Annotated in this window: 51 protein-coding genes, 1 tRNA gene and 2 pseudogenes (2 of these 54 only partly in view); 17 read left to right on the forward strand and 37 right to left on the reverse strand. The window is 63.6% G+C overall.

Annotated features, from left to right (window positions below; translation table 11 throughout):
- The 4 genes from CGLY_RS00295 to CGLY_RS00310 form a co-directional block, all read right to left on the reverse strand.
- On the reverse strand, positions 1–848 hold the beginning of the coding sequence (locus CGLY_RS00295; RefSeq protein WP_038544971.1) for an AMP-binding protein. Its footprint begins 871 nt before the window's first position; only the first 848 of its 1719 coding nucleotides appear in the window; the start codon lies at positions 846–848; the stop codon falls past the left edge of the window.
- On the reverse strand, positions 845–1492 hold the full coding sequence (locus CGLY_RS00300) for a TetR/AcrR family transcriptional regulator (RefSeq protein ID WP_038544974.1): 648 nt from the start codon (positions 1490–1492) through the stop codon (positions 845–847). Before CGLY_RS00300 ends, CGLY_RS00295 begins: the two co-directional genes overlap by 4 nt.
- A gap of 373 nt (positions 1493–1865) precedes the next feature.
- Positions 1866–2735 (reverse strand): HAD family hydrolase, encoded by an 870-nt coding sequence (locus CGLY_RS00305; protein ID WP_052539355.1) that lies wholly within the window; start codon positions 2733–2735, stop codon positions 1866–1868.
- 48 nt (positions 2736–2783) lie between these two features.
- Positions 2784–3713: a LysR family transcriptional regulator gene (locus CGLY_RS00310; protein ID WP_038544977.1), complete on the reverse strand. Its 930-nt coding sequence runs from the start codon at positions 3711–3713 to the stop codon at positions 2784–2786.
- A 67-nt stretch (positions 3714–3780) separates the two neighbouring features.
- Between CGLY_RS00310 and CGLY_RS00315 the strand changes: the two genes are divergently transcribed.
- Entirely contained in the window at positions 3781–4692 is a 912-nt protein-coding gene (locus tag CGLY_RS00315) for an EamA family transporter (protein WP_038544980.1), read from the forward strand.
- Here the strand turns inward: CGLY_RS00315 and CGLY_RS00320 are convergent.
- Positions 4598–6202 carry a flavin-containing monooxygenase gene (locus CGLY_RS00320; protein WP_052539357.1) on the reverse strand — a complete coding sequence of 535 codons (1605 nt, stop codon included), beginning with the start codon at positions 6200–6202 and terminating at the stop codon, positions 4598–4600. The two genes, CGLY_RS00315 and CGLY_RS00320, sit on opposite strands and share 95 nt — an antisense overlap.
- 224 nt (positions 6203–6426) lie before the next feature.
- Positions 6427–8064, reverse strand: coding sequence for a hypothetical protein (locus CGLY_RS00325; RefSeq protein ID WP_038544983.1), 1638 nt, complete (start codon positions 8062–8064; stop codon positions 6427–6429).
- A 214-nt stretch (positions 8065–8278) separates the two neighbouring features.
- On the opposite strand from CGLY_RS00325, the gene CGLY_RS00330 reads away from it, so the two are divergent.
- The gene (locus CGLY_RS00330; RefSeq protein WP_038544986.1) at positions 8279–8812 is read left to right on the forward strand and encodes a peptidylprolyl isomerase; all 534 of its coding nucleotides are present in this window, start codon (positions 8279–8281) and stop codon (positions 8810–8812) included.
- Positions 8813–8949: 137 nt separating this feature from the next.
- Positions 8950–9429 (forward strand): rhomboid family intramembrane serine protease, encoded by a 480-nt coding sequence (locus CGLY_RS00335; RefSeq protein ID WP_227590316.1) that lies wholly within the window; start codon positions 8950–8952, stop codon positions 9427–9429.
- On the opposite strand, the gene crgA is transcribed toward CGLY_RS00335, so the two are convergent.
- The gene (gene crgA, locus CGLY_RS00340; RefSeq protein ID WP_038544992.1) at positions 9392–9676 is read right to left on the reverse strand and encodes a cell division protein CrgA; all 285 of its coding nucleotides are present in this window, start codon (positions 9674–9676) and stop codon (positions 9392–9394) included. The genes CGLY_RS00335 and crgA overlap by 38 nt on opposite strands.
- 91 nt (positions 9677–9767) lie before the next feature.
- On the opposite strand from crgA, the gene CGLY_RS00345 reads away from it, so the two are divergent.
- The 3 genes from CGLY_RS00345 to CGLY_RS00355 all read left to right on the forward strand — a co-directional run bounded on the left by CGLY_RS00345 (position 9768) and on the right by CGLY_RS00355 (position 11984).
- Positions 9768–10442 carry an anthranilate synthase component II gene (locus CGLY_RS00345; protein WP_038544995.1) on the forward strand — a complete coding sequence of 225 codons (675 nt, stop codon included), beginning with the start codon at positions 9768–9770 and terminating at the stop codon, positions 10440–10442.
- A gap of 148 nt (positions 10443–10590) precedes the next feature.
- The gene (locus tag CGLY_RS00350; RefSeq protein ID WP_038544998.1) at positions 10591–11328 is read left to right on the forward strand and encodes a CoA transferase subunit A; all 738 of its coding nucleotides are present in this window, start codon (positions 10591–10593) and stop codon (positions 11326–11328) included.
- 17 nt (positions 11329–11345) lie between these two features.
- Entirely contained in the window at positions 11346–11984 is a 639-nt protein-coding gene (locus CGLY_RS00355) for a 3-oxoacid CoA-transferase subunit B (RefSeq protein ID WP_038545003.1), read from the forward strand.
- Positions 11985–11998: 14 nt separating this feature from the next.
- Here the strand turns inward: CGLY_RS00355 and CGLY_RS00360 are convergent, their stop codons facing one another.
- Complete coding sequence (locus tag CGLY_RS00360) at positions 11999–13738, reverse strand: helix-turn-helix domain-containing protein (RefSeq protein WP_038545009.1); 1740 nt, start codon at positions 13736–13738, stop codon at positions 11999–12001.
- 154 nt (positions 13739–13892) lie between these two features.
- Between CGLY_RS00360 and CGLY_RS00365 the strand changes: the two genes are divergently transcribed.
- The 3 genes from CGLY_RS00365 to CGLY_RS00375 are packed head-to-tail and all read left to right on the forward strand — an operon-like array spanning position 13893 to position 16821.
- The gene (locus CGLY_RS00365; protein WP_052539359.1) at positions 13893–15218 is read left to right on the forward strand and encodes an MFS transporter; all 1326 of its coding nucleotides are present in this window, start codon (positions 13893–13895) and stop codon (positions 15216–15218) included.
- Between the two features lie 53 nt (positions 15219–15271).
- Positions 15272–15754: a PhzA/PhzB family protein gene (locus CGLY_RS16550; protein WP_052539360.1), complete on the forward strand. Its 483-nt coding sequence runs from the start codon at positions 15272–15274 to the stop codon at positions 15752–15754.
- A gap of 41 nt (positions 15755–15795) precedes the next feature.
- Complete coding sequence (locus tag CGLY_RS00375; protein ID WP_038545014.1) at positions 15796–16821, forward strand: PhzA/PhzB family protein; 1026 nt, start codon at positions 15796–15798, stop codon at positions 16819–16821.
- A gap of 38 nt (positions 16822–16859) precedes the next feature.
- Here CGLY_RS00375 and CGLY_RS00380 read toward each other — a convergent pair whose 3' ends face one another.
- The 6 genes from CGLY_RS00380 to CGLY_RS00405 all read right to left on the reverse strand — a co-directional run bounded on the left by CGLY_RS00380 (position 16860) and on the right by CGLY_RS00405 (position 24492).
- Complete coding sequence (locus CGLY_RS00380) at positions 16860–17708, reverse strand: PRD domain-containing protein (protein WP_038550720.1); 849 nt, start codon at positions 17706–17708, stop codon at positions 16860–16862.
- Positions 17709–17741: 33 nt separating this feature from the next.
- A complete protein-coding gene (locus CGLY_RS00385; RefSeq protein ID WP_038545021.1) occupies positions 17742–19181 on the reverse strand; it encodes a glycoside hydrolase family 1 protein in 1440 nt (479 codons plus the stop codon).
- 19 nt (positions 19182–19200) lie between these two features.
- Positions 19201–21123 (reverse strand): beta-glucoside-specific PTS transporter subunit IIABC, encoded by a 1923-nt coding sequence (locus CGLY_RS00390; RefSeq protein WP_038545027.1) that lies wholly within the window; start codon positions 21121–21123, stop codon positions 19201–19203.
- A gap of 347 nt (positions 21124–21470) precedes the next feature.
- The gene (locus CGLY_RS00395) at positions 21471–22412 is read right to left on the reverse strand and encodes a fumarylacetoacetate hydrolase family protein (RefSeq protein ID WP_038545034.1); all 942 of its coding nucleotides are present in this window, start codon (positions 22410–22412) and stop codon (positions 21471–21473) included.
- A 3-nt stretch (positions 22413–22415) separates the two neighbouring features.
- A complete protein-coding gene (locus tag CGLY_RS00400) occupies positions 22416–23201 on the reverse strand; it encodes a cyclase family protein (protein WP_038545039.1) in 786 nt (261 codons plus the stop codon).
- A 25-nt stretch (positions 23202–23226) separates the two neighbouring features.
- Positions 23227–24492, reverse strand: a complete 1266-nt coding sequence (locus CGLY_RS00405) for an MFS transporter (protein WP_052539362.1) — start codon at positions 24490–24492, stop codon at positions 23227–23229.
- A gap of 173 nt (positions 24493–24665) precedes the next feature.
- Here CGLY_RS00405 and CGLY_RS00410 point away from each other — a divergent pair, with 173 nt between their 5' ends.
- On the forward strand, positions 24666–25370 hold the full coding sequence (locus CGLY_RS00410; protein WP_052539364.1) for a GntR family transcriptional regulator: 705 nt from the start codon (positions 24666–24668) through the stop codon (positions 25368–25370).
- A 24-nt stretch (positions 25371–25394) separates the two neighbouring features.
- Here CGLY_RS00410 and CGLY_RS00415 read toward each other — a convergent pair whose 3' ends face one another.
- The 8 genes from CGLY_RS00415 to CGLY_RS00450 form a co-directional block, all read right to left on the reverse strand.
- Positions 25395–26468 carry a YdcF family protein gene (locus CGLY_RS00415; protein ID WP_038545042.1) on the reverse strand — a complete coding sequence of 358 codons (1074 nt, stop codon included), beginning with the start codon at positions 26466–26468 and terminating at the stop codon, positions 25395–25397.
- Between the two features lie 29 nt (positions 26469–26497).
- On the reverse strand, positions 26498–28438 hold the full coding sequence (pknB, locus tag CGLY_RS00420) for a Stk1 family PASTA domain-containing Ser/Thr kinase (RefSeq protein ID WP_038545045.1): 1941 nt from the start codon (positions 28436–28438) through the stop codon (positions 26498–26500).
- Positions 28439–28535: 97 nt separating this feature from the next.
- Entirely contained in the window at positions 28536–30011 is a 1476-nt protein-coding gene (locus CGLY_RS17910; protein ID WP_081803993.1) for a serine/threonine-protein kinase, read from the reverse strand.
- A 113-nt stretch (positions 30012–30124) separates the two neighbouring features.
- Positions 30125–31579, reverse strand: coding sequence for a penicillin-binding transpeptidase domain-containing protein (locus CGLY_RS00430; RefSeq protein WP_038545048.1), 1455 nt, complete (start codon positions 31577–31579; stop codon positions 30125–30127).
- Positions 31576–32982, reverse strand: coding sequence for an FtsW/RodA/SpoVE family cell cycle protein (locus tag CGLY_RS00435; protein ID WP_052539368.1), 1407 nt, complete (start codon positions 32980–32982; stop codon positions 31576–31578). The genes CGLY_RS00430 and CGLY_RS00435 overlap by 4 nt, the downstream gene beginning before the upstream one ends.
- Position 32983: 1 nt before the next feature.
- On the reverse strand, positions 32984–34582 hold the full coding sequence (locus CGLY_RS00440; protein WP_038545051.1) for a PP2C family protein-serine/threonine phosphatase: 1599 nt from the start codon (positions 34580–34582) through the stop codon (positions 32984–32986).
- On the reverse strand, positions 34579–35073 hold the full coding sequence (locus CGLY_RS00445) for an FHA domain-containing protein FhaB/FipA (protein WP_038545066.1): 495 nt from the start codon (positions 35071–35073) through the stop codon (positions 34579–34581). Before CGLY_RS00445 ends, CGLY_RS00440 begins: the two co-directional genes overlap by 4 nt.
- Positions 35074–35158: 85 nt before the next feature.
- Positions 35159–36151 carry a DUF3662 and FHA domain-containing protein gene (locus tag CGLY_RS00450; protein WP_038545078.1) on the reverse strand — a complete coding sequence of 331 codons (993 nt, stop codon included), beginning with the start codon at positions 36149–36151 and terminating at the stop codon, positions 35159–35161.
- A gap of 270 nt (positions 36152–36421) precedes the next feature.
- Between CGLY_RS00450 and CGLY_RS00455 the strand changes: the two genes are divergently transcribed.
- Positions 36422–36504: transfer RNA gene (locus CGLY_RS00455), tRNA-Leu, on the forward strand.
- 447 nt (positions 36505–36951) lie between these two features.
- On the opposite strand, the gene CGLY_RS17335 is transcribed toward CGLY_RS00455, so the two are convergent.
- The 6 genes from CGLY_RS17335 to CGLY_RS00480 all read right to left on the reverse strand — a co-directional run bounded on the left by CGLY_RS17335 (position 36952) and on the right by CGLY_RS00480 (position 42319).
- On the reverse strand, positions 36952–37620 hold the full coding sequence (locus tag CGLY_RS17335) for a hypothetical protein (RefSeq protein WP_144313606.1): 669 nt from the start codon (positions 37618–37620) through the stop codon (positions 36952–36954).
- Positions 37621–37637: 17 nt separating this feature from the next.
- Positions 37638–38135 (reverse strand): hypothetical protein, encoded by a 498-nt coding sequence (locus tag CGLY_RS00460; RefSeq protein ID WP_038545091.1) that lies wholly within the window; start codon positions 38133–38135, stop codon positions 37638–37640.
- A gap of 6 nt (positions 38136–38141) precedes the next feature.
- Positions 38142–40544, reverse strand: a complete 2403-nt coding sequence (locus tag CGLY_RS00465) for a hypothetical protein (RefSeq protein WP_144313607.1) — start codon at positions 40542–40544, stop codon at positions 38142–38144.
- A gap of 17 nt (positions 40545–40561) precedes the next feature.
- Positions 40562–40912 (reverse strand): hypothetical protein, encoded by a 351-nt coding sequence (locus CGLY_RS00470; protein ID WP_038545110.1) that lies wholly within the window; start codon positions 40910–40912, stop codon positions 40562–40564.
- A gap of 145 nt (positions 40913–41057) precedes the next feature.
- Entirely contained in the window at positions 41058–41423 is a 366-nt protein-coding gene (locus CGLY_RS16555; protein ID WP_052539370.1) for a hypothetical protein, read from the reverse strand.
- A 113-nt stretch (positions 41424–41536) separates the two neighbouring features.
- Positions 41537–42319 (reverse strand): MspA family porin, encoded by a 783-nt coding sequence (locus CGLY_RS00480; protein ID WP_052540506.1) that lies wholly within the window; start codon positions 42317–42319, stop codon positions 41537–41539.
- A gap of 837 nt (positions 42320–43156) precedes the next feature.
- On the opposite strand from CGLY_RS00480, the gene CGLY_RS00485 reads away from it, so the two are divergent.
- Positions 43157–43339 carry a hypothetical protein gene (locus CGLY_RS00485; protein WP_038545114.1) on the forward strand — a complete coding sequence of 61 codons (183 nt, stop codon included), beginning with the start codon at positions 43157–43159 and terminating at the stop codon, positions 43337–43339.
- Between the two features lie 139 nt (positions 43340–43478).
- Here CGLY_RS00485 and CGLY_RS00490 read toward each other — a convergent pair whose 3' ends face one another.
- Positions 43479–44204 (reverse strand): helix-turn-helix domain-containing protein, encoded by a 726-nt coding sequence (locus tag CGLY_RS00490; RefSeq protein WP_038545117.1) that lies wholly within the window; start codon positions 44202–44204, stop codon positions 43479–43481.
- Positions 44205–44551: 347 nt separating this feature from the next.
- On the opposite strand from CGLY_RS00490, the gene CGLY_RS00495 reads away from it, so the two are divergent.
- Positions 44552–44863, forward strand: coding sequence for a hypothetical protein (locus tag CGLY_RS00495; RefSeq protein ID WP_038545119.1), 312 nt, complete (start codon positions 44552–44554; stop codon positions 44861–44863).
- Between the two features lie 277 nt (positions 44864–45140).
- Here the strand turns inward: CGLY_RS00495 and CGLY_RS00500 are convergent, their stop codons facing one another.
- Entirely contained in the window at positions 45141–45686 is a 546-nt protein-coding gene (locus CGLY_RS00500; RefSeq protein WP_227590317.1) for a helix-turn-helix domain-containing protein, read from the reverse strand.
- Positions 45687–45937: 251 nt separating this feature from the next.
- Between CGLY_RS00500 and CGLY_RS00505 the strand changes: the two genes are divergently transcribed.
- Positions 45938–46129 (forward strand): hypothetical protein, encoded by a 192-nt coding sequence (locus CGLY_RS00505; RefSeq protein WP_038545122.1) that lies wholly within the window; start codon positions 45938–45940, stop codon positions 46127–46129.
- 83 nt (positions 46130–46212) lie between these two features.
- On the opposite strand, the gene CGLY_RS00510 is transcribed toward CGLY_RS00505, so the two are convergent.
- The gene (locus CGLY_RS00510; RefSeq protein ID WP_038545125.1) at positions 46213–47532 is read right to left on the reverse strand and encodes a metallophosphoesterase family protein; all 1320 of its coding nucleotides are present in this window, start codon (positions 47530–47532) and stop codon (positions 46213–46215) included.
- Positions 47533–47608: 76 nt separating this feature from the next.
- On the reverse strand, positions 47609–48442 hold the full coding sequence (locus CGLY_RS16560) for a metallophosphoesterase family protein (protein ID WP_052539372.1): 834 nt from the start codon (positions 48440–48442) through the stop codon (positions 47609–47611).
- 738 nt (positions 48443–49180) lie between these two features.
- Here CGLY_RS16560 and CGLY_RS00520 point away from each other — a divergent pair.
- Positions 49181–49588, forward strand: a complete 408-nt coding sequence (locus CGLY_RS00520; RefSeq protein WP_227590460.1) for an ABC transporter substrate-binding protein — start codon at positions 49181–49183, stop codon at positions 49586–49588.
- Here the strand turns inward: CGLY_RS00520 and CGLY_RS18055 are convergent.
- Positions 49567–50528, reverse strand: a pseudogene (locus tag CGLY_RS18055) (transposase). The gene CGLY_RS00520 and the pseudogene CGLY_RS18055 overlap by 22 nt on opposite strands.
- Before the next feature lie 253 nt (positions 50529–50781).
- On the opposite strand from CGLY_RS18055, the gene CGLY_RS00530 reads away from it, so the two are divergent.
- Complete coding sequence (locus tag CGLY_RS00530; RefSeq protein ID WP_052539379.1) at positions 50782–52416, forward strand: AMP-binding protein; 1635 nt, start codon at positions 50782–50784, stop codon at positions 52414–52416.
- A 276-nt stretch (positions 52417–52692) separates the two neighbouring features.
- Here the strand turns inward: CGLY_RS00530 and CGLY_RS00535 are convergent, their stop codons facing one another.
- Positions 52693–53382 (reverse strand): TauD/TfdA family dioxygenase, encoded by a 690-nt coding sequence (locus CGLY_RS00535; RefSeq protein ID WP_052539380.1) that lies wholly within the window; start codon positions 53380–53382, stop codon positions 52693–52695.
- A gap of 333 nt (positions 53383–53715) precedes the next feature.
- Positions 53716–54495 (reverse strand): TSUP family transporter, encoded by a 780-nt coding sequence (locus CGLY_RS00540; RefSeq protein ID WP_038545134.1) that lies wholly within the window; start codon positions 54493–54495, stop codon positions 53716–53718.
- A 287-nt stretch (positions 54496–54782) separates the two neighbouring features.
- Here CGLY_RS00540 and CGLY_RS17025 point away from each other — a divergent pair.
- Positions 54783–55469, forward strand: a pseudogene (locus CGLY_RS17025) (IS6 family transposase).
- A 121-nt stretch (positions 55470–55590) separates the two neighbouring features.
- On the opposite strand, the gene CGLY_RS16575 reads toward CGLY_RS17025, so the two are convergent.
- Both CGLY_RS16575 and CGLY_RS00550 read right to left on the reverse strand, forming a co-directional pair.
- Positions 55591–56346, reverse strand: a complete 756-nt coding sequence (locus CGLY_RS16575; RefSeq protein WP_052539381.1) for an anti-sigma factor — start codon at positions 56344–56346, stop codon at positions 55591–55593.
- Positions 56347–56436: 90 nt separating this feature from the next.
- On the reverse strand, positions 56437–57493 hold the 3' portion of the coding sequence (locus CGLY_RS00550; protein WP_038545137.1) for a redoxin family protein. 656 nt of this gene lie beyond the right edge of the window; 1057 of the gene's 1713 nt are visible here — the last part of the coding sequence; its start codon lies off the right edge, out of view — the gene reads right to left on this strand; its stop codon occupies positions 56437–56439.

Here is a 57493-nt window from a genome sequence, read left to right on the forward strand (position 1 = left end):
AGGATCGACGTACCACCGTTGACCAGGGGGAGCAGGATGCCGAGATCTTCGCCGGCGATCCAGAAAATCGGGAGGAAGGCGATGGCGCGCATCGGGTGCTCGCCGACCTGGCGTCCCGTGCCGACGGTTCCCGATGCCGCGGTGTAGAGCATGTGACCCTGGGTGTGTTCGCACCCCTTGGGCAGGCCGGTGGTGCCGCCGGTGTAGTTGAGTGCGGCGAGTGCGTCCGGGTCGCTCGGACGGCGCGGGGCGGGCTCGGCAGACTGGATCTCGGCCCAGTCCGTGTTGGCTCCGGGGGTGAGCGGGAAGGGCGGGGCGACAGGAGGCGTGTCGGTCAGCATGTCGCTGAGTCCGGTGGTTGCCACACACCGGAGACTGGTGTCTGGCCGGATGCTTTCGACGAGATCCGCCGCCTTGACGTCCGTGAGCAGGACGGTCACTCCGGCGTCGTTGAGTTCGTGGCGGAGTTCGTGCTCGCGGAACAGTGGGTTGATCGGCACGTGCACGGCACCGACCTTGAAGATGCCGAGCATCGCGATATTGAACTGGGGGCAGTTCGGCAGGTGCACACCGACCCGGTCACCGGGTTGGACGCCCTGGTTCAGCAGCCAGCCGGCGACACGGTCGCTGAGCTGGTCGTACTCCGCGTAGCTGACCGTCCTGCCGTAGAAGATGATCGCGGGTTCGTCGGGGCGGGTGGCGGCCCAGTGCCACAGGTACTCGACGATGCCGTCGGTCCCGGCGGGGTAGACCACGGTGCGGGGGACCTGCGCCGGCCAGTTCTTTTCCTGAACTGCGCGGACCCTGGTGATGGCGGCGTCGAAGGTGGTGGCGGTGGTGTCGGTCATTGGGGGAGCTCCTCGGTGTGGTGGTGTGGGATGCCCAGCAGGCGGAGGTACATTGCTGTCACGTCGGCGACGACCCGCTCGCGTTGACCCGGGTCAGTGATGACGACGTCGGCGTAGGCCGCCACCATGCCGCCTGCCGCCCGGGCGATGGCGTCGGGAGGAGCGGCCGGGTCGGCGCGACCGACGGCCACGAGCCGCTCGATGTAGCGGGCGGTGCGGCGTAGTGACCTGTTCTGCGTCTCGACGTACAGCGCCCTCATGTCGGGGTCGGCGAGTGCCTGGTGTTCCAGGACGGTGAGGAACGCCAGGTTGTCGGTGTAGGCGTCGAGGTAGGCCCCGATGGTTGCCAGGGCGATGCCCGCGTCGTCGTCGCCGTCGAGGTCGCTGAGGTCCTGGGCAGCGAGAAAACGGTCGCGGACCTCGTGGGCGAGCACAGAGAAGACGTCTTTCTTCGAGGAGAAGTAGACGTAGAAGGTGGCGCGGCTGACCCCGGCTGCGGTGGTGATGTCGTTGACGGTCATGCGCGTGTAACCGCAGTCCGAGACGACGGCCCGGGCGGCATCGAGCAGCGCTTTCCGGGTGGCGCTGTCCTGCCGGCTCTTTTCGGTGCGGACCGACCATTCCTTGGCCTGCGGTGTGTCCATCGTCACATCATTGGTGACGTTGACGTCAATGTCAATAGGTTGGGCAGACTACGGTCCAGGGTGGGGTGCGCAGGGGCACGCTGGAGTGCCAGAGCATGCCGACGTGGCTTGGGCCCCGGGGCAATGTTGGTTTTTCGCCGTTTGACCACCCTGGGGTGTCCGTCCCGGGAGAGGGGTGGGCGAGGGCGCGGGAGAGGGGCCAGTGAGGTGGGTGACCGGCGAGACGGCGGGGAGTGGCGGAGAGTGGCGTCAGGTTGCTCGAGGAGGGGGAGTGCCACTTGTTCTGGGCAGTTCGCGTTCGAGTCTCCATCATTATTGATAATGAAAGGCTACGACGGTCTCACCCGCGCAGGACGGTGTAGGGCGCCGCGGGTCACACCCCCAGCAACCGGCGCAGCACCTGCACCACGCCGTCCTCGGTGTTGGCCGGAGCGGTGTAGTTCGCTGCGGCGGTGATGCCGGGGTGCGCATTGGCCATGGCGAAGGACAGATCGCCTTCGCCGATCATCTCCAGGTCATTGAGGTAGTCGCCGAACACGGCAGTGTCCGCCGGTGAGGCGCCCAGTTCTTTCTGCAGGTCACGCAGGGCGGCTCCCTTGTTGGCGTCCGTACGCATGATGTCGATCCAGTTCGCCCCGGAGATCACGACCGCATTGTTGTTCTCCACCTCGGGGGAAGCAGCATCCTCACCGGTGAACAGGCCCGGGGCAGCGTCCTCGGCGGAACCGAAGCAGAACACGGCGACCTTCACCACCGGAGCATCCACCGTGGTGAGGTCGTCGATCTGCTCGAGGGAGTGGTAGTACTTCGCGGCCTCGTCGAGGAACTCGTGGTCGGTACTCTCCACGTAGGCGACCTCAGGCGTGCAGATGACCAGGCCGAGGCGGCGATCGGTACCACGCACCGCGGAGATGCACTGCTGCACCGTGTCGTCGGACAGGGGAGAGGTGGCGACAACCTCGTCATCGTGGACGACGACGGTCCCGTTCTCCGCGAGATAGGTCCGGATCCCGTGGTCGCCGAACATGTCGTGCAGGGTGGCGTGCTGACGCCCGGAGGCCGGCACCACGACGATGTCGCGGTCCTGCATCACCGGCAGCAGATCCCAGAATCCGTCGGGGACGCTACCGTCCGCCCGGAGCAGGGTGCCGTCCATGTCGAGGACCACGAGGCCGAGGTCAGGGGTGGGGGTGAGGTCACGCCAGGACGTGGAGGTGGTCGGGGCTGTCGGGGTATCCGTCATGCCCCCATGGTTTCACATGAAACACCCGAGCCGTCGGAGCCGTCAGTCTCAGAGCTGCTCCGGGGTGTCCGGCGACTCGCGCCGCGCGGCCGCCCCCAGCGCGGTACGGAATGCACGCACACCCGGATGGCCGGTATAACCGTCGCGCACGGCGGTGAACAGCTGGCGGTGCGGGGAGCCCGGCATCGCCAACGCCTGGGTGTGGTCGAGGTGTGGGCCGGCCAGCATCGCCGGGATCACCGTAACCCCGTGCCCGGTGCGTGCCATGTGTGCACGCAGGATCGGGTCGGTGGTCTCGCACTTCACCCGGGGTTCCACGCCGGCCTCACGCAGGACGGTCCGCTCCCACCGACCCTGCGGCATCGTCGCCGGCTCCAGGATCCATGGGGCGTCCGCCAGGTCGGCCAGCCCGTCCAGCTCCTCGGCCGGTACCGCCCACTGACCGGTTGTGGGCAGTACCAGCAGCATCGGGTCGGCGAAGAGCTCCTCGCGGTGCAGTCCGGGACGCACCGGCTCCGGCTGTCCGGGGAACTCATCGCCGATGACCACGTCGTAGGAGTGCGCGGCGAGCCCTTCGAAGGCCTCGCCGACCTCGCGGTGGTAGACCTCCACGTTCAACCCCGGATGTCGTTTCTCCAGCATCGTCAGCGCCGTCGGCAGAATCGTCGCCAACGCGGACTGGAAGCTGGTCACCCGCAGAGTGCCTTCCGCGCCGGAGCGTGATGAGGCGAGCTCGGCCTCAGCTGTGTCCAGGATCGTCAAGACCTCATCGGTGCGCGCCACGAGTCGGAGGGCAGCCTCGGTGAGCCGTACCCCGCGTCCCACCGTCTCCAGCAAGGGAACACCGGCCTCGCGCTCCAGCTGGCTGAGCTGGTGGGACACCGCGGACGGGGAGTAGTGCAGTTCACGGGCGACGGCGGCCAGGGTGCCGCGCTGGTGCACTTCACGCAGCAGGGTCAGACGATGAATGTTCAGCACAGTTCACCATTATCGTTCATATCCCTGAGATAGACGAACCAATGCCGTGGGCCCCACAATGAGAGCCATGAGCATCACCCGTTCCTCCTCCCTCGTCCTGGCGTCCTGCGCATCCCTGCAGTTCGGCGCGGCGACCGCCGTCGGTCTCTTCGATACCCTCGGGACCTGGGGCGTCACTTTTCTTCGTCTGACCATCGCCGGTACCCTGCTACTGCTGATTGCACGACCGGCACTGCGCTCCTGGTCCCGGGGCGACTGGCGCGCCGTTGTCTTCTTTGCCGTGATGATGGCCGCGATGAACGGGTTCTTCTACGCATCCCTGGACCGCATCCCGATGAGTGCGGCGGTGGCCATCGAGTTCATCGGCCCGCTCGTCTACGCGGGTCTGACGTCGCGACGCCGCGGTGACCTGGTCTGGGTCGGACTCGCTGCCGCCGGCATGGCCGTCCTCGGTCTCGAAGCACTGTCCGACGCTGCCCTCGACCCTGTCGGTATGCTGCTGGCGCTGATCGCCGGGGTGTTCTGGGTCGGCTACATCGTCGGCTCCGCCGCCGTGGGACGCCGCATCGCGGGCACTGGCGGTCTGGCCGTGGCCATGCTGCTCGGCGGGCTCATGCTCGCACCCGTCGGACGTACCGCCGTCGACGGCGTTACCGCTGACCCGTGGCTGCTGATCCCTGCGGTGGTCACCGCGTTGATGGCCTCGGTGATCCCGTACTCACTGGAACTCGCGGCGCTGCGTCGCCTGCCGGCTGCCGTGTTCAGCGTCCTGATCAGCCTGGAACCCGCATTCGCCGCACTCGCCGGGTTCGTCCTGCTCAACCAGGAGATGACGGCGATGCGTGGCGTGACCATCGTGCTGGTGATCACCGCCTCGGTCGGTGTCACCTGGTCGGCGCACCAACGCTCTGTCCGGCCACCGCGGGAAGAGCGCGTGCGACGTCCACTGCTGCGTCGTCGAACACCATCTCCTCAGTGAGGTCGCCGCGGGACAGCTCCGGCCATTCGCGCAGGTAGTCCTGGCGGTACAACCACGGAGACCGGTCGCCCTGCCGGGGCGTGATGTGCTCCGAGCGTTTGATGTAGCCCGCCTCGAATTCCAGCAGCGGTCGCCGTCCCACGTCATCGCCGGGGACCACGGGGGCGGCAACTGTCTCGCCACGGTTGACCATGTGGTGCCACAACCGCACCATGTACCGCGCCGTGAGGTCCGCCCGGGTCGTCCAGGACTGGTTGAGGTAACCGACGGTGAAGCTGAGGTTGGGGAGTCCGGACACCAGGACCCCGCGGTAGGCCACGGTCTGTGCCGGATCGATGCTGCGCCCGTCGACGGCGACCTCTGCACCGCCGAACAACTGCAGCTGCAGACCGGTCGCTGCGATCACTGTGTCCGCCTCCAGAACGGTGCCGTCCGACAGTCGCACTCCCTCCGGGACGAGGCGGTCGATGGTCGCTGTGACCACCTTCGCGCCCTTGTCCCGGATTGCCGCGAAGATGTCTCCGCCCGGTGCCTTGCACACGCGCTGGTCCCACGGCTTGTATGGCGGGGTGAAGTCCCGCTTGATCTGCGTGGGTGTCAGCCACCGCAGCTGCAGTGCATGCAGGAAACCGCTGAACAGGAACGGTGTTCCCTTGGCGAGGTACCACTGGACCATGTCGCGGGTGATGTGATTGACCCGCGCGACCTTGTGGGCGGCCCGCTTGTTCGGGATCAGGGTCGTCCAGATCGTCGAAATGGTGTCGAACCGGGGCAATGCGGCGACCCATGTGGGGGTCCGCTGCAGCATCGTGACATCCGCACCGTCCTCCGCCAGCGCCGGGAGTAAGGTGACCGCGGTGGCGCCGGAACCGATGATCACGATTTTCCGCCCGGCGACGTCCCGCTGCTCGTCCGGATGCCACTGCTGCGCATGGATCAGCTGACCCTCGTAATCCTCCTGGCCGTCGAAGTACGGCTGGAACCCGGCCCGGTGGTCGTAGTAGCCGCACGCCATGTGGAGCCGCCGCGTGCGGGTGACGGTCTCGGCACCGGCATCATCGGCAGCATCCGGACGGTCATCGGGCCCGTGGCGCCACGCACGGACCGTGGTGACCTCCCAGTGGGGCCCGTGGGCGTCGGCGTTGGCACCGGTGGTGACGAAGTTGATCCGCTTGACCCAGGTGCTCAACCGGATACGTTGCAGGATCCCGTCCTCCCGGGCAGCCTCGCGCAGGTACTCCTTGATGCGTGCCCCGTCGCCGAGGGTGCCCTTGTGCGGCCAGGGCTTGTAGGGCAGCGCGAAACTGGCCATGTCGGAGTCGGAGCGGATCCCGGGGTAGGTGAAGGTGTTCCACGTGCCGCCGAGGTCATCGTTGGAGTCGACGATTTCCCAGCTCCAGCCGGGGAACTCCGAGACGATGTGGTGGGCGAGGTCAATGCCGGCGATCCCGGCACCGACGATCAACAGGTCGAGGACGCGGTCGGTGGTGGTGTCGTTCGCGGTGGTCATGGTCGTCACAATACTGACTAGGTATTGATTCCGGAACAAAATGTACAAACTGTCACGGGCTACCCGGTCTCCCCGTCCTCCCTTTGTCCTTCGCTGTGTCGGACAGACGTGTGGGGGTGGTCGTGGCCCTGAAAACCAACCAGGCGTTGTCGTCCGGCAACAGCGCGCACAGAAGAACCCCCGGGCCAGGGGCCCGGGGGTCAGTCAGTGAAGCTCAGTGGAGCTTAGAGACGGTGCTTGCCGCCGTCGTCCTCGGGGTCGTCGGCGTTGCCGTCGGTCTTCTCCGCCTTGTCGGCAGCTTTCGGGGCGCCGGGGGCACCGGGTGCGGCAGGAGCGTTCTTCTTGGCGCCCTGCTTGGCCTCCTTCTTCGCCTCGGCGGCCTTGTCCTGAGCCTTGTCCTTCACCTCAGCCGCCTTCTCTTTGGCCTCCTCAGCCTTGTCGGCGGCTTTGTCAGCGATGTCCTCGGCCTTCTCCTCAGCCTTGGCTGCCGCGGCCTTCGGCTTCGCGGCGGCGCCGGTGGCGGGAGTACCGTTCGTGCGCGGGGACTTCGCCGGGGCGGCGGAACCGCTGCCCTTGGCCTTCTGCGCGACGAAAGCCACAGCGGCGGCGATGATGGCGAGCAACAGGACGTTACGTCCCGTGTGCTTCTTCTTGTTCGTCTTCGCTGCCTTCTTCAGCTCCTTCGCGCGGACCTTCTCGGCCTTCTTGGTCGCGGTCTTCTTGATCTTGCGCTGTGAACGCGACAACTGCTTGTTGGCGGTCTTCGCGTTCTTCTGGGCGAACTTCCTGGCCTTCTTCGCCTGCTTGGCGGCCTTCCTCTTGCCCTTGGCGCCTTCCTTCTTGGCGGTGTCGCCGACCTCGGAAGCGACCTCAGACGCCTGGGACCAGGCGCTCTCGAGGGACTTGCGTGCGGAGGAGCTGGCCTTGTCCGCCTTCTTCTTCGCGGCCTGGATGTCCTTGCCGTACTTCTTCTTCAGGTTCTTCTTGCTCTTCTTGGCCGACTTTCCGGCGTCCTTACCCGCCTGCCGACCGGCTTCTACACCGGTAGCGGCGAGGGCTGCACCAGCCTTGCCGACCTGGGAGGCGCGGTCCCGGGCATCGTCGATCGCATCGCTGACGGCGTCGGACTCGAGGAAGGCAGAGCCGCGCTCCTGAGCCTGCGACAACAGCTCGCCCCCGCGCTCAGCCGCCGTGCGCCCCCAGCGGGTGACGGTGTCGGAGAGATCCGCGTCCGGAGCCTGGCGAACCTGATCGGCCAGGGCGTTTGCGCGGTCCCCGGCGGCGGAGGTGACGGCCGAGAGCTGCTTCTCCACGAAATCGCGGGGGCTCTCCTTCTTACCGGCGGCCTTCTTGGCCACCTTGTGCTGACGCTTCAGAGCCTTCGCCTGGGTCTTGTCGGCCTTCGCGCGGCGCTTCTCAGCCTTCGAGGAGATCTTGTCGGCCTTCTTGGTGGCCTTCGACGCCTTCTTGCTGAGCTTCTCGGCCTTGCTGTCCTTCAGAGTCTCCAGAGTATTCTCGGCCTCCTGTACGGCCTGGTCGAGACCCTGCGTGGTGTCATTCTTGATGGCGTTGCTCACCGTATTTCCTTTCGAGGCGGTACTTTTGTCAGACGTCGTGGGAGCCGTGGAAGGCCGCGGTCGGGCTGCCCGGTCCTCGGCGAGGAGCTGTTCAACGATCAGCCGCTGGTGGCCCGGCGCCGAGGACAGGTCCCGTGAAGCTCCCGTGTTGTCGGCTGTGGGGCGGAGAGCGTAGAGACCGGAGAGGTCACGGACGTCTCCTTTCCTGCGTTTGCTGCCGCCGCCGAGGACCGACGAGACCTGCCGTGCGGCACGTAACGCGGTGAATGCGGTGTTCGGGTCCATGGACCGTGCGTCTCCTTCTCATTCTCGGCGGCCGACCTGCGGGAGCCGCGGGACCCGCGCGGTTGGCGGATCGGTCGGTTGTCTGTCACTTCTCTAACGGTTCTTCTGTCGACACAAAATGGGTCGTCATCCAACGATAACCAAATCTGCGTCCGAGGGTAGTCGGAATCGGACGATCAGGGGTGTCGGACCGCTGTCCGGTAGCCTTGCCCCCATGACTGTTCAGAAAACCGCGACAGCGACCCTGCACACCAACCACGGCGACATCGCCATCGACCTCTTCGGTGACCACTCGCCGGCCACCGTGAACAACTTCGTCGGCCTGGCCACCGGCGACAAGGAGAAGGCCCCCTACACCACGGAGAACGCCTCGGGCACTACGGAAGGACCGTTCTTCGACGGTGCGATCTTCCATCGCATCATCGACGGCTTCATGGTCCAGGGCGGCGACCCGACCGGCACCGGCCGTGGTGGCCCGGGCTATGAGTTCGCCAACGAGAACCACCCGGAACTGCAGTTCGACCGTCCCTTCCTCGTGGCCATGGCGAACGCCGGCCGCGACACCAACGGTTCCCAGTTCTTTATCACCGTCGGTGCACACCCGCACCTCAACGGCGGGTACACCATCTTCGGCGAGGTCACCGACAAGGAGTCCCAGAAGGTCGTCGCCAAGATCTCCCGTGTGTCGACCAAGCAGATGGACCGTCCCGACGAGGACGTCGTCATCGAGTCCGTGGACGTGGCCTGATCATCAGGCGTTTCTTCGCTGGGGCTCCGGCCACGGCGAGTCTGATCGTGGCCTGCCTGGTGGCCTACGTTGTCACCGGGATAGACAGCGGGAGCCTGGCCCGGCCCGCGTCAGCGCCAGGGGTGGCCTGGGACCTGATGGTCGACCCAGTCGCCGTTACCGGCGACGGACAGTGGTGGCGACTTGTCACTGGGGCGTTCGTCCACCTCGACCCCGGTCATCTTCTGATGAACATGCTGCTCATCGGACTGATCGGACGCGAGCTGGAACGGGCCTACGGGACGTTCGCCATGGTGGTGTCCATGGTCCTCTGTGCCGTCGGCGGCGGGCTTGCGGTGATGTGGCTGCAGCCTGACAGTGTTGTCGGCGGGGCATCGACCATCGGTTATGGCATGTTCGCCATGCTCGTCGGACTCTCCCTCGAGCGGCGGACGGACGTCCGGGCACCACTGGTGCTCATCGTGATCAATCTGCTGTATTCAGTCACCGCCGGTGGGGTGTCCCTGCCCGGTCACCTCGGCGGTCTCGCCGCCGGTGCGGTGATCGCCGTCGTGCTGACCGCGACCCGTCGGCGGCGTACTACTTCCATCCCATGGTCATCAACAGACCCACGATGAAGAGCCCGAAGCCGATCAGGTAGTTCCAGGCGTTCAGGTCCGCCATGAACGGGATGTTCGGTCCAGCGATGTAGTTGACGACCAGCCAGGCCAATCCCAGCAGCATGAGACCGAGCATGAGCACGATGTACCAACGCGGCGTACCGGTCGCATTGAGCTTGACCGGTGTGCGGCGGTCGGCGGCGGATGCGCCGACGGAGGTGGCGGAGTTGTCCTCCGGCGAATCGGAGATCCGAGACTTCGGCATGTATATCCCTCACTGACATGGTGACGTGTTCGAACTGAACCAACCCTACCAGCACGAACTGCCGTTTCCTCTACGGGATAGGATGTGCGGTATGCACATCCTCGTCATCGACAACTACGACAGTTTCGTCTATAACCTCGTGCAGTACCTCGGGGAACTCGGCGAGGACTGCACTGTGTGGCGTAATGACGCGGCGGAGCTCGGTTCCACCGGTGAGGACCTGGTCAGCGCGCTGGCGGGCTTTGACGCCGTGCTGATCTCCCCGGGGCCGGGCGACCCGACGTCGGCGGGACGCACCCTCGACGTTATCGCGCACTGTGCCGCCTACCGTGTGCCGCTACTGGGTGTCTGCCTCGGGCACCAGGCACTGGCACAGCACTTCGGCGCCGACGTGGTCCGTGCCGACGAGATCTTCCACGGTAAGACCAGTCCCGTCACCCACGACGGGACGGGTGTCCTTGCCGGGATCCCCAGTCCGTTCACCGTCGCGCGGTACCACTCCCTGACGGTGGATCCGGTGACGGTCCCCGCCGAGCTCATTGTCACGGGCCGGGTGGCATCCGGGATGATCATGGCGATGCGCCACGAGACCCTCCCACTCCATTCGGTGCAGTTTCACCCCGAGTCGGTGATGACCGGGAACGGCCACCGCATTCTGGCGAACTGGCTCGGCGATGCCGGACGACCTGTTGACGAGGCTGAACTTTCTCGATTGGCGGAGCGGCATGCTGCGACATTGGCGGGGGCGACCGCAGTCGCGGGCTGAATAATCGATTATATGGAATCTATGTGATTTTTAAGCGAAAAATAGTACAGTAGATCCTGTTGCGCCGAGGTCGTAGCGAGTCGGTGCGGAAACAGGAGGATCTATCGTGGAAGAGCACAGGGAAGTGCCCACACAAGAGCGAGGGAAAGTGGTCGGGTCGGCCGCCGAGGCGGTGATCGACGTCGCCGCGGGTTCGAGGCTGGCCGTCGGTGGTTTCGGTCTGGTCGGGGTCCCCGACAGGTTGATCGCCGCACTGGTCGACACCGGTGTCGGTGAGTTGGAGGTGTTCTCCAACAACTGCGGGGTCGATGATTGGGGCCTAGGGCTCCTGCTTGCGCAGCACCGGATCCGACGTGTCGTCGCCTCCTACGTCGGGGAGAACAAGGAGTTTGCGCGCCAATATCTCGCCGGTGAGTTGGAGGTCGAGCTGACTCCCCAGGGGACATTGGCGGAGAAGCTGCGGGCTGCCGGAACCGGTGTGCCGGCGTTTTACACCCCGGCAGGTGTGGGCACACCGATCGCGGAAGGTGGGCTGCCCTGGAGGTACAACGCGGACGGCACCGTCGCCGTCGCCTCGCCGCCCAAGGAGATCCGGGAATTCCGCGGACGTCGCTACGTTCTCGAGGAGGCACTGCAGGCTGACGTCGCACTCGTCCACGCCATCCGCGGTGACACTGAGGGCAACCTGGTCTTCGCTAAGACGGCGATGAACTTCAACCCCCTGTGTGCGATGGCCGGCACGGTGACGATCGCTGAAGTCGAGGAACTCGTGGAGCCAGGGGAGATCGACCCGGCGGAGGTGCACCTGCCGGGCATCTTCGTGCAGAGGATCGTGGAGACCGGTCCGCAGGAAAAGAGGATCGAGAAGAGGACGGTGGCGTCGTGAGTTGGACACGTGAAGAGATGGCTGCACGTGCAGCGCAGGAGATGGAACCGGGACAGTACGTGAACCTCGGTATCGGCCTGCCGACGCTGATTCCTGACCATCTTCCGGCAGGGGTGAAGGTCACACTCCACAGCGAGAACGGGATCCTGGGCACCGGGCCTTATCCCGCGGACGACAAGGTGGACCCTGACCTCATCAACGCCGGTAAGGAGACGGTGACGGTGAACCCTGGGGCGTCCTTCTTCGACTCGGCATTGTCTTTCGGGATGATCCGGGGTGGGCACGTCGATGTGGCAGTGCTGGGCGGTATGCAGGTCTCGCGACGTGGTGACCTGGCCAACTGGATGGTTCCCGGCAAGATGGTCAAGGGGATGGGTGGTGCGATGGACCTGGTCCACGGCGCCGGGCGTGTCATCGTGGTGATGAGCCATACAGCACGGGACGGTTCAGCGAAGATCCTGACGGAGTGCGATCTGCCGTTGACCGGGCAGAGTGTCGTGGACCGGATCATCACGGACCTCGCTGTCATTGACGTTGACCGGACCGCTGATCCTGCAGGACGGTTGGTTCTGCGGGAGACGGCGCCCGGAGTTACGGTCGAGGAGGTCATCGGTGCGACAGGGGCGGAACTGGACATTGACCCAGCAGGGTCCTAGCCCGCGCTCCAGGTCTACCCGGTGGCGTCAAGATATCGCTTCCACTGTAGAAGCATGACGGTCTCCGAGATGTCATCGTACGATCGGAGGTTCAGACCGCTGAGGGCGGCGATGCGACGAAGGCGTTGGTGCACGGTATTCCGGTGAACGACCAGCCGTGACGCAGCTTCGTCGGCGGAGCCACCGGCGTCTACGTACGCCTCCAAGGTCTGGATGAGGTCTGTGTCGTGCTGGCGGTCATAGGCGGTCACCGCCCCGAGACGGTCGTTGAGGATAGTTTCCAGCTCTGGTCGGGGTACATGGACACAGAGACTGGCGGCTGTTCCCAGGTCGCTGTAGGACACTGCTTCGCCGCCCCGTGAGGTGGAAGCGGCGTAGCGAGCCTGCGTCAGATGTGTCTGCATGTTGGAGATTCCGGTGAAACGGCGGCTGATCCCGACTGCGATCAGCCCCGGGTGACGCTCCACATCGAGTACGGGGCGATGCCGCGAGGAAGGCTGGTCGAGAAGGAGGATAGCTTCGTTGCCTACAGCGGTGCTGGTGACGACGTCTGTCCAGCGGTGGACGCGATGACGGGTTCGGGATGAGAAATCCAGCGCTTCAGAGGCAGTCGTGAACCGGGCTATGGCCAACCCCAACTGCGGGAAAGAGCCGATCCCCAGTACGTCGGCAGCGACTGTTCTCTGAGTATCGCTGAGCATGCCGGAGCAGAGAGCCAGCAGTGCATACGGGCGAGCGACACGTGACGAGGTGCGGTCTTCGACGCGGCGCGCGAGGACCGGCACGAGAATGCGACGCGCGAAGTCGAGGAAGGGTGCTGGATCATGGGGCGAAAGGGCGTCCGGACTGAAGATGAGTGTGCCGAGCGGACCATGCGTGTCGTCAATGGCGACGGACTGACAGTCGCTACTGGACGGAGTATTGAGGAGTTTCTTGACTGCATCTACGGGCCCGTCCGAGGCGAGCGTCCCGTTCTGCTCATCCAGGATGGCTACGGCGCATTGCAGGTGGTCCGCCAGTACCCGGGTAATGCCGCTGAGCGCGGCGGCGGGCGGTTGTGCACAACATTCCGCCACTTCGGACTGGAATGCGGAGACGGAAGTCGCAACGGCACGTTGCCGATCGGAAAGGGAACGCGCTGCCGCGGCGTCCGCATTTCTGGCCGACATCTGTTCTGCGCGTCGGGCCGATTCGATCGCCAGGGCGCTGAGCCGTCCGACGACCTCCAGCGTCAGGAGTTGCGCTTCTTTCGGAGTGAACTCCTGGATCCAGTAGCAGTTGAGGACGCCGAGAACAGTCGATCGTCTGACCAGGGGAAGGCTGAGCATCGACACGATCCCCTGCCGTCTGAAGTGCTGTTGCCAGGGAGCATCTCCCGTGGCATCTGCCCGCGAGACGACCTGGAGCCGTCCGACGAGAAAGGCATCCACACTGGGCGGACGATGCCCGGGAACGGGGCCGGTGATCGACACAGAGGTGAGGTCGAGAACCTCATCCCCGAGGAAGGCACCATGGTCGCTACTGCTGACGATGCGCAGGGTGCGTCCCTGTTCGTCGGGGAGACGGACGCAGGCGTACTCGCAGTGCATGACAGAGAGGACGGTCCGACATAGTTGCGCGATCGTCTCCTCAAGGGAGGTGAATCCGTCGACACTGTCCGCGACTTCAGTAAGGAGGAGAAGTCGGTCAAGCTCACTGACCTGGTCAGAGGCAGGAATGCTGAGGTGGGGAGGTGTCGATTCGGAACGGTTCACGCGTTCTCCAGGTGAGTGTGTGGCAGTACATAGCAGGAGCAAGTTTAGTGTTACGACAAACATTTTTCCCGTGCAACTGACGCTCTAGTTTTGGATATGCGCCACAGACAATGTGAGCGTCGTCATAGTAGATCACTCCCCTTACGGAGGCAGCATGGCTGCACACACAGAAGTTTCACCGTCGAAGCTCACCGAACTGCGTCACGGGTGGCGGGTCCTCGTCGCCTCGACGCTGGGTATTGCCGGCGGTATCATCGCGATCCCGTATTACACCAATGCCCTGTTCTTCCCGGAGCTGAGCGCTGAATTCGGCTGGTCATCAGCGAATCTGTCGCTCGTCGTTCTGGTGTACAACCTGACGTGGGCGATACTGATGCCTTTTGTCGGGCGTCTTACCGACAGATTTGGGGTGAGGGCACCGGCACTGGTGTCCGGCCTGTTCCTGGCCGTCGGCTACTTCATCATGTCGACCGTGGGCGACAACTTCGTGTTGTACTTCATCGTCGTCGTGGTCACGATGGGTCTGTCGGTCTGTACCGGTGCGATCGGGTTTGCCAGGGCGATCGGCGTCACATTCGACCGAATGCGCGGACTTGCCCTCGGAATCATCCTTGCCGGCAGTGGTGTGACCGCAGTCGTGGCACCACAGGTTCTCGGGCCCATTATCGAAGGGTCGGGGTGGCGGATGGGATTCCGGTCCCTGGCACTTGCCGTGGTCGTTCTCGCGGTTGTCGTATTCCTCCTGATGCCGTCAGGAGTGAGACGCGACGACGGGCAGGGGGCTGGCGCTGAAAAGGATCAGGCACGCACGGTGCCGGTTGCCCGGGTTCTGGCCGAGCCGGTATTCCGGAGGCTCGCCTTGGCGTTCATCTGCATGGCCCTTGCTGTCGGCGGGATGGTCATCCACCTTTACCCGATGATGCTGGAGGCGGGAGTCGCCGAAAGTGCAGCGCTGTGGGTGCAGAGTGCGATGGGCTTCACCGTGGTTATCGGACGGCTCGTGTCGGGATATCTCTTCGACAAATTCCATGCCCCCTATGTGGTTGCCTGCATCCTGGGACTCGCCGCTGTCGGACTGGCAATGCTCGTCTTCGGCGGTCCGCATCTCGCGCTCGTCGCGGCCTTCGCCGTCGGTTTCTGTGTCGGTGCCGAGGTGGATGTCGTTGCACTCCTGACATCCCGGTTCTTTGCCATGGATGTTTTCGGGCAGCTGTACGGACTGCTGTACGCAGCCTTCACGCTCGGCCTGGCCGGCAGTCCGTACATCATCGGTCTTCTCGTGGACAACACCGAAGGATTCGTCCCCACTGTGTCGTATTCGGCGATTCTCCTTCTGATCGGAAGCGCACTATTTGTGACCCTTCCGAAGTACGGAGAACCGCGCTTCGCGGCAGAGGACGCGCCCAACACGCCGGATTCTCCGGACACCCCTGACTCTCCGGGGCCCACAGTGCCTGCAGACGATCTCGTCTCCAGGTAAGTCACCGTAAGTCACCGTACGTATCTCATCTGAGGAAGAAAGGACCAGTCGCCGTGAGCGATTCCGCACTGAAAGAGAAGAACCGTAAGGTCGTCGAGGCTTTCCTCGAACTGGCCGGTCCCGACCGGGGGCCGAAGCGCGCTGAGATGTTTGCAGACAACTCGAAGGTCGAGATGTTCATCCGTATGGGGGAGGGCGGACAGCTCGATCTTGACGGCAAACAATGGTGCCTGGATACACCGGACACTTTCCCTGTGTGGGGTTTCTACGAGACCTCCATCTACGAGAGCGATGATCCCACGTCGTTCCTCGTCCCTGCTGTCGGACGTGGCAAGGTGTTCGCCCCCGGGGGCGAGGGCCCCGGTTACGACGTCGAGCTCTGGTACATCCTCTGCTTTGAGCTGGACGACGGCAAGATCACGCTGTTCCGGGAGACCGTGGACTACGCCCGAGGCGGCATGGTCATCGACGAGCGCTACACCCCGGACCGTCCGGACCGCTTCGTACGCCAGGACAACCCTTTCGGTTACAAGTGACCGGCGCATCCCACACTCTTTCCACTGAAAAGGACAACAGCATGACTACCGAGAACACTGACATTCTCTCCAGCAATGATGCCGAGATCAGGGAGAAGAACATCGCCACCATCCGTGAATACGTGGATGCCCGCACGGACGAGGAGCGCGGTCGGCGTTGGGAGCTCTACGCCGAGGACTGCACCAGCGGCGCCGTCGCCGGTGAGCCGGTGAGGGGTAAAGAGCTGGCACGTAAGTCCACCGAATGGAACCTGACGTACTTCCCCGGTTTCGTCTTCGACGACAACATCATTTTCCAGTCGACCGACCCCAACTACTTCGTGGTCGCCTCCAAAGGCCGGGGAGAGGTGAACTTCCCCGAGCACGGGGACGCTCGTCCCTACGAGAACGACTTCTTCCACGTGTTCCGGATGCAGGACGGCAAGATCAAGGACTACTTCGAGTACTCCAATGCCGTGAAGCTCTACGAGGCACTCGGGTTGGAGATCCCCGAACTCCAGAGCCCGGGAGGATGGCCAGACCACACCCCTGAAGAACTCGCCTATGATCCGTTCCCCGGGATCGAATACAGCGACCCGGAGAATCCTGATGTTATTGACGACAGTGACCGTGAGCTGCGCGAGAAGAACATCGAGGGCCTCCGGACGTACGTGGATGCCCGGACGCTGGAGGAACGCAGCACCCGCTGGGATCTGTACGTTGACAGCGACGAGACCACCAGTGGCGCCGCCGGTCTACCGGTGTCGTTCGGTAAGGCGAAAGCCCGGCAGTCCACCGAGTGGAACCTGGTGCATTTCCCGGAGTACATCTTCAACGACAACGTCGTTCTCCAGACTCAGGATCCCAACCTGTTCATGGTGATGTCCAACGGTACCGGCGGCCTGTACTACCCCGCCTACGGAGACCGGACAACCTACGACAACGTGTACTTTCACGTCTTTCGTATGCGGGATGGCAAGATTCTCAACTACTACGAGTTCGTGAACTCGAAGTTCCTCTACGACACCCTCGGTGTGGAACTGCCTGAGATCACGATCCCGGACGGCTGGCCCGGCGAGGGCGTGTGACCCAGCAGCACAGACGATGCACACGGCGCCGACGGTTCCTAGGACTGCGACGCCAACCGCGTGACGTGTAGGGCGAGGTAGCTTCGCTCGTCGCCCGACAGTTCCGTCCCCAGGCGGAGTTCCAGAACGGATGCCAGCCGATCACCGCAGGTGACAGCCTCCGGGTGGGTCTGGGCCAGGGACTCTCGGAGTGCGGAGAAGCCCTCGTCGAGCTGCGTACCCTCATTCACACGTACGAAGAGGTAGCGCATGTGTGTGATGAACCGTGCGGCATTGACAGACTGCCGGTCCACAGCGATGCCGTATGCGGAATCGACCACATCGAACAACTGGGTGAACATACCGGTCATCTCGTAGGTCGCGCGCAGATCGCCGGTGTGGAAGCCCGCGTTGACCAGGTGCAGGGCGATGGCCACGGCTTCAGAATCCGGCAGATGCGGGGTGCCTTTCTCCGCCAGTCGCAGGTTCACCCGTGCCAGCATCGTCCGCGCCGTGGCGAACTCCTCCGGGTAGAGATGGCTCACCTCGGCCTGGAGCGGATGGCGGGTCTGGGCAGGATCGTCGTCCGACAGTTCCTGTCGTCGCACAGCCATGTGAAGATGGTCCGCCAGCGCGAGGACCGTCGGGGATGGGACGCCCATGCCGTCGGTCAGAGAGCCAGCCAGCTCAACGAACCACAGTGGCACCTCGGCGGCCAATGCTGCGACGTGATCCGGGTCCCGGTGGTGCTCCGGACGGAACACACGGGACACCTTCGCCTCATCCACGGTATCGCCTGCGGAGGTTCCGAAGCCGAGCCCCCGCCCCGTCAGCACGACCTCGGCGCCGGGTTCATCCTCGCTCGACGCCAGCACGACGTTGTTGTTGAACACCCGGAGGATCCTCATGACTGCCACGTTCATCAGCGTAGGCGCCGCGCCCTACGCGTCCTCACCATGGGACGGCCGAAGCACTGCGCCGTTCGATGCGATGACGTCCCGGTACCAGTCGAAGGACCGCTTACGGTAGCGAGCCAGCGTCCCGGAGCCGTCGTCGTTGCGGTCGACGTAGATGAATCCGTAACGCTTCGACAGCTCCGCCTTCGAGGCCGAGACCAGGTCGATACATCCCCACGCCGTGTAACCCAGCACATCCACACCGTCTGTGATCGCCTCGCCGACCTGGTAGAGGTGATCGTTGAGATAGGCGATACGGTAGTCATCCTCGACAGTCTTGCCCTCGCCCGAGTCGACCAGGACATCCTTCGCACCGAGCCCGTTCTCCACGATGAACAGCGGCAGCTGCCAGCGATCCCAGAAATCGTTGAGGACGATACGTAGGCCCACCGGGTCGATCTGCCACCCCCACTCCGATGCCTCGAGTGTGGGGTTCGGGATGCCGCCGACAACATTGCCCTCGCCCTTGGTCTGACGCGCAGGGTCTGCCGACTCACACACAGACATGTAGTACGAGAAGGAGACGAAGTCGACGGTGTTCCTCAACGCCTCCCGGTCGGCGTCGGTGATGTCCAGCTCGATGCCCTTCTCCCGCAGCAGCCGCAGGTAGTGGCCCGGATACTGGCCACGGACGTGAACGTCGCCGAAGACGAAGTCGAGCTGTGTCTCCTCCTGGGCCTTACGTTGGTCGGCAGGGTCAGGGGTGAGTCCGTAACGGGGAACGGCGATGACCATGCAGCCGATCTTGTTCTCCGGATCGACCCGACGCGCGACCTTGGTGGCGAGAGCTGAGGCGACCAGTTCATTGTGGGCGGCCTGGTAGAGGTCTGCGTCCTCGACATCGTCCCGGTTGAGCTCGATGCCGCCGGCCATGAACGGGAAGTGGAACAGCGCGTTGATCTCGTTGAATGTCAACCAGTGGCGCACACGCCCCTTGTACCGTTCGAACAGGGTGGTCGCGTATGTCACGTAGAGGTCGATCAGCGCCCGGTTCCGCCATCCGCCGTACTCACGCGCCAGGTGCAAAGGAGTCTCGTAATGCGAGATGGTGACGACAGGTTCAATCCCGTACTTCTCCAGCTCATCCAGGACGCGGTCGTAGAACGCCAGGCCCTCCTCGTTCGGCTCGGCGTCGTCACCGTTGGGGAAGATACGGGTCCAGGCGATCGAGAAACGGTACGTCCTGAACCCCATCTCGGCGAACAGGGCGATGTCCTCGGCGTAGCGGTGGTAGAAGTCGATCGCCTCGTGCTTGAGGTTGTCGTCGGTGGGTTCCTGGGTGGACAGGGTCTGCAGTCCGTGCGGCATGACGTCCTGAATCGACAGTCCTTTGCCGCCGACGTCGTAGGCGCCCTCGATCTGGTTGGCTGCGGTGGCACCGCCCCAGAGAAAACCTTCGGGGAATGCGGGTGTGCGTGTCGTCATGGTTACCTTCCTGTCTCTGTTAGTTCTCGATGTCGAGAATGGTTGCTCCACCAGCAACGTCGCCACTGGCGACGGGAGTGACCGCCGTCAGCTTCTTCGTGTTGGTGACGATCACCAGTGTGGTCGCCGGATACCCGGCTTCCGCGACAGCGGCGAGGTCGACGGTGCCGAGAGCCTCGCCGGCTGAAACATGCTGACCACGTTCGACGAGCGTGCTGAACCCCGTGCCGCCCATCTTCACGGTGTCGATACCGACGTGAACGAGGACCTCCGCTCCGTTGTCGCCACGGATGCCGTAGGCGTGACCGGTTTTCTGTACGGCAATGAGCTTTCCACTGACCGGGGAGGTCACCGTCACGGTCGATCGGCCGGCAGGCTCGATGCCCACACCTGCCCCCATCGCACCGGAAGCGAAGACCTTGTCGTCGACGTCCTCCAACGGCACGACGTTGCCCGGAACGGGGGCGAGGACGGTGACCTGGCCGGTGACGTCAGCGGTTTTCGGTTCCGCTGGTGCGTCCGCGATCACTGCGGCGCCCGACAGCTTGCGTTCCGCCATCGGCACGACAAACCATGTCCCCACGAAACCGAGGATCACGGCCACGACGGTGCCGAGGACGGTCATCCCGAACGTCCCGACATTCACCGCGGCCGGTAGAGCCAGTACAGACGGGAAGACGAAGGTGTCCATACCGCCGTGCGCCATACCGATAATCGCGCCGCCGACGGCACCGCTGCCGAGGCCCACGTAGAACGGGTACTTCAGCGGGAGGTTGACACCGTAGATGATCGGTTCTGTGACGCCGGCGAGGAAACCCGAGATCACGCCCGGCCCGGCAACCTTCTTGCGCTCCGGGTCTTTCGCACGGATCCACACGGCCGCCGCTGCCGAGGCCTGCGCCAGTACTGCGGCGAGCAGCGGGCCCATCAGCAGGGTGTATCCCTGGACGGCGATATCGTTGAGGAACACCGGAATGAGACTCCAGTGCAGGCCGAACAGCACGAACACCTGCCAGAAGGCACCCAGGACTGCTCCGCCGAGCCAGGGTGCGGCGCTGAGCAACCAGTTGAGTCCGTCGGACAGCCAGTTACCCAGTTGCAGGGTGACCGGGCCGATGGTCAACAGGACCAGAGGCACCATCACGGCGACGACGATGAGAGGGGTGAAGAAGTTGCGGACTGCACCGGGAAGCACCTTCTCCAGCCATCGCTGGAGGTAGCCCGCAACCCAGACCGCGATGATCGCGGGGATCACCGACGAGCTGTAGTTCATCGAGTTCAGTGGGATGCCGAACAAGTGAACGTTCTCTGCCTCAGACAGCGCCACGATCTGTGGCAGTACCAGCGGTGCCATCATCGACAGCGCGATGAACTGGTTGACCTTGAACCGCCGTGCGGCGGTGAGCGCCAGGAACAGCGGGAGGAAATAGAAGATACCGTCGAACGTGGCATTCAGGATCACGTAGGTGTCCGAGGTCTCCTCGAGCAGGCCGGTGGTCTCCGCCAATGTCAGGAACGCCTTGCCCAGACCAAGGCCCGCCAGGCACCACAGAATCGGGCTGAACAGCGCGGAGACGAGGTCGATGAACTTGTTCAGAAGGTTTTTATCGGTGTCTCCTCCGTCGGCGTCCATCTCTTCGCCGGCCCCGTCCTCGTCGACGGAATCCTTCACCCCTTTGGATGCCATACCGTCCAGGGCAGTTACCGCTTCGTAGGCGAAGGGAACATCATTGCCGATGACGACCTGGTACTGGCCACCGGAGTGAATCGCGGTGAGGACGCCGTCCACCGCGTCTGCTGCCTGGAGATCAGCCTTGTCGTTCTCCCTGATCTTGAACCGTAACCGGGTGGCACAGTGGGTGACCGAGCGGATGTTGCCCGGCCCTCCGAGGGCAGCGACCACCCGTTCTGCCAGCGGGGCGAAATCTTGTCTTGTCGCCATGGCGGAGCGTTCCTTCCATTTCCTCCCCGTCGGCGTGGCGGCCGCCGGGTGTCCTGCGAAACACAGGCACATACGCAAAAAGACCTGGGACACTCTTCTCGGGGCGTCATGCGTAGCGCACAACATCGAGAAAAGCGTCCCAGGTCTTGCCCCCGTGGCTTCGCCACATCGCTCAGCGACCGACGATGACGGGGTTACAATCCTGTGGCCTCCGATCTGACGGAGACGGACTACCAGTCATTGTTGCGTGAGTGAAACAGAAATGCAAGCACTGGTGGTTATCCGCCTTTAGAGGCATGCCGCTGTGTCGCGGACCTCGCGTGACGAGGAGAGTGGAAGGCGCGTCATCACACAGGGCGCGTCCACTCGACCGAACGTGCACGCGGAACAGGGTGGACGTCGACACCCTCGACGACCTTGTTGGTGATGGTGCCGATGCCCTGGACCGTCATGGTGACGGTGTCCCCGACGGAGATCGGGGCGGGATCGATCTCGCCCGTCCAACCCCAGAACTCCGCCAGGCATCCACCTCCGCAGGTACCGCTTCCGAGGACGTCGCCTCGGCGCACCCACGTTCCGCGGCTGGCGTAGGAGACGAGTTCAGCGAACGACCAGGCCATGTGTGAGAGAACGTCTTCGGTGATCTGACGGTCATTGATACGCAGCTCCATCCGAAGGTCGAAGTGGTCTCCGTCGCGGTAGTCGTCGAGTTCATCCAGGGTGACCACCATCGGTCCCAGGGTGGAGGCGGAGTCCTTGCCTTTGGCGGGGCCTAGCCCGACTTTCATCTCGGCGGTCTGCAGGTCCCGGGCGGACCAGTCGTTGAGGATCGTGAATCCTCCGATGTGGTCCCAGGCCTCCTCGACGCTGAGGTTGAACCCGTCCTTGGAAATCACCGCAGCCACCTCGAGCTCCACGTCGAAACGTTCTGAGCCGGGGGGGATGCGGACGTCCTGGCCGGATCCGATCGCTGCATGGGGGTTGGTGAAGTAGAAGGCAGGAGCGTCGTACCAGGCGTCTGGTGCACCCGCGCCGTCCGTGACCGTCCGCATGGACCCGGCGGTGTGCTGTTCGAAGGTGATGAAGTCGCGCAGGGTGGTCACTGGCAGGGGCGGTTCCAGAGCGCCCAGTTCGTCCAGGGCAATCGTCTCGGTGGTCGGGATCTCCGGGGCCTGTGGATCGAGTGCGTCAAGCGGGTCCCGGTCCTCGGCGAAGAGGTGTACCTGGCTCTCGTCATCCACGCGTCCGAAACGTCGGACCCCGTCGATGGTCGCAGAGATGATACGCATTTCTTATTCTCCGTCCTTGTCGTCGATGATGGCCACAGCACGCGTCCATCCAGCCGAGGCCGCGTGGATCTTGACCGGCAGGCACGAGACTGTGAAACCTGTCGAGGGAAGTGCCTCGAGGTTGTGGAGCTTCTCGATGTGGCAGTACTCGATCTCGCGGCCGGCTTTGTGACCTTCCCAGATGATGCTGGGGTCGTGATCCTTCTCGTATCGCTGCGCGGTGTAGGAGAACGGTGCATCCCAGCTCCAGGCATCTGTGCCGGTGATTCGGACACCCTGCTTGAGCAGATGGAGGGTGGCGTCGCGGCCCATCCCGCAACCGGTGTCGACGTAGTCGTCCTCACCGTAACGCACACCGGCGGCGGTGTTGACGAGAACGATGTCGAAGGGCTGGAGCGTGTGGCCGATGCGCTCCAGTTCGGCGTCGATGTCGGCAGGCTGGACCACATAGCCGTCGCTGAGGTGGCGGAAGTCGAGCTTCACCCCGGGGCGCAGACACCAGTCGAGCGGGACTTCGTCGATGGTGATCGCACGCTCGCCACCGTTCATCGTTGAGGCGTAATGGTACGGCGCGTCGAGGTGGGTACCGGTGTGCGTGCTCATATTGACCCGCTCGATCGCCCATCCTTCACCGGCGGGGAGATCGGAGGTCTCGGCGCCCGGGAAGAAGGCCACAACGTCCTCGGCGGACTGTTGGTGGTCGATATACGTGATGTCGGGACGGTGTCCGGGAGGGTCTGAGGCAATGCCGGCCCGCAGGTCGACGGAGATGTCGATCAGTTGTCGCATGATGGTGCTCCTGAGAAAGTTGTCGTTATGCGGTTGCGGTGGTGGGACGCTGAGTTCCGTTCTCCGGCTGATCAGGGGCTGCGCTGCCTGAGGGGTCGGGCAGCTCTTTGGTGTCGCGAGGCAGGAAGAGTGTGACTGCGGCTCCGGCAAGGAACAGGATGCCGGCGATCACGAGTCCGGCTGCGAGTGAGGCGACACCGGCGAGGGCGCCGAACAGCAGTGGGGCGAAAGCCGAGACTCCACGTCCTACGTTGAAACAGAACCCGGACCCGGTTGCCCGGACACGCGTCGGGTAAATCCCGCTGAGGTACGGGCCGAAGAGTCCGGCGAAGGTCATGAAGAACGCGTAGGCGGGGCCGAGAAGCAGGAGTCCGGTCTCGTTCGTGATGACCCCGTACAAGGGCATGAGGAGGCCAGCGCCCACCATGGCGGTGATCAGCGCAAAGCGCTTACCGAACTTGTCGGCGATGATTCCGAAGACGTTGTAGCCGATGAACATGCCCAGATTCAGCCACGTCAAGAACGTGCCGACGGTCTGCGCATCGAGTCCCCGTTCGTTCTCCAGGTAGCTCGGCAACCAGGTGCTTGACCCGTAGAACGCGATAAACGCCAACGAGGCGACGATGCTGGCCAGGACTGTTGTCCGCAGATACGGCTGGGCCATGATCTCGCGGATCGAGGAGTTCGCCTTCTCCGGTGCCCCTGCGTCGCCGGGAAGCGGAAGATTGCGTTCCTCCAGCCACATCTGGGACTCACGGAAGCAGAAGATCACGATGACCAGGGGGAGGATCGCACCGAGGCCGGCGATCAGGAACATCTCACGCCAGTGGGGCAGCATGAAGCTGGAGAGCTGGGCGGCGACCAGTCCACCGATCGGGTAGGACGAGAGGACGAAGGTGAGTGCGACGGCGCGACGTTCCTTCGGCCAGTTCTCGGTCACGAATGCAGAAATCACGCTCCACACGCCGCCGAGGCCGAGGCCGGAGATGAAACGCACGATGATGAACACCGTGAGATTGGGAACAATGAAGATGACGGAGGTGAAGATGATGAAGATCGTGACACACACCAGGAGCGCGAACCTGCGTCCTCTGGAGTCGGCGAGCGAACCCATCACAGGACCGCCGAAACCCATGCCGAGCAGCGTGGCTGTGGCCAGAAGTCCGGCCTGTGTGGCGGTGATGTCAAGATCTGATGAGATGGCGGGAAGAGCGAGGGATAACAACAGAATCTCAAGGGCATCGAACATGTAGATGATGAACGAGCCGACGAGGATGATCCATTTGTACATGTGGATCCTTCCAGGGAAGAAGGCTGATGAGGCGGCATCGCAGGGAGTGTCATGTCTCACATAGACTGGCGAAAGTGACGTACATTGCCGCTGAAGTCACTTTTGCATAGCAACGCACTGGTTGTCAATGGATAATCGGAAACAACGTAAATAATCGATTCTGGAGGAAGAAGATGGCCGAGAGCTCCGACCTGCTTACGCCGACGAAAGACGCCTATCGTTCTGTGCGGACGGCGATTCTTCGCGGAGGCCTTAAACCGGGGGAAAAACTCAGCCCCTCAGCTCTCGGGAAGGAGCTGGGGGTCAGTGCCGGCGTTGTTCGGGAGGCCCTGACCCGGCTCACTGCGGAGTACCTGGTCAGTGCGGAGAAGAACAAGGGTTTCCGGGTCTACGAGATCACCCTGGACGGGTTGAAACACCTGTCCGAACTCCGTCAACTGGTGGAACCCGCTGCCCTCGCCCAGTCCATCGAGGAAGGGGACGTGGCGTGGGAGTCCGAGATCATCGCCGCCCATCATCGGCTCCGTCGCGCTCCGGGGCAGGGGACTGAGGTTGACGACCAGGGATCAGACGTCCACATGTTGGCGCACCGCCGGTTTCACATGGCGTTACTGTCGGCGTGCGGCAACCCGATGATGCTGGAGACCTGTCGTTCTCTGTGGGACGCCGGCGAACTCTACCGACGCTGGGGCGCGGCGCGCCGGGACAGCGCAGTCTGGATGAAGGAACATGAGGACCTCGTAGGTCATTGCCTTGACCGGAATATCCCGGCGGCCACCGAGCTCCTGCGTCGGCACATCGGCGGGACCGTGGAAGCGGTCACGGAACTGCTGGCCACAGGTGGCGCATATCCTGTGACCGAACTCCGGGAAGAATGACTGTCCGGAGCACCGGGTGAGCCTCTAGGTCGTTCCCGGGCCGATCGCGGGCACGATGACCAGGGTGAAGGTGACAGCGAGGATGATGAGCACGGCAATGCTGAGGGCGGTGAACCAGAGTCGGTCGCGAATCACCCCGGCAAACTCGCGGAGCGTCGCGCTGGGGAAGTAGTACCAGGCGGTGGGCGCACCGACGACGTGGGCGTGCATCCCCAGCGTCCTTGTGAGGAGGGCGGCCCGGAAGACGTGGTAGTTGCTGGTGGCGACGACCACCGGTGAGGACGGCTCGGCGAGCAGTCTCCGGGAGTAACGGAGATTCTCCTCGGTGGTGCGGGACTCGGTTTCTGCGACCACTGTGGCTGGATCGGCCCCCTGCGCGAGGAGATAGTCGCGCATTGCTTCACCCTCGGGCCGTGGTTCATCGGCGCCTTGGCCGCCACTGGTGATGATTACCGGCGTGCCCTGGAACTGAGTCTGGATGCCCAGCCCACGGCGCAGCCTGGCGGCGAGGAGCGGCGGGACCTGCCCGTTGATGAGGCCGGAACCGAGGACTATCACGGCCACCGGAACGGTACGGATGCGGCGCCACCGGTAGAGCAGCGAGGCGGCGGTGAAGGCAGCGAACGCGAAGCCGAAATAGACCACCACCACTGTGGCCGACAGGTGCACCGCGTACCGGGCCATGTAGGCGGCGTCGGTGCGGACGGTGTCCGGCGGCGCCAGCATCCCCAGCGTAGACGGCAGGAGCAAGAGCGCGATCCCTGCGAGAAGGGCCAGGGCATTGCCCAGGGAGCGATTCTCCCTGCGTAGTACGGTGGCGCCCGAGTACAGCAGGAAGACCATCAGCAGCGGATAGCCGACCACATTGCCCAGCAGGAGGACACCCACCGCCGCGGCGACGATAACGATGAGCGGTACGGGGTGCCCCTGGCTGGCGAGCAGCATACCCGTTCCGACCGCGATCAGACCGAGCCCCATCGTCACGTAGACAGGTGTTGCGATGCGTCTACCGTCGCGGATGAGACCGACGATGCCGGTTGCCAGGAGAGCGGCTCCGAGGGCGATGACGACGGCCAGAAGAGTGGGCGCTACGGCCATGTGGACTCCTTGTCCAGCGTCAGGGACCCCTACGGGATACCGAGGACGTTGACCCGCACGGTGATCGGGGCGTTACGGTCGATCGTCTCGCCTTCCTGGGCCGATTGTCCGACGACGCGGCCCACGGCCAGTGGGTCGAGCTGGTTGACGTTCGTCCGGTTCACCCGGTCGGGGCCGCCGCGCCAGCCGGCCTGCTGCAGGGTGCTGTAAACCTCGTCGTAGTCCCGTCCGACGAGCTGGGGCATGGTGAACTGGTTGCCGCGGGAGACCTCGATGGTGATGGTGGTGCCACGCGGCTGCGTGGTGCCCTCGTTGGATGCGGACAGGACACGGTTCTCGTCCTCGGAGGAGTCGACCATGGTGACGTCGACCTCGAACCCGGCATCCTCAAGGTTCTGCACCGCATCGTCGCGGGACTGACCGGTGACACGGGGGACGCGGACGTCTTCCGGCCCGGTGGACACGGTGATGCCCACTTCGGTCCCCTTGGAAACCTGCGACCCCGAGGGGTGGGTCTGTTCGATGACGCGGCCTTCGTCGACGCTCTCGCTGGCCTGCTCGGAGACGTTGGACCGCAGGCGCAGGCCGGCGTCCTGCAGCGCTTGCTGGGCCTGCTGGGTGGTCATACCGGTGAGGTCGGGGACATCGGTGACCTCCTGGCCCGACGACACCAGCAGGGTCAGCTGAGAGCCGTGGGGAAGTGAGGAACCGAACCCGGGTTCCGTACCGATGGCCTGATCGCGGGGGATTTCGGCGTCCGGTCGGTCCTCAATGTCGACGTCGAAACCGGCGTCCTCGAGCGCACTCATGGCCTCGTCCCGGGGTTGGCCGGAGACGTCCGGGATCTGCACCTGTTCGCTGGTCTGCTCCGTGTCGTCGCTGCCGCCGAACCAGTTCCAGGCCACGGCGGTGCCGCCGCCGATGAGGGCCAGGATGGCGATGATCCACAGGGCCACGACCCATCCGCGACGGCGCTTCTTCTCCGTGCGCGGTGCGTCCGGTGCCGGCTCCGGCTCGTCGGCAGGCGCTGGAGTCGGTGCGGCGACGGGCAGGTGTGATGTGGACGGTTCCTGCACCGGCTCATCCGTATAGGCCTGAGCCGCCAACGGCATCCGTCCCTCGGCCATCCGTTGCAGGTCCGCTGCCATGTCTGCGCTGGAGTCGTAGCGGTCGGACGGATCCTTCGCCATGGCGGTCAGGGTGACCGCGTCCAGGGCCAGTGCCGGATCCGGGTCGAGGTTCATGCCCTGGACCTGCGACGGCGGCAGCGGAGTCTCCTGCACGTGCTGGAACGCCACAGAGAACGGCGATTCGCCCGAGAACGGGGGTTGGCCGGTGGCGATCTCGTAGAAGACACATCCGGCGGCGTAGATGTCGGAGCGGGCCTCAGCGGACTTGCCGCGGGCCTGTTCCGGGGAGAGGTACTGGGCGGTGCCGATGACCGCGGCGGTCTGTGTCATCGCCGAGCTGGTGTCCGACAGTGCGCGGGCGATACCGAAGTCCATCACCTTCACCGCGCCGGTGTTGGTGATCATGATGTTCGCGGGTTTGATGTCGCGGTGGATGATGCCGGCCTCGTGCGAGAAGCCCAGGGCCCGGCACACCTCCGCCATCACCCGGGAGGCCTCGTCGAGGGGGAACGGGCCGGAGTCGCGCACGATGTCGCGCAGGGTCTGGCCGTGGACCCGTTCCATCACGATGTAAGGCACGGAGCCGTGCGCCTCGTCGGTCTGGCCGGTGTCGTAGACGGCGACGATCGCGTGGTGGTTCAGTTTCGCGGCGTTCTTCGCCTCACGGCGGAACCGCTCGAGGAAGGTGTCGTCGCGGGCGAGGTCAGCCCGCATCATCTTCACTGCGATGTCGCGCCCGAGTAGTTCGTCGGTCGCCGCATAGACGTCGGACATACCTCCGGTGCCGATGATGGGCCCCAGGAGGTACCGACCGCCGAGCCGGGTATTGCTCAGGTCCATGCTGCTCCCTTCCTCACGTTCTGGCGCAGTTGACGCCGCGAACACTCCTTCTTCAGGAGACTACCGATGTCACGGCTCCTGGTGCGAATAACACCCGTCACAGACGTCCCATGACGCTCCAGCCGGACTCCTCGTCCCCGGAGTCACCGTCGCCGGTGGTCCCGGCGTTACCACTGGGGTCCGGCTGTTCCTGAGATGCCTGGTCAGAGGTGTCGGGGTTACCGGGATTCGTGGGCTCCTCCGTCGGCACCTCGGGCTCCGGGACCGTGGGTTGGGTCGGCTGCGAGGGGTTCGTGGTGTCGGTCGGGCCGTCTGTCGGGCCCTCGGTAGGCGTCGTGTCGGTGGGCGTCGTATCGTCCGTCGGTGTCTCCACGGGATCTTCGGTCTCGATCGGCTCGGGGACGACGGTCTGCTCCTCGGTGACTTCACTGGTGACCGTGGTCGTCTCCGTCGGCGGCACCGCGGATTCGTCGTCGCCCTGGGTGAGGAACCACACCAGGACACCGAGGAGTGCGACCAGGCCGATGCCCAGTGCCCAGATCCAGCCGCGGTTACTGCGGGTGCGGGGCGCCGGACCCATGTTCGCTTCATCGGTGACTTCACCGAGCCGGCCCTGGCCGGTCGGGGCCTGTCCGGCGGTGGCAGCGGCAACGACCGGTGCCACCCCGCTGGCCGGGTCCGGGGGCATCTCACCGTCGCGCACCGGGACGGTGGCGGCCGCCAGCGCTGCACCGTCCGGATACCGGCGCGCAGGATCCTTGCGCAGGCAGATCGCGATCAACTGGCGCATCGGGGCGCTGATGTTCTCGGGGAGCTCGGGTGCAGGTTCGTTGATGTGCTTCAACGCCACCGACACCGTGGAGTCACCGGAGAACGGACGTTCGCCCACGAGCACTTCATAGCCGACCACGCCGAGCGAGTAGACGTCGCTGGACGGCCGGATGGACAACCCCTGTGCCTGCTCCGGGGACACATACTGCGCGGTGCCGACCACCATGCCGGTACGGGTCAGCGGGACGGCGGAAGCGGCCTTGGCGATACCGAAGTCGGTGATCTTCACGACACCGTCGGCGGTGACCATGAGGTTGCCGGGTTTGATGTCGCGGTGGATCAGCTGGCGTTCGTGGATGGCCTGCAGGCCGACGGCAGCCTGGGCGATGAGGTCGAGGACCATCACCTCCGGCAGGGTGCGCTGGCGCCCGAGGATGTCCGCCAGCGACTCACCCTGCACGTACTCCATCACGATGAAGCAGTAGGCGATGCCGCTGCCGTCGACGTCGGCCTGCTCGCCGTAGTCGAAGGTGCGCACCACGTTCTCGGACTGGATGGTTTCGGCGGCTTCGGCTTCCTGCCGGAAGCGGTCGCGGAACTCCGCGTCATCGGTGAGTTCGGGTTTGAGCACCTTGACGGCCACGTCCCGCTCGCCGATGGTGTCGTACGCCAGCCAGACGGTGGACATGCCGCCACGGCCGATGATGCGGGACACCTCGAACCGTCGTCCTGCGGCGGAGTCGTAGTGGGTGTCGAGGACGCGTTGGAGACGGTCGGCGGCCGCCCGGTCCCGTGGGGTCATGTGTTCGGGGTCCACGGGGCCGGAATGCTCTTCGGGGGTGCTGAAGATACGGGTGCCGTCGGGGTCACTGGGGTTGTCGGAATCGTCGGGGCCGGTCACGTCTGTCACCTCGCTTACTGGGCTTCCTGGAGTGCTGCGTTGATCACTGCCCGTCCGATAGGTGCTGCGACGGAACCACCGGTGGCGGCCTGTCCAGCATCGCCACCGTTCTCCACCAGCACGGCGACGGCCACGTCGGCGTCCTCGGCGGGGCCGAAGGCCACGTACCAGGCGTGCGGGTTGGAGTTGCGGGAGTCTTCGCCGTGTTCCGCGGTACCGGTCTTGGAGGCGATGTCTGATGACCCGCCAGCGTACTCCTCGGCACCCTGCATCAGCTCGGTGAGCTGGGAGGCGACGCCGGAGTCGATGGCGCGGCCGGCTTCCTCGGGCCGGGTCTCCTGGATCACGTTGAGGTCGGAACCGGTGACCTGCTTGACGATGTGCGGCTTCATGCGCACGCCGTCGTTGGCGATCGTCGCGGCGATGACGGCGTTCTGCAGCGGGGTCAGCGCGACGTCGCGCTGACCGATCGCAGACTGGCTCAGCGCCGCGGAGTCCGGGATGTCACCGATGGTGGAGTTCTGGATCGGCAGACCGAAGTCCTCGTCGTCCTCCGCGCCGATGCCGAAGCCTTCGGCCGTGGCGCGGAAGGACTCCTCACCGTGGCGGTTCACCAGATCCACGAAGGAGGTGTTGCAGGACTTCGAGAACGCGGTGCGCAGCGGAACCTCGGGGGCCCCGCAGGACGTGCCGTCGTAGTTCTCCAGGGTCGTCGTGGTGTCCGGCAGCGTGATCTGCGATTCGCCGTTGACCATGGTGTCGGCGTTGTCACCGGCGGCCAGGGCGGCAGCCGTGGTGATCAGCTTGAAGGTGGAGCCGGGCGGCTGGGTCTGCTGCGTCGAGCGGTTCAGCAGCGGAGCATCCGGGCTCGCCTGGAGTTCCTCGAAGGCGGCGTCCGCGGTGGCGGCGTCGGTGCTGCTGACGACGGACGGGTCGAAGCTGGGGGTCGAGGCCATCGCCAGCACTTCACCGGTGGACGGGCGGAGAGCCACGACGGAACCCGAGTATCCGCGCGACGACAGTTCGTCGTACGCGACCTGCTGCACATTGGGCTGCAGGGTGAGTTCCACGTTGGCTCCCCGGCGCTCCTTACCGGTGAGGGTGTCCCAGGCGCGGGTGGCGAAGAGCGAGTCGTCCGTCCCGTCGAGGATGGAGTTCTGTGATGCCTCGATACCGGAGGCGCCGTAGCGGTCGGAGAGGTATCCCAGCACCGCACCGTAGGACGCGGGTGTGGTCGGGTAGTCACGGGTGTAGAAGCCGTCCTCATCCGCCTGGGATTCGGCGAGCACCTGGCCGCCGGCGGAGATCTGCCCCCGCGGGATCGACTTCATCTCGTAGTACTGGCGGGAGTTCAGCGAGTTCTCCGCGTAGCGGGAGGTCTGGAACCCCTGGATCCACGTGAGGTTGACCAGGAGGATCACCACCAGCACGAACGTGAAGACCGAGACGTTGCGGATGGACCTGTTCATGAGCGGGCCTCCCTGGCGTTCTGGCTGCTGTACTGGTCGTTCACAACCGGGTTGAGGGACGTCTGCGGATCGGCGTACCGGGCATCGGCGTCCGTGGCCGGCTGCTGTGCGGCCTTGCGCGTGTTCACGTCATGGGAGATCTTCAGCAGGATCGCCAGCAGGATGTAGTTCGCCAGCAGACTGGAACCGCCGTGGGACATGAACGGTGTGGTCAGGCCGGTCATGGGCAGCAGCTTGGAGATGCCACCGGTGACCACGAACACCTGGATCGCCAGGGTCAGTGACAGACCGGCGGCGACAAGCTTGCCGAAGGAGTCCGGGGTCTTCAGTGCGATGATGAACCCGCGGGTCACGAAGACGGCGAACAGCATGAGCACGGCCGCCAGCCCCACGAACCCGAGTTCCTCGCCGATGGAGGACATGATGAAGTCGGCGTAGGCGACCGGCACGTTCTGGGGGTAGCCCTCACCGAGACCTGTTCCGGTCAGCCCACCGAAGGACATGCCGAACAAGGCCTGGGACAGCTGGTAGCCGGTCCCTTCCTCGTAGGTGGCCAGCGGGTCGATGAAGTTGGTGAACCGGTCCTGGATCTTGTCGGAGATCTGGAAGACCCCCCAGGCGCCGATGACGGCGAGCCCGAGCCCGACAACCAGCCAGGACGAGCGTCCGGTGGCCATGTAGAGCATGCCCAGCACTGTGCCGAAGAGCAGCAGGGCAGGGCCGAAGTCATTCTGGAAGATCGAGATGAGGATCGCCAGGCCCCAGACCAGCAGGATCGGTCCGAGGTCACGCAGGCGGGGGAACTGCAGCCCCAGGACGCGGTAGCCGGCCACGGAGAACAGTGCGCGCTTGTTGACCAGCAGGGCGGCGAAGAAGATCAGCAGCATGATCTTGGCGAACTCACCGGGCTGGATGGAGACCGGGCCGAGACTGATCCAGACTTTGGCGTCGGCATTGATCGACGTCGGCCACACAATCGGCAGGGCGGACAGGATCAGGCCACCGAGACCGAGCAGGAAAGCGTAGTTCTGCAGACTGTTGTGGGACTTCAGGAACCAGATGACTGCGGCGAAGATCACCAACGCGATCACTGTCCACATCACCTGCGAGTTCGAGCGGGTGGTTTCCGCGGCCAGGTCGATGCGGTAGATCATCACCAGGCCGATGGCGTTGAGCATCGCGGCGACCGGCAGCAGAATCTGGTCGGCGTTGGGAGCCTTCAGGCACATCACCACATGGGCGACGCCGAAGATCGCGATGTACCCGCCGACCAGGACGGCGACCTCGGAATTCAGTTCATTGCCCTGCGAGAACTGCAGGGCGATCAGGGCGATACCGAGGATGACGGCGGAGAAGACCAGCAACGCTAGTTCGGTGCCGCGGGCGTGGGCGTCACGGAACATGTCAGTTCACCTCCCTGCACGACACACCGGGTGTGGTGAGGTCCGAGGGCTCCCCGCCGCGTGAACCTGAGTTGTTGTCGCGGGTGACGCAGACCGGCAAGGTCTGTTCAGCGAGACGACGGATCTGCCCCTGGATCTCGTCGTAGGAGTCACGGGGCAGGTTGTCGAGTGTGCCTCGGGCAGCCGGGGTGAGGTCGGCCGTGGAGAAGCGGTGGCAGTCGTCGTCGCTCCCGGCGGGAACCAGCCGGACATCGCCGTCATCGGTGAGGCAGACCTCCTGGTACACCGACTGGGTCGAGATGCCCAGGATGCTCCCCGGAGCACCCTGGTAGATCTGGATCGGTGAACCGGATTCGGCGGCGGCCGCCGTGGTCGACGGAGCCGGTGGTGTTTCCGAGGAAGCCGGGGCACCGGACGGGTCCGCAGGTGCGGACGGGTCGGCCGGCGCGGCTGTCGAGGTGCCGGCACCGCCGGTCACCGGGGGTGTGGACACCGTGGTGGTTGCTGCGGCGCCGGAGTCAGCGACGGCGATGAAGTAGGACTGGCTGAGCGAGTCACGTACGTACCAGACCGTCGCGCCGGCGGCGACGATGAGTACGAGGGCTGCGGCGAGAGTGATGATCAGCCCCTTACGACGTCGCTTCTTCGGTTCGGGCTCCTCGGCGTCCGGGCCCGGCGACGGAGATTCGGCTCCGGGCTCCGGCTGGGCGGCACGGGGGCGCTGCACGATGTTGACCGCCGAGGCGCGTCCCGCCGAGGTGTTCGGACGCGGCAGCTCGGGGGCATTGGTGTTCACCGCGCCGGCGAGGGCGGGGGCGGTGGGCAGGACGGCGCCCTCCGGCAGGGACGCCGGGTCGACGACGTCGGCCACGACCACGGTGACGTTGTCCGGGCCACCGCCGCGCAGGGCCAGGTTGATCAACTGCGAGCCGGCCTCCTCCGGGGTGCCGGTGGCCAGCACGTCACGGATGGTGTCGAAGCTGACCGGGTCGGACAGGCCGTCCGAGCACAGCAGATAGCGGTCACCGGGCTGCGCCTCACGCAGGGACAGCGTCGGTTCGACGGGGCGACCGGTGAGGGCCTTGAGGATCAGCGAGCGCTGCGGGTGGCTGCTGACGTCTTCGGGGGCGAGCTTGCCTTCGTCCACCAGGGACTGCACGAAAGTGTCGTCCTTGGTGATCTGGGTGAGGGTGCCGTCGCGGAAGAGGTAGCCGCGAGAGTCGCCGACATGGCAGACACCCAGTGATGCCCCGTCGAAGAGCATGGTGGTCAACGTGCAGCCCATGCCCTCCTGGGTGGGGTTGTCGTCGACGTGGGCGGCGATGGCGCGGTTGCCGTCGTCCATGGCCTCGGCGAGCATCGTCAACAGCCGGTCACCGGAGGGCTCCACACCTTGGGAGAGGGTGTTCTCCAGGACGTAGAGGGAGGTGATCATCAGCTCGGAGGCAACTTCGCCTGCGGCGTGGCCGCCCATTCCGTCGGCGAGGGCCAGCAGGTGGGGTGAGGCGACGGCGGAGTCCTCGTTGTTGGAGCGCACCAGGCCGCGGTCGGACAGGGCCGCGTAGTTCAGGGCGAGGGGCGTGGCGGTGGTCTCTGTCATGCTTCCAACCTCACCGTGGTCTGGCCGATGCGGATCTCCTGGCCTGCGGAGAGCTGTTCGGGCTGGTCGATACGCTGCCCGTTGAGGAAGGAACCGTTACGTGAGTCGAGGTCCTCGAGCAGCCAGGTGCCGGACTGCTGGAACAGCCGGGCGTGGGTTCCGGAGGCGAAGTCGTCCTCCAGGACAATGGTGCAGGAGCCGGAGCGGCCCAGGGTCACGTCCTGGTAGCCCTGCAGATTGAGTGTTGTCCCGGTCAGTGGGCCGGAGATCACCGTCAACGAGCCCGGGGGAGTGGCACGACGGAAACCGCGGCCGCCCGACGGTTTGGGGCCGGTCGCAGCGCCGGTGGACGGGCCGGAGGCAGGCGCAGCACCTGCTGTGGCTGCCATGGCGTTCACGTCCTTACGCATGGCGCGGACGGCCACCCAGACGAACAGCCACAGCACGACGAGCAGGGCGATCTTGGCGAGCAGCACCAGAGTCGTCTGCATTCGGGGTCATCTCCTTCGTGCCGGTGGGTTGACCGGTCGGTCAACGTTTGATCCTACCGGCTGAATCTACCTTCCGGAGGCCCCGTCAACTGAACCGAACGTCGATCTCGCTGTGCCCGATGGTGATGACGTCGCCGTCGGCGAGTAGCCAGCTGTCCACCGGAATCTCGTTGACGGTGGTGCCGTTCGTGGACTTCAGGTCGGTCAGGACGGCGTCGTACCCGTCCCAGGTGATCTCGGCGTGCTGACGGGAGACGCCGGTGTCCGGCAGACGGAAGTCGACCGCATTGCCGCGGCCGATGACGTTCGTGCCGTGCTGCAGCAGGAAGCTGCGGGCCGAGCCGTCCTGGAGGTAGAGGGTCACGGTGGTCTGAGGAACCTGTTCCCCCGCGGCGGCGTTCGCGGCGCCGGTGGCCTCATCGGCGTTGTTCGCCGGGGCCTGGGCGTTGTGCGAGATCACCTCGGTGCCGGGATAACTCTGCAACGGCTCGCCGAGGTCGGGGTCCTGTTCGGGCTGCTGATTCTGCTGGTCCTGTTGCGCAGCCTGGGCGGCCTGCGGTGACTGGGACGGACGTGCCAGTCCGACGAGGGGGTTCGGGTCGGCAGCGGGGGCGGGCTCGTCGGCGTCGTAGGAGTGGGCGACGGAACTGCGCCCCGAGTCCGGTTCGCTACGCGGCCAGTGCGGTTCGGGCTGTTCGGTCTTCTCGAAGGAGGACCGGGCCTTCAACTGCCCGGTGTGTAGTCCGTCGTCCTTCACGATCTCAACGGCGACGGGATGGTGTGTGTCCCACCCTTCGTTGCGGATGAAGCGTTGGAGGCGGCCGCGGAGCTCGTTGGCGAGGTCGGGACGCTTCTCGAGTAGGGCGGTGTGATCGTGTTCGGAAACGTGGACGCGGTAGGAGGAGGGGGCGTAGACGGTGCCGGTGTGGTCCTCCATGAGGGTGTCCTCGACCTCCTGCTTCAGCAGTTCGTCTATTTCGGCGGGGACGACCTCGCCGCCGAAGACGCGCGCGAAGCCGTTGTCCAGCCCGCGCTGCAGGGAGCTGTCGAGCTTACGGAAGCGACCGAAGAGGTCCATGGTGGTTATGCCTCACCTTTCGTTCTTTCGTCCCGTAGGGCCGGTTGCCTTCATCGGGGTGCTGGTCCGGCGGGGTGCTGGACCGAGGACGGCACACGTTGTCGGCCCACTATACGGACTGGAGCTGTGAAGTGGGTGTATCTCGCCGGGTGTGTGGCCGGGCTTGGTTCCGAATGCTGGTCTGGCCTGTGACTTTGTGCGTGGTCGATGACGGTGATAATGTTGCTCTCCGTTGCAGAAGCAACCCACGTCGATATACATCGATGCCACGGGCGAGTGGCGGAATGGCAGACGCGCTGGCTTCAGGTGCCAGTGTCCTTCGGGACGTGGGGGTTCAAGTCCCCCTTCGCCCACAGTGAGCGGTTCACGAACTGAGCCGGCCGGAGGTCACAAACTCGAAAGGGTTTGTGACCTCCGGTTTTTCGTTGTCCGGCTGACACGCCCTTCGAGATTAGCAGTTGGGGGAGTTGCGTGGCGAAGTCCCGGGTAGCGGTGGACGAGGCGGATTCCCCGAGGGTTTTCGGTGGGGTTCGGTCACGAACTTCTGTGGTGGCGCAGGTTCCCGGGCCAGCCGAGTGCAGGGCAACGTAGAGCAGAGCGTTATGAGTTGTCTAGCTTGTAGTTAGTTGAACATGGACCGACCGAGGAGGTTGTCGCGATGTTGAACGTTCGCACTAGCAGGATGCTCAAATTGAGAAGCTCAGTTGTAATTGGACACGCCATACCCGATTCAGGTGGCGAGGTGAACCCCACGGGAAAGCATGTTCAACATGGAGTAAATACCAGGATACGTAAACTAGTTAGATCTTCTCCACCGGCACACTCAAGGCATGAGCTAGAGAAGCAGCAAGATGGCGTGGACTAGAAAAATAGAACTGTGCTAGAACGTTCGAGTTGGGCAGGATCGATTTTCCATCGAGGTCGACTATATCAATAGTGGGGCGAAATAGTCTTGGCTTGACCACAAGTCTAGTTGAATCACCAACGCGTACATTGGCGTTCGAGTTTCCCTTAATATATATCTGCCCCTCGTTAGCCACCAAAAGGCCAGGCTTAAAATTTCTCGTCGACAGATGCCATAGCATCCAGCATAGAACGGGTATTCCAACAAGTCCTGCCACGGCAAGTCGGCCTTTCCATCGATGAGCCATGGAAGGATCAAAGAATCCTGACAGGATACACGCTAAAGTGGTAAGGAAGAATGCGAAAAACAACACCTCGACAAGGTAAGACTTGAGTGTGACCGCTTTCGAGGTCTTTTCTGATACCCAAGAGTACCTGATGGGAGAGATATCTGGGAGTAGTATCGCAAAGAACCCCGTCACCAGGATGAGGAGGGCAACAGCCAGTAACAGAGCACTAATTTTCGCTATTACGTAAATTTCCGCGGAAAATATCTCCCGCGTAGTCAGCGCAAATAGGATTATAAGCGCAACGGCAACTAGGGATCTAAGTATGGTGTTCATCATCTAGGTTGGTTTTCGTTCTAGGAAATCTTCTTAGAAATAAAGTCTCCCAAGTGGAAGGGTATTCCGGACAGGTTTAACACCGTGACAATGAGTAGGGTGTCAACTGATAACAGGGATTGGCGTGTCCATACATAGGCTACCTGCATTGATACGCCAAGTCTGCTAGGTCCGAGAGCGGCACTGCTTACCGCGTATTTTTGTTCATTGTCAACGTTCCAATGTGTCCACTCGGCTGTACCCTGCTCGAGTCGGCCTCCATCGAAGGAGTCCACCTCCCTAAGATAGGACTCCAGAGGGGTTGTTCCTTCGATTGAGAATGCCTGTATGGACAAGTGGCCGCCGATGGAATCGTTCTGCATGTAGGAGAAGAATTTACCATTGAGCGACAATTCTTGTTCATTTTCTGCCCAGGGGTACGGAGGGAGGAGCCCCTGAACAGCTTTACTTGAAAGCGAGTCGTTCCATTCGGTTAGCTGGCTTCCGTTGTTCTGGATGAGATCCGTAAGTGTGGTCATGATGATCTAGAAAATCCTATCCCATACCCATTTGGTTGCTTCAGTGGCTGCGTATGTTGCAGCTGCGGTTGCTGTTACACCAGCTGCGGCGGTAACCCAGACAGGTGCAGTTACCCCCGCAGATGCGAGAAGTAACCCAGTTCCCGTTACTGCCGCGGCTCCCCCTAAACCGCCCAGGATGTTGGTGGTCGTTGCCTTAGCGGGGGACTCCCCATCTTGGATGTCTGCTGCTATGCCCAGTCCGGTGCCAGCGGCACCTAATGCACGACCGGCTCCTTTGAGAGCGCGAATCTGTGCGTCAGCGTCATCGGGTCTGATTCTACCTGCATCTCGATCCGCTTCAATTTCGGCGATACGCCCGTCGATCGGTAGATCCGTGCCCACATCGTAAGCTGCGGCTGCTGCATCGCTTGCTTCGAACTGGCCGTACTCATTTCTTTCGACGCTGACTTCGTTCCCTTCGGTGTCGGTGAGTTTACCATCGTCGCCGCGGTAAACCGGGACGCCCCCGATCACAGCACCATTGATCCATTCTCCGGTGTCGGGGTCGTAGAAACGCCCCGTGTTCGGGTCCGGTTCCTGATTGCCGGTTACATCATTGCCCGAATCGTCCAGCGGGACGACGGTCTCGCCGTCAGTGCTTACTCGTGAGCCGTCCGGGTCGTCCACCTGGGTGCTCACCCCGGCATCGTCACGCTGGGTGGATTGAATGTCCGACGTGGTGCCGTTCGGATTGTCTACCTGCATCTCGTACTGGTTGTCGCCAGTACGCTGGTAGTCGCCGTAGGACTGAGTCCCGTCCGGATTGTCGGCGAGCACCGTGCCTTGCGAGTTGTCGGCGTTGCCCTGTGAGGTGACGTCAGGCTGGACGGCTGCTTGGGGAGTCGGTGCAGTGTCGTAGTGCTCGGAGTAGTGGGTGCCGTCATCCTGGTTGGACTGTGCGTATGCGGATGTTCCGTCATCGTTGTTGGACCAGGCGTCCCACCCGCCGACGTCGTTTTGCACGCTGCGGGTATCTGTGAACGTCCCGTCCTCGCGCTCGATTCTGGTGTCGACTGTCTGTCCGCCGGTTCCCTCAGGGATGGTGTGTGTCGCGGTTTCTCCGTTGCCCAGGTCTTCGGTCCAGGTGTCTCCGTCGGAGCGCCCGGTGGTGTCGACAATCCCAACCCCGTCCTTCTTCTCCTTGTCGGGGTCGGCCAGGATCGGCAGTAGGGTGGTGCGGTCCGGGTCGACGATCTGGACCAGTTCGCCGGTCTCATTATCGACCTCGTAGTAGGTTTCCACGGGTCGTCCGGACGCGTCGTAGGCCCAGGGGGCCTTGACGTGTTCGACGACATTGCCGTCGGCGTCGAGGACATCGACACTGCCGTCCGGGTTCTTCACCATCTGCCCGCCCTCGGGCACATCCATGTCGAAACGGTGCTCGCGTGGGGAGTACACACCCTCCAACAGGATCAAGGATTGTTCACGCCCGTTGCCCCAGTTGATGTCGCCGCGGTGGGCGCCGTCGCGGCGCCGTCGGTCAGCCAGGATCGCGCCGGCTGCACCGGCGAGTGCACCCCCGGCACCCAACGGGCCGACCGGTAGACCACCAGTTTCATTGTCGCCGTCACCGGCGACCGCCTCGTCAGCGGTGTCGTCCACACCTGGGGCGGGTGCCGCGGACGTTGGTGCGGCACTGGAGGTGTCGTCGGTGTCATCACGGTCGCCACGGTCGTTGCTGCTGTTACGGTCGGTGAGTTGTCGTCCTTCCAGGCCGTCCTGGCGGGTCACACTAGTGACCCCGGAGTCGGTGTCGGTGGTTAGAATTTCTCCGGTCGCGGTGCCATTGTCGGTGATCACCGCCGGGCCGTCGGGAGTGTCGACGACGCGGACGTCACGGGGGTTGCCGTTGTCGTCGGTGACGGTGGTGTCCCAGGGCACGACGTCGCGTACGTTCGAGCGGGCGGTGTTCCCGGCCGAGGCCCCGGTGGTGTCGGTGGGTTCGGCAGTGCCCATGCGCTCGGCCAGCCCGGTGCGCGGTGCACCTAGGGCCATGTCCTGCTGGTATTCGCTGTCGGGCCGGTCGAAGCCCTCGTACTGGTGGGTGCGCTCGGGAGCAGGTTGAGATCCGCCGTTACCACCGCCGGGTGGGGGTCCCGGCGGCAGGGTCGGGGTGGGGATGTCGCGGCAGATATAGGGCGGCCATTCGTTGCCGGTGGGTTCTTTGCCTGGGTGGGCTGCCCGCCAGGCGGTCTCCATCGCGGCGTTGTACTCGGCGGTCTGGCGTTGGCACCGTTCGGCCGGGGTTTCCTGATCGGCCAGGGCGCTACCGGTGCTGGCCAGCACCAGTGGGGCGGTGATCAGCCCGGCTGTGGCCAGGCTCGCGGCGTAGCGGTACACCCGACGGGGCAGATGTGTTTTTTTCACAGGTCATCCACCCCGGGTTACTGCTGGGGGGTGGAGGTGCTGGTGGCTTTGCGCCACAGGGCCAGGAACCCGGAGACCATCAGACCGCCGCCGATCATCATCACGATGACGTAGCAGAACATCACCGGAACGTAGCCGTAGTCGCTGATTGGTTCGGCGATGTGCTCGGAGAACGTCAGTGCGGCCAACACGACCAGCACGCCGATGATGAGTTTGACCACCGGGATCCACGTGGGTTGTGTGGTGGGGTTGTCGGTGGCGTTCTCTGCGGTCTGACCAGACTCGGGGCTACTGGCGGTGACCGGCAGGGATGCTGTCGCCGGTGCAGCGTCAGCTGCGCTGTCGGTGGGACGGGTGGTGGTGCTCATGGGTGAATCACGGATCCTCAGATGTGTCGGAGTCGGCGGACGTGCCGGGCTACCGGTCCTGGTCGGTCGGGGTGTGTGCGAGGCGGGAGTGCCTAGCGGATGCGGGTGGCTTTGTCGCCTACGCACGCGGGGATAGGCAGGGAGATCAGGGCACCGGGAGGTTCCACTGGTTGAGGACGAGCCCGCTGTAGGTGTTGCCGTCAGGCGCGGCGACACTGCCGATGAACCAAGCCCCGGGGTATGTTCCTCGGCCTGGAGTGTACTGGCCGGTGGCTTTACGGCAGTTGCCGTCGGTGGCGCCGGCGACAACTGGACCGAAGCGCACGTCGTGGTAGACGATGCAGTCCACGTTCGTGCCGTGGGCCATGAATGTGCCCACTGTGGCGGCAGCACTGGTGGGCGCGGTGATCCCGGCGGTGACCGTAACGGCGGCCAGCGCCATTGCCGCGGCGCCGGCAAAGCGACGCACACGACGGCGGCTGCGGGTGGTGGTAGGGGTTGTCGAGGTCATGACAGCTGAAAACTCCTGGGTAGACGGTGCCGGGTAGGCGGTCTCGTCACGAAGATCAGGCCGCGGACACCGGTCGATTATGCCGGTGCGTACCGGTGCTTACGGTGGGTGTTCTAGCGGATGCGGGTGGCTTTTCCGTAGACGCTGACCGCGTCGACCGAGGTTGGTGAGGTGGTGGACACGGTGACATAGGAGCGGATGCTCACCGGGCCGGCGCACCCGTTGATCTGCAGGTGCGCGCCGGTGAACCCAGCGGAGGCGCGCTTGTAGTCCGGGTCGACGGGCATGCTGACCAGGGAGATGTCGGACACGCCACCGGGGTTGAGGTGTGCCTGCACGGTGGGGGAGGCCTCGATTTTTCCGTCGACGCCGGCTTCGGCGCGGGCGGTGGCGTCGGCACCGGCGGAGACTCCGGTGACGCTGGGCAGGTCGACCTGGACGCTGGGTCCGCCTTCGATGCCGGCGTCGGCGTGGGGTGCGATACCGGCGGTGCCGGCGAGTTCGACGTCGACACCGCTGGAGATGTCGACCCCGCAGCCGATCTGGTAGCCGGCGTCGAACATCGCGCCGGTGAGTTCGGGGGCGCCGTTACCGTCGATCCAGACGTTGCCGGTGAGGGTGCCGAAGGCTTCGCCGGTGGTGGCTGAGGCGTCCAGGGGCGGGGCGATGTTGACCGACTCGTCTGTCTTGGCGGCGTGCAGGACCCAGCCGTCGGCGGTGGTGCGGGAGACCTGGCGGTCGGGCAGGTCGGTCGGCCCGCCGGTGACCGGTGCTGGCCACGGCAGGGTGGGTGCAGCGGCGGCCGGGGCGATCGCGGTCAGGCCGAGGGTGGCGGCTGCGGTGATGCTGACAGCTGCCGCAGAGATTGTGCGTGTGGTCTTCTTGGTGAACGTCATGGCGATAATGTAGCGAACGATCCAGCAAAGAACACGCTGAAAATTGATCACGTTTTCATCACGGCTTCGGAGGGGCAGTGGGTGCGCCGAGTCCAGGAGCGGTTACTTATGGGGTCTTGCATCGCCCCTGGTAGCAGGTGTGTAGCACAGTAGTTGATGTATCAACTGCATAGCTACGATGAAGTATTTTCGCAGGCTGTGGACAGAATATGTGTCACGGTCCCTGCCGGCGGGGACTGTCAGGCTGACGCTGTGTGCCGCTTGGCAGTGGAGGGTCACCGTATGGTCACGGTCTGACGTTCGGGGACGTGACGGTGTTACATCTCCAATGAGGTGTGTTTGTCGATGTAACTCATTCCGGGGGTGCCCCGGCGGGTATCGTGACACGGTGGCTACCCGTGAGAGGGGCGCATAGTGCAGCGACATTGGAACTCTGTTTCCACCGCATGGTCGGTGGAGGCCTACCCCTGGGGACTCTATGACGCTGACACTGGCGTAGATGTTCGGTCCTGCGGTCCTCTCAACAGCGAAGCGATGTACGCAGAGGAGCCAGCGAAACTGTCGTCCGCACTGTTTTTTTGGTGCGGCACGTCCAGGTTCAACACATGCTGGATTGAGTAGTGCGGCACCGTGGGTGGGCTTACCTGTGCCGCGTACGAGTCGGAGGAAGCCTGTCGCAGAAGCGTTCGGATGGGTGCCTGACAGATGATTCAGAACGCTAACCGTCGTTGATGCAGAGGAACCGATGACGCCGCCGACGGCATTGTTTCCGACGCCGGATCAGCGCTCTACGTCACAGTACAGGTCAAGTCCTGGGACGGGTGAGCTCGTCACGGCGTGAACGCCGGAAACATCTCGGAGCTTCTCGAAGGTGTTCTGGAACGCTTTGGCACGCCTCAGTTAGCTGATCTGAAAGACGGGATGTTCATCGTCGAAGCTGAGTTCACTCACTCTGAGGGAGCTGGTCCGTACACCACACTGGAGGCGGCGAAGTACCTCGCAGCGATTCCATACCGCTAGTCGCATTAGGCGTCGTCGATCACCTGTACTGAAGTCTTGGATGGCGGCCACCATACGCTGGCCTGGTAGTTGACCTCCCTGACATTTCTTGGCTGGATGTGGAAGCGCTTGTCACAGGGTGTCGGGGTTCGCCTGGTAATCACCGTCGAGTTCGTCTCTCCCATCCTTGCCCGGTAAGAACCTCCGTGAGTAGTCGGCGTCCGGCGCTGCGGGTCCGAGCGTCGGTGTCGTCGGCGAGGTCGGCGCCGGCGATCAGGCGGGGCACCACGAGTCGCCCTTCGATCGTGCGGGTAGCAGCACGATAGAGACCGACATCATCCACACGCACCGTCAGGTTGCCTCGGCCGGTAGGGAGCAGGACGTACCCTCTGACGAGCTGCTCGAGGTCCTCACTGCTGACGTAGATGTCCGCGTCACCTCCGGTGCCGAGTCCGAGGCGGTAGCTTTCCACCGCGCTGATCCCGGTACGCGTGACCCTGCGGTCGGTGAGTAAGGCAGTCAGGTCCCGTGGCCCTACTTTGTAGCGGTGGGTGCTGTTGGCGCGTCTGCTCGTCCACCGACGGACAACATCCACCTCGGTGGTCGACGAGAGTCGGCGGCGCAGTCGGGAGCGCTCCGTGGCACTGAGCCAGGCCGCGGCCCCGCCGTCGGCGAGGTCCGCGGCCGCCCAGGCGACCCGCGGCGACATCGCCCGGCTGGTGGCTCCGGCGGTGGTGAGGCCGCGTTGGTGCTCGATGCTGGCGGCGTCGATGAGCCACAGGGTGCCGACACGGCGGGCGGTGAGCCCGCCGGAGTTGATCAAGGCCCGGACTCGAGCCTGGGAGACACCGAGACGTGCCGCGGCCTCATGGGTGGTCAGCTCCATGCGCACAAGTGTAGCGGTGGCGCAATAGAAGTGTTCACATCTTGGCGAGGTGGCTACTTGACTGTCCAGTTGTTTCCGCAGCTTTGGCAGACTGCGATCTTCTGATTGCTGAACTCTTGGCGGGTCGTTCCCTCCGGTCACGGACACCTACCGGCCTGTGCCCTTTCACGGCAGAATGGCGAGGGTGAGATACGAACGGCTGGTGCAGAATGACCGCCTACGATGACTGCCTTTTGTGTGCCGTCGAGGGTGACGGAACCCGCGCACAGGAACCAGAAGAGATCCCGGCACCCGTGGGGATCCCTCGCAGGGCCCACGGTCGGTCCATTGGTGGAAGGATTGAGGCTATGAACCACGTCATCCATATCGAACAGCATCTCGCCGAGGACGGTCACGCTGCTGGAAGTGTCGACCAGTTCCTGGATCGGGTTCTCGATGAGTTGTATGACCAGGGAGTTGAGGCTGATTACCAGGCGACGGTCAGTGCCCTGGAGGTGGTCTGGACGCTGAACGTGAACGCTGGTGACCGGTTGGATGCGCTCATTGACGCGTGCACGTTCCTGCGGGCTGCCCTGAACGCTGTGGGGCGGTCGGGTGGTTGGATGGTTCGCGAGGGCGGTGACGGGATCGTCGAGGTGAAAATTTCTGGCGAGAGGTAGGTGTGCGCCTAGTGGCCTGGTGAGAGCCGTGTCGGTCATTCTGGGGGTCCTTCTACTTTCTGCGGTGTCCCCACAGCCCCCGGGGTCCTGTTGAGGGCCGGGGAGACCGACTCCCACATATCGCGCACCCGGTTGAGGATCCGCAGCCCCGGCCAGGTTCCCACGAGAATGTCCCGGTTCAGGTGGCCCAGGTGCTCTTGGGTGAGTGCTTACTCTCAGCACCGTGGTCGACATCGGGTCCAGCTGCGGCTGCAGCAGGGTAGAGGACGTCAGGTGTTTAGCCCTGCGCCCTGTCGTGGGTGACCCCCAGGTGGATCCCGATGGTGATGCCGATGCTCACCAGGTCGTCGAGGGTGAACCTGTCAATGCGTCCTGCGGACAGTTCGGCCAGTCGGGGGTGGGTCACCCCGAGTGTGCCGGCGGTGGTGTCGGCGTTCCACCGTTTTTCGGTGATGTGGTCGTTGATTGAGGACAGCAGTGCTGAGCGTATTCGGAGGTTCTCGGCCTCTGCCGGTGTGTCGGCGAGGGCGTCCCATACGCTGGTGGTTCTGGTGATGGTGGTGTTCACGGGGTGTGTTCCTTTCTGCGGGCGATGGTTTTCAGTTGGTCGGGTGTCAGGTCGTCGAGGGTGAGCTTGTCCATCGCTATCGCCCACCACACGGTGGCGTCGATGCCGCAGACATTCGCAGATGTGCTCGGACCGGTCGGCGGCCATGGCGGCCATGGCGGCGTAGGCGGCGGCGATGGCAGCCTCCGAGTCCGGATCCGCGGTGTCGCCGTTGGTGCCAGGGTCGGTGTCGTGGTCGGGGTGATGGTTGGGCATGTGGGTGTGCCTTCCTGGTGGCTCCATCCCGATTGACGGGTGAAGAGGTCGACTGTAGTGGCGACAGGAAGCGGATATCAAGATTCTGTGTCGTCTTCTGCGCAGGTGGGGAGGGGTGTGTCGTGTTCTGCGCAGTCTGGCAGTGAAGGTTCCGGCACTGTGCAGCCGAAGGGTCGGAACGGCCGGGGTGAATCCCCGGGAAGCACTTGTAGGGTGGGGGTACTTCAGAAGGACAGACAGCAGGAGGGTGGATGGCTTCGCGCACGGGCTCGACCCCGTCGGTGGAAAGGCGCCGGGCGCTGCTGACCGGTGTCGGCAGCCTGGTGGACCTGCATGGTGGGGCCACCTATCGCAGGATGCAGGAGTTGATGCCTGCGCCGAAGCGGCCGATGACCCGTGGGGAACTCGAGCAACTGCTTCAACGGTTGGATTCTCAGGCGTAGGGCAGGCTCACGGCCGGCTGCGCAGAACACGACACATCCCGCCGGGGTGAATCAACCTCGGCGCAGCCTGAGCTCTGTCAGCCTCATTGGCCTGTGGGTCTGGCGGCGTGCGCGGCCCACAGGCGGATTTCCTCGGTGCCCCACATATCGATGATGGGGCTGAGGTGGCGGTAGATGTCGAACTCGCCGCGCGGGTCCAGCAGGTGGGTCGCTAAGGCGTCGATGTCGTCGTTGCGAATCCAAGCGGTCAACTGTTCGGCGGCCTTGTCACGGGCAGTGGCTTCGGTGTCCTCGGGTGTGTCGGTGCGGGCGATGCGTCTGGCGGCGAGGGTGTGCCGCAGCCCAAGCCCACGCTGGCGCCCGGTGACTCGTTGCAGGATCATGCGGTGGGCGGTGATCGACTCGACGGTGCTCGGGTCTACCTGCCCGGCGTAGGTGTCCAGGTTCACCTCAGGGGCGGGGAGTTCGACGGTGCCCCACTCGAAGAGTCCCTGGTGCTCGACATGTCGGTGTTCTGTCGGGACCTGGGTCAGGTCATCGTCGGGGTAGGTGTAGGTGAACCGCTCCACCGGTACCGTCCAGGTCCAATCGGTGGTGTCGAGGATCGCCACCGATCCGGGGTGGGTCTCCTTGTTCAGGCCGATGTCCAGGACTCTGGCGACAGGAGCGGCGAAGCGGGTGTGGTGGTGACCGTGGACATGCACTCGTGGTCTCGCGGCGTCGCGGACGCCGGTGAGGTGGGTGCGGTTGGTCTCGCCGGCGGGTTCACCGGCCTTGTCTTGGGCGTGCTCGCTGCCGTGGGCTAGGGCGGTGAAGGCTTCGGTGGTGGTTTCGTGGGTGACCAGGATGTCCACCGGAGGTTGGTCAGGATCAGTCGCTGCGGCGATGGCCCGCTCGGCCTGGGATTCGGTGATGTTCTCTGCGGGCCACCAGTTGAGTCCTTCGGTGCGCCACTGCTTGTCGATCGAGGATGCTCCGCCGAGGAACAACAGCTCCACCCCGGCGAGCCGGGCGCGGGTACCGCGGGGCATGTAGGTGACATTGTCACTGATGCGTACCGGGCGGGGTGTGTTGGGGTTCAGGAGGTCGGGGTTGTCGTGGTTGCCGTCGATGAAGCGGACGTCCACCTCGGTGAGGTCGATGCCGGTGTCGTGGCAGGCGTTGTTGATGGCGGTTTGGGCCTTCTGCGCCATGTCGGGGTGGCCTGGTGGTTGTGGTGGGACCTGGTCGCCGTAGAGCCAGTAGTCGCCGCACTGGATGATGGTGGTGGCCCCGGCTTCGAGGACGAGGGCGACGGTGGTTTCCAGGGCGATGTCTTTGCGGTGGATGTCTCCGATAAAGGCGATCAGGTTCGGGTTGGGTGCAACCGGGTCGCAGTTGTCGACGGTGTCAGGGTCGAGCATGTTTGGTGTGTCCTCGAGAGTGTTGTGGGGGCTGGGCTGGGGTGTGTCGTGTTCTGCGCAGGCCGTAGTCTCGGATTCACATCCGAGGGGTAGCGGTGAGCTCCTCGTCGTCCCCGGTGTTCTGCCGGCCGACGGGGATCGTCCAGGTCCAGTCGGTGGTGTCGCAGAGGGCCACCGAGCCGGTGGTTTTCTCCAGGGACAGGGAAATATCGGTGACGAGGTGGCCTCCCAGGTCGTGGCTGGTCGTGTGTCGGGTGTGGCGGTGTCCATGGACCTGGACCCGTGGACGGGCATGCTCGACTATCGAGTCGAGGTGGGCGCGGTCGCTCTCGCCAGCAGGATCGTTCAGCTTGTCGCGGGCGTGGCCACCATGAGCGCACAGAGCGTCGAAGGCAGAGCTGGTGGTCTCGTGGGTGACCAGGACGTCGACAGGCTCTCCAGGGGCATCGGTGATCCGCTCGACCTGCGTGGTGGTGATGTTCTCTGCTGGCCACCAGTTCTTTCCCTCAGTGCGGTGAGCGAGGTCGGTGGAGGACGCCCCGCCGAAGAACAGGATGTCGGCACCGGCGAGCCGGGCCCGGGTGCCGCGCGGCATGTAGGTGACGTTGTCGCTCATCGGCACCAGACCAGTGGCGTCGGGGTTGAGTACGTCGAAGTTCTCGTGGTTGCCGTCGACGAACCGGTAGTCGATGTCGGACAGCTCGATCCCGTCGGGGCAGATCCGACGCCGCGTCCGCTGCAGCTTGGGCAGCTCCTTGGGTCCGTCGTAGATCCAGAAGTCGCCGACCTGGATGATCGTGGTGCACCCGCGGTTGAGGGCCTGTGCGGCGGTGTGCTCGAAGGCGGCGAGCTTGCCGTGTAGATCGCTGACAAAGGCGATGAGGTTCGGGTTGGGTGCGGCGGTGACCATGCGTGGGCTCCCAGGGAAGGCGGGCTGTGGTTTGTGGAACGTGACGGTAACACCAGTGGGAGCGGGTTGGCCAGAAACGTGAGCCAACTTCTGCGCAGATCAGCTACTATTTCCTGATGAGACGCGGGGCATCAGAATCAGGCGTGTGCACAGTTCTGCGCACCTCGGGTGGATCCTTCCAAGTTTTATCGTTGCCAGCCTGACAGATTTCCTGATGTGCATTGTTGCTACTGCCGCACTCGGCTAAACCGGAAGAAGCGGACGAAGCATGCAGAAACGTTGGCACAGTTGTCGGCACGTGCTCTGTCACATGCCCCATCACATGCCCCATCACATGCACTATCACGTGCTCTGTCACATTGTCTGGCACGTGCCCTGTCACGTGATCTGGCGCATGGGAGGTGACGCCGGGAGCGACTGACTTCGGTGCGTGCATATGCGCGCGTCAGGGAGGGTAAATCCGATACGGAGGAGTGTGGTCTCCATGCTTTCTCGCAGTGAATCGAGAGGGGCCTGCTGGCACAGGGGCCTGTCACGGGCTGAATCCGTCATCTACGGGGACGGTCATTCGCTCGCCATGGCCGACCTGTGGATCCTCCGGCCCAACATTTTCGTCGTAGTCTGAGCTGTTCCCGGGGTCGCGTGTGCCGGACTAACTGACCGCCCATACAAATAGCTTGGTCTAGAAGATGTCCCCGGAGTGGTCTCCGCCGGCGGTCCGCCGAATACACCTTCCACCTGCGGGACGGAGCGACGTTCCAGTGCAGCACCCCGTTCACGTCGTCCTCGGTGAAGGACAACTTCGAGGCGATCGTGGACCTCGGCGCCCGCTCCTCACTCGGCTCCACCTATCTCGCCGGTCTCGAGGAGATCGACACCCCCGACCTGTACACGGTCACTGTGCGCTTCGTCGAGCCCAACGCACAGTTCCTCGAGGCCAGCTCCGCGATGACCCTGGTATTCTATGCACCGGAGACGCTCGGGAAGTCGCCTGAGGGGCGGTGCACCGGCGACCTCGGGGGGCCGGGCCCGTCACACTGGCCGACTTCAGTCAATCCCGTTCGAGTGGTGTACCCGTCAGCGACTGACTCAGCAGTGGACAGGCCGCCGACAGAACAGGATCGCTACGCCGCGAGAGCCTCCTGACCGTCACCGGAGATGGCACCAGCGCCGTCGGTTTCACGTGCCTTCGCCAGTATCTCCGCAGTGCCCGACAACATCGTCAAGGGCACGTACCGATGCTGCTGCATCCAGTCCTCGTGCTGCTCAGCCAGCACTGCCTCGACCAACCGAACCACCGAGTCACGGTCCGGGATGATCGCCACGACATCGGTCCGCCGCCGGATCTCCTTGTTCAACCGTTCCGTCGGTTCGTTGGACCACATCTTTGCCCACGCCGACCTTGGAAAGGCGGTGACCGTCAGAATCCCATCTCCTCCAGATGCGCCACGGCTTTCGGCAGTCTCACCTCGAGCATGTCGACCACCGCGCGTGCCTGCGCCCACCCCCGGGCCGGCACTTCCTGGTTGATGGTCGACTGGAACATGGTGCGTACCCGCTTCCATTCGGATGTCGGGACGGCTTCCGACGGGTTCTTGGCGTAGTGGGTCCGGCAGCGTTGCCACGACGCGTCGGGGAGACACCGCCGATGGCGTGCTGGATTCCGCAGTGGGCGGGGCTGGTGATCAACCCGACGGTGGCGAGCAGGACCGAAGTCTCTTCCACCCGGACGCCTTTGCGGACCCTGGTCGTCAACGCGTCGGCCGACAAGTGCAGGCAAGTTCCGGCTTCCATCGAGTCGAGGTCTTCGGCCAACGTCGACACCTGGGCCTTGGGCATTCCGGTGATGCCGAGGGATTTCACCAGGTCCTCCATCCGACTGGTGGACACGCCTCTCAGGTAGGCGGTGTTCAGGGCGGATTCGACGCGGGAGTTGAGGTCGCGGTGGTAACAAGCCGTTGCGTCGGTTGGTGCGGGTCTCGCTGGTGGTGTCGTACTCGGTGCCGCGAGAGGCCTGGTCGGCCTGGGTGGACAGCAGGTCGTCGAAGTAGCCGGTGGGTTCGACATGATGAGGTCCGGAGGCGATCGTTGGTGTCTTTTCGAGGATGTGCAGGCGCTGAGTGAAAGGCACCGCTGTAGTCTCCTTGCTGATTGGCAAGGGGATTTTACACACCACGCTAAAGGACGACAGGCATTGCGGCACCACCGGGTACCGACCGTCGTGTACCGGATTCGCGGTTCTGGTCTGCAGTCGGGTGCGCCACGCAGTAGGGTTTCCTGCATCCGAAAAGGTGCGAGGAAAGGTGATTTGTAAAGTGAGAAATAGGGCACAGCAGTTTATGTTCGACACCAAGGGGCTTCTTCGTGGTGCTCGGGCTGCAGTCTCTGCGGGATTTTTCAATGGATTTCAGGTCAAGGACGGTATTACGACGGCCAGGAGCCTCGTCCGCTATGGAGCGTCCCTGTCAGGGCTGCTTGAGGTCGCAGCGGCACGATTTCCCGACCGGGTCGCACTCGTGGACGATGACGGTGAGCTCACCTACGCAGAACTACGTGACCAGGCTGTACTCACCGCACAGGCGCTTGTCGCCAACGGGGTCGGCGCTGACAGCAAGGTGGGAATCATGGCGCGCAACGGCAGGGGATTCCTCATTCCCCTGGCGGCCAAAGGGTACGTGGGTTTCACCGTCTTCCTGCTGAACGTGGGGGCCAGCAGGACGCAGATCGCCAGTATCGTCGACGACCACGACATCAGCTTCCTTTTCGTGGACTCAGAGTTCGACGACAGGGTTCCCGACGAGAGTTCAGCGGTCAGTATCTGCCATTCGTGGATCGGAGACGGTGCGCGGAAGGACATCGCTTTCCCCTCTTTCCGTGATTTGTGGGCCACGCCGGCGACGACTGACGTGACTTTCGGACGCCGTCCCCGTCAGGGAGGAGTTGTCCTGATGTCCTCAGGGACAAGCGGCACCCCGAAAGCGGTGGGACATGGTGAACCGCATGTGCCGCTGGGCGTTCTCGGTCCCCCCGTCGAGACCTGCGGGCTGCAGGCTGGATGCACCCTGCAGATGACTGCGAGCATGTTTCACGTCCTCGGGTGGGGTGCGTCGTGCATTGCGCTGTTCGCCGGTTGCACGATTGTGACGCAGCGAAACTTCAATGCGGAGAACGTGCTGCACCAGCTCGACCGGTACCGGTGTGACGGTCTGATCAGTTCCGCTGTGTTCCTCAAGGACCAGCTCGCGGTCCATGAGTCTGACCCCGGCAGCTACGACACCTCGTCACTCACGTTCATCCTCAACGCTGGTAACGCCATGAGCGAGGACCTGGTCCGTGGCCTGCAGGAGCGCTACGGGTACATCCTCGGTTCCGGTTACGGGTCCACCGAGGGGTTGCTCGTGTCCTATTCCAGTCCGTCGGATCTCAGGGAGGATCCGTTGACGGCCGGGCACCCTGTGTGGAACGGACGCCTGGAGCTGCTCGATACCGACAGTGGGAGAGAGGTCGGGGCAGGTCAGGTGGGTGTGGTGCACGCCCGCAACGCCATGTCGATGAAGGGCTACCTGGGTACCAGGGATCGCGAGGATGCGACCCGTGGACTGCTCAGCCTCGGTGACAAGGGCGTCATTGATCCGCAGACCGGCCGCCTGCGCGTGCTGGGGCGCAATAACGACATGATCATCGTCGGTGGAGAGAACATCTGGCCGACCTCTGTGTCCGACATCATTGACCGGGTAGACGGTGTCGCGGAGTCCTACTGTGTCGGGGTGGAAGACGACGAGAAGTTCCAGCGCGTCAAGGCGTATGTCGTCACTGACGGGTCCGCCGACCTGAGTGAGGACGACATCCGCACCCATGTGCGGGAGAACTTCATGGCTCCGGCGATTCCTCGGGACGTGGTGCTGATGGACCAGCCGCTGCCGCGCAACCCGATCGGTAAGGTCGTCAAGCGGGAGCTGGAGGCGTTTGGCTGAGCGACCCTGCCTGATGCTGAATGGCGCGCAAGTGACGCCGAGCGTGGGGTAGTGCTCTGGTCGACCGCGGACAGCCCGGATGGCCGCAACGTAGGTGCGAGCACAACTCTGTGACCGCTGACACGGCGAAGTGGGGATCACTAATCGTGCTTGCTGTCCTCGTCGCCGTCGGCGAGCCTGCCCCGCGACCTTGATCCTGTCCTCGAGTTTACGGGGACAGGATCAAGGTAACGGGCTCGAGGGCTCTGATGTTGGCTCTGTTTTAGTTGCTGCTATTTATAGGCTGTCGATGAGTTCGAGGCAGTGGGGAAACACCGTCTGATTGTTCCAGCGTGCCCAAGCAGGAGCTCCCGAAATAGCGAAGCTGCGTTTGAGCCACCGGTCAATACCGTCATAACGGGGAGCGAAAGGTGTTCGGCCGTGTGCCGCGCAGTGATTATCGACCACGACGATGTCGCCTGGGGTGAGCTCGATGTCCTCTGAGACTGATTCGAGGGCGGCGATGAGGTTCTCGGCGGCCTGCTGGGACCGATCATCAACTCCTTTGGTGGTGTGGGAGTTGAATCGCAGGTACCAACGATCGGTTGTCTGCCGCAGGACCTGGTGAGGGTGAGTCTTCCTTGCGATGCCGTCGCCACGGGTGAAGGAACTCGGGAAGCCGCTGATGGATGATGGCTGTTGCAGGATCTCCAGGTCATCCTCGGTGAGCAGGTAGACAGCGTGGGCGCCCTCGGCGATGCGGGTCCGTGCCTGACGGTCGTGATCGACGCGCAACCCGATGAGGATGAGGTAGTCAGGGCGGAAAGGGTGGTGGACGTTTCCAGTGTGAAACTCGAACTCGACCGAGCCGGTATTCTCAGCGCGAAATTCTTCACCTTGGACCGGCCGAGTGTTGTGGTAGAGGCGTCCGTCCTGTTCATCAGCGTAGCCGCAGGATTGGCCAAGAGCGGAGACGATGGTTTCCAATGTCTGGTCGGTACCCGGAGTCTCCGGAAAATCCTGTGGGAGTCGCTGGCAGCTCGTCGTCGATTGGTGCGCCCCTGAGGAACGTGAAGACTGGGCCGTGCCCAGCTTCCCGGCGGGCTCGGAAATCCGAGATCGTCTTGAACAACGAATCAGTCTGTGTCGTGGCCATGTAGTGTCCTTACCTGTGGTGTGAGTGGGAACTTCGCGGAGCATGATCGACAGATCAGGTGGTGGAAATCTGTCTGAAATGACGCTGCACCAGCAGGCTAACGTAGTGGGTGCTACGGCGACACCGTTAGGATTCGCTGTAAGCAGAAGTTCACTAAGTATTGATCACCCACCAGTACCGATGAACTGGTCGTAAGTCAGCTTTGCAGACATTGCTACGATGACCACGAGAATGACGACGCGGACGAAGCCGGTCCCTCGGCCGATAACCATCCGAGCGCCGACCTGGGCGCCTATGACGTTGGTGACAGCCAACCCCAGGCCCAACAGCCACAACACTTCACCCTGTATCGCGAAGGTGATGAGAGCGCCGAGGTTGGTGAAAACGTTGATCACTTTCGCCCAGGCGGCACTCTTGATGAAGTCCCCGCCCAGCAGGCTGGTGAAGCTCAGTATGAGAAACAAGCCTGTGCCAGGTCCGAAGGCGCCGTCATACACGCTGATGGCTGCGACAAGTGCAATAAGCCCCAGGAGGGTTCGTGAGCTGGTGTGGGTCGTCGATGATGCGCTGCCCTGACCGAACGATGGTCGGAAGAGGATGAACAGGCCGACTGCTACCAGAAGCACGATGATTACCGGTCGCATGATCTGTTTGTCGACAGACGACGCGATCAGTGCACCACCGGCTGATCCAGCCAGTGCCAACGGTGCGTAGCGCAGTGCTTTGGTCGCTGAGGGAACTTTCCTGGCTAAGACAGCAGCGGAACTGGCGGTACCGAAGATCGCTGCGACCTTGTTGATGCCGAGGGCCTGGGCGTTGGACATGCCAGGGTTCAGGATCATCACCAGGGGGATAAGGATCAATCCGCCTCCGCCGACAACGGCGTCGACCCAACCGGCAGCGAGGGACCCGACGAGCAGGATAGAGATGACCGTGGCAGACAATACGCGAGCTTCCTAACTGTGCAGAAGGGTTAGTCAGCGAGAGCAGAATCTGCCCTGCATCCATAGGTCAGCGTAGAGGGAGACGATCAGATCCGCTTAGTGAATATCATCTCGAGAGCTCACCAGCGTCAACAAAACCTCAGTGCTCAACCCCCCCAGTGCACCGGACTCTAGCTGAATAATTCTCACCGGCGCACACCACGCGGTGCCGTTGCGACGCGGGGGTTTGCCAGCCAGGATGGGGGGCTCATCGGAATTTCGCCGGTAGGCACTCTTCTCAAGACGTCATCCTGTGGGCGGTGCGCTGGCAGTACCGATACGGGGTGGCATACCGCGACCTCGACGGGATGCTCACCGATCCTGGAATTTCGGTGAATCACACCACCTTTTACACTGGTCGGTGAAGAAATGTGGCACCGAAATGGATAAACGTAGCCGCTGGTACCGTCAGACCTCGCCTTAGTTCGCTTATTCTTGGCGGGTGGATGAAACCTACATCCGGGCTGCCGGGACGTGGCGCTATCCCTCCCGCGCAGTGGGTAAAGACCGCCGCACCCGGGATTATTACATCTCCATCAGACGCACCACGACACCGGCAACGAGGTTCCTGGGGAAAGCACTACGAAGCACTGGTCGAGGTGGACCTGAGGGTGGCCCGAGGGAAATCTGCACCGACAAAGCGCCCACCTACGCAGCGGCGATCGCCACTCTGATCAAAAGCCGGACACTGTGGAAGGAGGTGGAGGACAGGCAGGTGAAGTACCTGAACAACGTGATCGAGGGTGACCAAGGCCGATTGAAAAGTGTTTCGGGGCCTACGGGCGGTGGGGTCAAGAACTCGTTGTCGGCGTACCGGACGTTGCAAGGTGTCGAGGCGATGCACGCACTACGCAAAGGCAAGGGGGAAGGTGTTCGCCCTCGGACAGTCGGAACCGGATGCGGTGACCGTGGAGAACGCCTTCGCCAACGCCTGACTTGCCCGACAGATCACCAGACACCAGGCATTGAGCTCCCTGCTGGCGCGCACGACCCAAGCTTGTAACAGCACGCTTCAAGCCGTCACGTCACCCTTTCACCCATTTAGGATGAAGGCGTCTAACGCTCCGTGGCGAGCACGACAACCGGCTCCGTCGTCGGTGAGTCTGAGCCACCGGTGGGTTCGTCCGTCACCGCGACGGCGGACGCGACGTCCACCCCCACTGCGAACCTCGTACGGTCCTCCCCCTCGTCCATGATCCCGGCGGAGGTGGGGGACCCTTCGGAGTCCAGGGACCACAGCTGGTAGATGCGGTCATCCGCGAGCTCCGGCAAATCGCGGGCGATCACGACGTTGTCGTCAGAGGCCGCATCAGAGACGACGAGCGCGAGCGATCCCCTGCCGTCGGAAGTCCGCTCGGAACGGACGGTCGTGCCAGGGGTCGTGAGCAGACGGGTGACCTCGTCGTACGCTGCAGTTATGTCGGGTGCTCCGGGGCCTCCAGGGCTCTCCCCCATCCGGTTGTGTTGGGAGATCGACACCGTCACCGCGGGAATGGCGACGGCGAGCGACACCGCCGCGACCGCGGTCATCAGCCAGGCCGTCCGCCGGTAACTGCGTTGATGCGGATGCAGCGGGGTCGGGGGGACTGCAGCACTCCCGATCCGTCGCATGACGGATTTCTTCAGCTCCGGTGGAGGGGCGGTCTCGTAAGCGGACGCGAGTTCCGCGGCAGCCGCACGGTAGCGACGCAGCGTCGCGGCGGCCTCCGGATCTGAACTGACCAACTCCTCAGCCTCACGGATGTCGGCGTCGGAATCCAGTGCATCCAGTGCTAAGCCGATGAGCAGCTCGTCCCTGCGTTCCTCGCTCATCTCAGTTCCTCTCCAGACGGTTACGTAGCCGTAACTGTACCGGTCGGCCGCGGTTTTTACGCTGGGACGCCGGCATGAAGCGAATGATGGCTATCCGAAAGTGAACGAGAATACATTGACACCTTCGGGAACTTCAACATAAGAATCATGTGACTTACGAGCGTCATCCTTATCGATCAAATACGACCTCGGGTTACCGTCAACGACAATGTCTTCCTTTTTACCATCCTTCTCGACCGTCACTGTTCCCTCTCCAGAAAGAACGATCCGGGACTCCTTGTACTGCGAGTTAATTCTTATCCTGCCGCGCTCCACTGGAGAAATGTTCTGGGAGGACAGATCCCATCTTCCTTCGAGTCCGAAGGTATCGTTCTTCTGTTGTTCGGATAGTTCGAAGTTTTTATTCGATGGGGAGTACTCTCCGCGCCCACTGTAGTTAGTGGCCTTCGAGTAGCCCAGGAAAGTTTCTTGAGTTATCTCATCTCCATCTGGCGTCTGATCCTCAACGGTGGTTTTACCCGGAAGTTCAACATCGCTGTTCGCATCAGAAAGAAGCTGACGGATTAACTCTTCAGTCTCATCGTAGCCACCCTCGCCTTGACTTATCTGACGAACGACACCGTCAGCGTCGATGAGGTAGTGCGCAGGCCAGTAGCTGTTACGGTATGCGGTCCATGTCGAAAGACTATTGTCCATTGCAACAGGATAAGATATACCAAAATCTTTGACACCGCTCTCGACGTTGCGCAGTTCTTTTTCGAAGGCATACTCCGGGGAGTGCACACCGATGACCGAAAGCCCCAGATCGCGGTATTTTTTATCCCAGGCCGTGACATGAGGTATCGATCGTTGACAGTTAATGCACGAGTATGCCCAGAAATCAACGAGGACAACCCGCCCTCGGAGTTCATCAAGATTTACAGGACTGCCGTCGGGAGTATTTATCCAGTGGTCTATATTAGACAAGGCGGGTGCTTTACCACATGATGCAAGAGAATTGGAACCATTTTTACATTTTTTGAGGTCTCTGTTCTCGTCTGTCTCAATCCCCCGAAGCGACAGTGCCGACCGTCCCGCATCACTCTCAGATATGCTTCTTTGTGCACCTGAAGTATAGTCAGGAATCAGCGTCTGCAACTTCTGAGGG

The sequence above is a fragment of the Corynebacterium glyciniphilum AJ 3170 genome, from assembly GCF_000626675.1.
Lineage (GTDB): Bacteria > Actinomycetota > Actinomycetes > Mycobacteriales > Mycobacteriaceae > Corynebacterium > Corynebacterium glyciniphilum.

Coding starts and splice junctions, on each gene's coding strand:
- CGLY_RS00300 (WP_038544974.1), bottom strand. CDS start 1,492: ATGGACACACCGCAGGCCAAGGAATGGTCGGTCCGCACCGAAAAGAGC.
- CGLY_RS00305 (WP_052539355.1), bottom strand. CDS start 2,735: ATGACGGATACCCCGACAGCCCCGACCACCTCCACGTCCTGGCGTGAC.
- CGLY_RS00315 (WP_038544980.1), top strand. CDS start 3,781: ATGAGCATCACCCGTTCCTCCTCCCTCGTCCTGGCGTCCTGCGCATCC.
- CGLY_RS00320 (WP_052539357.1), bottom strand. CDS start 6,202: ATGACCACCGCGAACGACACCACCACCGACCGCGTCCTCGACCTGTTG.
- CGLY_RS00325 (WP_038544983.1), bottom strand. CDS start 8,064: ATGGACCCGAACACCGCATTCACCGCGTTACGTGCCGCACGGCAGGTC.
- CGLY_RS00330 (WP_038544986.1), top strand. CDS start 8,279: ATGACTGTTCAGAAAACCGCGACAGCGACCCTGCACACCAACCACGGC.
- CGLY_RS00335 (WP_227590316.1), top strand. CDS start 8,950: ATGGTCGACCCAGTCGCCGTTACCGGCGACGGACAGTGGTGGCGACTT.
- crgA (WP_038544992.1), bottom strand. CDS start 9,676: ATGCCGAAGTCTCGGATCTCCGATTCGCCGGAGGACAACTCCGCCACC.
- CGLY_RS00345 (WP_038544995.1), top strand. CDS start 9,768: ATGCACATCCTCGTCATCGACAACTACGACAGTTTCGTCTATAACCTC.
- CGLY_RS00355 (WP_038545003.1), top strand. CDS start 11,346: ATGGCTGCACGTGCAGCGCAGGAGATGGAACCGGGACAGTACGTGAAC.
- CGLY_RS00365 (WP_052539359.1), top strand. CDS start 13,893: ATGGCTGCACACACAGAAGTTTCACCGTCGAAGCTCACCGAACTGCGT.
- CGLY_RS00375 (WP_038545014.1), top strand. CDS start 15,796: ATGACTACCGAGAACACTGACATTCTCTCCAGCAATGATGCCGAGATC.
- CGLY_RS00380 (WP_038550720.1), bottom strand. CDS start 17,708: ATGAGGATCCTCCGGGTGTTCAACAACAACGTCGTGCTGGCGTCGAGC.
- CGLY_RS00385 (WP_038545021.1), bottom strand. CDS start 19,181: ATGACGACACGCACACCCGCATTCCCCGAAGGTTTTCTCTGGGGCGGT.
- CGLY_RS00390 (WP_038545027.1), bottom strand. CDS start 21,123: ATGGCGACAAGACAAGATTTCGCCCCGCTGGCAGAACGGGTGGTCGCT.
- CGLY_RS00395 (WP_038545034.1), bottom strand. CDS start 22,412: ATGCGTATCATCTCTGCGACCATCGACGGGGTCCGACGTTTCGGACGC.
- CGLY_RS00400 (WP_038545039.1), bottom strand. CDS start 23,201: ATGCGACAACTGATCGACATCTCCGTCGACCTGCGGGCCGGCATTGCC.
- CGLY_RS00405 (WP_052539362.1), bottom strand. CDS start 24,492: ATGTACAAATGGATCATCCTCGTCGGCTCGTTCATCATCTACATGTTC.
- CGLY_RS00410 (WP_052539364.1), top strand. CDS start 24,666: ATGGCCGAGAGCTCCGACCTGCTTACGCCGACGAAAGACGCCTATCGT.
- CGLY_RS00415 (WP_038545042.1), bottom strand. CDS start 26,468: ATGGCCGTAGCGCCCACTCTTCTGGCCGTCGTCATCGCCCTCGGAGCC.
- pknB (WP_038545045.1), bottom strand. CDS start 28,438: ATGGACCTGAGCAATACCCGGCTCGGCGGTCGGTACCTCCTGGGGCCC.
- CGLY_RS17910 (WP_081803993.1), bottom strand. CDS start 30,011: ATGACCCCACGGGACCGGGCGGCCGCCGACCGTCTCCAACGCGTCCTC.
- CGLY_RS00430 (WP_038545048.1), bottom strand. CDS start 31,579: ATGAACAGGTCCATCCGCAACGTCTCGGTCTTCACGTTCGTGCTGGTG.
- CGLY_RS00435 (WP_052539368.1), bottom strand. CDS start 32,982: ATGTTCCGTGACGCCCACGCCCGCGGCACCGAACTAGCGTTGCTGGTC.
- CGLY_RS00440 (WP_038545051.1), bottom strand. CDS start 34,582: ATGACAGAGACCACCGCCACGCCCCTCGCCCTGAACTACGCGGCCCTG.
- CGLY_RS00445 (WP_038545066.1), bottom strand. CDS start 35,073: ATGCAGACGACTCTGGTGCTGCTCGCCAAGATCGCCCTGCTCGTCGTG.
- CGLY_RS00450 (WP_038545078.1), bottom strand. CDS start 36,151: ATGGACCTCTTCGGTCGCTTCCGTAAGCTCGACAGCTCCCTGCAGCGC.
- CGLY_RS17335 (WP_144313606.1), bottom strand. CDS start 37,620: ATGATGAACACCATACTTAGATCCCTAGTTGCCGTTGCGCTTATAATC.
- CGLY_RS00460 (WP_038545091.1), bottom strand. CDS start 38,135: ATGACCACACTTACGGATCTCATCCAGAACAACGGAAGCCAGCTAACC.
- CGLY_RS00470 (WP_038545110.1), bottom strand. CDS start 40,912: ATGAGCACCACCACCCGTCCCACCGACAGCGCAGCTGACGCTGCACCG.
- CGLY_RS16555 (WP_052539370.1), bottom strand. CDS start 41,423: ATGACCTCGACAACCCCTACCACCACCCGCAGCCGCCGTCGTGTGCGT.
- CGLY_RS00480 (WP_052540506.1), bottom strand. CDS start 42,319: ATGACGTTCACCAAGAAGACCACACGCACAATCTCTGCGGCAGCTGTC.
- CGLY_RS00490 (WP_038545117.1), bottom strand. CDS start 44,204: ATGGAGCTGACCACCCATGAGGCCGCGGCACGTCTCGGTGTCTCCCAG.
- CGLY_RS00495 (WP_038545119.1), top strand. CDS start 44,552: ATGAACCACGTCATCCATATCGAACAGCATCTCGCCGAGGACGGTCAC.
- CGLY_RS00500 (WP_227590317.1), bottom strand. CDS start 45,686: ATGCCCAACCATCACCCCGACCACGACACCGACCCTGGCACCAACGGC.
- CGLY_RS00505 (WP_038545122.1), top strand. CDS start 45,938: ATGGCTTCGCGCACGGGCTCGACCCCGTCGGTGGAAAGGCGCCGGGCG.
- CGLY_RS00510 (WP_038545125.1), bottom strand. CDS start 47,532: ATGCTCGACCCTGACACCGTCGACAACTGCGACCCGGTTGCACCCAAC.
- CGLY_RS16560 (WP_052539372.1), bottom strand. CDS start 48,442: ATGGTCACCGCCGCACCCAACCCGAACCTCATCGCCTTTGTCAGCGAT.
- CGLY_RS00530 (WP_052539379.1), top strand. CDS start 50,782: ATGTTCGACACCAAGGGGCTTCTTCGTGGTGCTCGGGCTGCAGTCTCT.
- CGLY_RS16575 (WP_052539381.1), bottom strand. CDS start 56,346: ATGAGCGAGGAACGCAGGGACGAGCTGCTCATCGGCTTAGCACTGGAT.